We start from the raw sequence: 56,606 nt of genomic DNA, 5'->3' as shown, positions 1-56,606 counted from the left end.
GGGGCGATGAACTCCCCGTCGGCGTAGGCGGTGATGCCGGGGGACTCGATCCGCAGGGACTCGGTGCGCAGCGTGGTGACCTCCGGGTAGGTGACGTGGGTGCCCTTGAAGAGGGTCGGGAAGAAGCGGGCGATGCGCAGCCGGGGCATGGCGTCGACGAGGGTGAGGTCGAGCAGCCCGTCGTCGGGGAGGGCGGCGGGGCACATCAGCATGCCGCCGCCGTAGCTGCGGGTGTTGCCGACGGCGGCCAGGGTGAGGTCGCGTTCGATGACGGTGCCGTCGGCGAGGGTGATGCGGAACGGCAGCGGGCGCAGGTTGGCGAACTCGGCGAGGATGGCGAGGTTGTAGCGCATCCGGCCGCGCGGCCAGCGCAGCCGGTTGGCGCGGTCGCTGACCAGGGAGTCGAAGCCGGTGGCGAGGACGGATCCGTACCAGCGGACGGCGCCGTCCGGGCCGGTGATCCGGCCGAGGTCGATGCCGCGGGTGCGTCCGGCGGCGATGACGTCGGCGGCGGCTTCGGGGGCGCCGAGCGGCAGGCCGTACTCGCGGGCGTGGTCGTTGCCGGTGCCGGCGGGTATCACGCCGAGCGGGACGGCGGTGCCGGCCAGGGCCTGGAGGGCGAGGTTGATCATGCCGTCGCCGCCGACGACGGCCACCGCGTCCACCCCGCCGGCCACCGCCTCGCGGGCGAGGCGGACGGCGTCCTCGGGGGAGCGCCCGGCGTGCGGTTCGACCTGGACGCCGAGGGCCCGCAGCCGGGCGGTGGCCCGGTGGGCGGCGGGTTCGGCATGGCCGGCGCCCGCCGCCGGGTTGGTGAGAACGGCGACCCTGCGGACGGTTCTCACCTCGTTCACGGGATCAACTTGCCCGGGTTGAGGATGCCCGCCGGGTCGAGTTCGGCCTTGACGGCGCGCAGGATGCGCACGCCGAGGTCGCCGATCTCCTCGGTCATCCAGGGCCGGTGGTCGGCGCCGACGGCGTGGTGGTGGCTGATGGTGCCGCCGGCGCCGAGGATGGCGTCCCCGGCGGCGCGCTTGGCGGCGCCCCAGCGGGTGAGCGGCTCCTCGCCGAGGGCGGCGACGACGGTGAAGTAGAGCGAGGCGCCGGTCGGGTAGACGTGCGAGATGTGGCAGAGCACGAGGGAACCGGGCAGGGCGCCGGTGAGCGCCTCGGTGACGGCGGTGCGCAGGGCCGGCAGGCGGCTCCAGTTCGTCGCGGTCTCCAGGGTCTCGCAGAGCGCGCCCGCGCTGAGCAGCGAGTCGCGCAGGTAGGGGGCGTTGAACCGGCCGTGCTCCCAGGCCCTGGCGGGGACCTCGCCGAGCGAGGTGCCGCCGGCGGCGAGCAGGGTGTCGCGGGTGAGCTGCAGGCGGGCGGCGACCTGGGCGGCGGTGCCCTCGAAGACGGTGACGGCCAGGCAGCCGGTGACCGCCGGGGCGCCGCCGATCTGCTCGGTCATGGCCAGGTTGATCATGGTCTCGGCCTCGTCGGAGAGCCGGATCACGGTCGGGCCGGTGCCCTGCTGCTCGACGGCGCGCAGCGCGGCGGTGCCGGTGGCGAAGTCGGGGAAGCTCCACGCCTCGTACGCCTTGACGGCGGGCAGCGGGTGGACGCGCAGCCGGACGGCGGTGATCACGCCGAGGGTGCCTTCGGAGCCGAGGAAGAGCTGGCGCAGGTCGGGGCCGGCGGCGGAGGCGGGGGCGCGGCCGAGGTCGAGGATCCCGGCGGGGGTGACGACGCGCAGTCCGCGCACCATCTCGTCGAAGCGTCCGTACCCGGCGGAGTCCTGGCCGGAGGAGCGGGTGGCCGCGAAGCCGCCGATGGTCGCGTAGCGGAAGCTCTGCGGGTAGTGGCCGAGTTCCCAGCCGCGTTCGGCGAGCAGTGCCTCCGCGGCCGGGCCGGTGAGGCCTGCGCCGAGGACGGCTTCGCCGGAGGTCTCGTCGAGGTCGAGCAGCTGGTCGAAGCGGCGCAGGTCGAGGGAGACGACGGCGTCGAAGGCTCCGCGCTCGGGGTCGAGGCCGCCGACCACGCTGGTGCCGCCGCCGAACGGGACGACGGCGATGCGGCGTTCGGCGCACACCGCGAGGACGGCGGCGACCTCCTGCTCGCTGCCGGGCAGTACGACGGCGTCGGGGGCGTCCTGTGCCTCGCGGCTGCGGCGGCGCAGCAGGTCGGGGGTGGACTTGCCGCCGGCGCGCGGCAGCCGGTCGGCGTCGGCGGCGCTGACGTGGGCCTCGCCGACGGCGGCGGCGAGTGCTTTGAGGTCCTCGGCGCAGATCCGGGACGGGCGCAGGACGACCTCGTCGGCGCCGGGCCCGGGGGCGGCGTCGCCGGTGACGCCGAGGGCGGCGGCGAGCAGTCCCTTGATGTCGGCGGACAGTTCCTTGGCGAGGGCCGGGTCGCCCCAGGCGTCCCACTTCATCGGGGGGAGCGGAAGTGCGGCGCCGGCCGGTCCCGCTTGCGTCTCAGGTGCCATGCGTTACAGTTTCACACATCATGTCAAGTAGTAACGCCGAGCCTCAGACGCCGCCCCCGGCCCCCGGGGAGCGCAGCACCGACGACGCGATCCTGGACGCCGCCGCCGACCTGATCGTCCATCTCGGCGTGCGCCGGACCCAGTTGTCCGAGATCGCCCGCCGCGCCGGGGTCAGCCGCCCGACCGTCTACCGCCGCTGGCCGGACGTCCGGGCGGTGATCGGCGCGCTGCTCACCCGGGAGATCCTGACCACCCTGGAGGGCGCCGGGCTGGACGTCCACGACCGGGAGACCCTCGTCGAGCGGGTCGTGGAGATCGCCGTCCGGCTGCGCGACCACCCGGTGCTCGGCGCACTGCTGCACTCCGACGACTCCGACCTGCTGCTCCAGTACGTCGTCGAGCGGCTCGGCGCCAGCCAGCGCGGCCTGCTGGAGGCGCTGCGCGCCAGCATCGAGCACGGCCAGGCGCACGGCTCGATCCGGGCCGGCGAGCCGCTCGAACTGGCCGCCATGGTCCTGCTGATCGCCCAGTCCACAGTCCAGTCGCACCGCATGGTCGCCTCCCTGCTGCCCGAGGCGGCCTGGCGGCGCGAACTGGCCAGAGCACTGAACGGATACCTCGCGCCATGACCCCCACCGCAGGCCCGCACGCCGGCCCGTACGCGGGCACCGGCCGGCTCGACGCCGCCCGCCGCACGCTGGAACTCCAAGCGCTCGGCGACGACCCCCGGATCGACCTCCTGGTCGTCGGAGGCGGCGTCACCGGCGCCGGAGTGGCCCTGGACGCGGCCTCGCGCGGCCTGCGCACCGTGCTCGTCGAGGCCCGCGACCTCGCCTTCGGAACGAGCCGCTGGAGCTCCAAGCTGGTGCACGGCGGCCTGCGCTACCTCGCCTCCGGGCAGATCAAGGTGGCCCGGGAGAGCGCCGTCGAGCGCGGCGTGCTGATGACCCGCACCGCCCCGCACCTGATCCGGGCGCTGCCCCAACTGGTGCCGCTGCTCCCCGACCTGCTGCGCCCGGGCCAGGCCGCGCTGATCCGCACGGGCTTCCACGCCGGGGACGCGCTGCGCCTGACGGCCGGCACCCCGGGCGCGCTGCTGCCCCGGGTGCGCCGGATCGACGCCGACCGGACCCGCCGGCTGGTGCCGGGGGTGCGGACGGACGGGCTGCGCGGCTCGCTGGTCGCCCACGACGGCCAACTCGTGGACGACGCCCGGCTGGTGGTCGCGCTGGCCCGGACCGCCGCGCAGTACGGGGCGACCGTGCTGACCAGGGTGCGCGCCGAGCAGGTCGACGGCACCTCGGCCCGGCTGGTCGACACCCTGACCGGGCGGGAGCTGGCCGTCCGGGCCGGCGCGGTGGTCAACGCCACCGGCGTCTGGGCGGGCGAGGTGGACACCTCGATCAAGCTCCGGCCCAGCCGGGGCACCCACCTGCTGGTGGACGCGGAGGCGCTCGGCCACCCGACCGCGGCCCTCACCGTGCCGGTGCCCGGCTCCACCAGCCGGTTCGTCTTCGCCCTGCCGCAGCAGCTCGGCCGGGTCGCGATCGGCCTGACCGACGAGGACGCCCCGGGTCCGATCCCGGACGAGCCGCAGCCCACCGAGGCCGAGCGCTCGTTCCTCCTGGACACTGTCAACGCCGCCCTCGCCACCGCCCTGACCGGCGCGGACGTGCGCGGCGCGTACGCCGGTCTGCGCCCGCTGATCGACACCGGGGACGGCAGCACCGCCGACATCTCCCGCGAGCACGCGGTGCTGGAGAGCCCGTCCGGGGTGATCACCGTGGTCGGCGGCAAGCTCACCACCTACCGCAGGATGGCCGAGGACGCGGTGGACACCGCCGTCCGGCTGCGCGGCCTGCCCGCCCGCGCCTGCTGGACGGCCCGGCTGCCGCTGATCGGCGCCCCCGGCCACGGGGACAGCCGCCCGCTGCCCGCCGGTGCGGGGGCCGTCGGCCAGGTGCCCGCCTCGCTGCTCGCCCGCCACGGCGGCGCGGCCCACGAGGTGCTGGCGGCGGGGGAGTTGACGCCGATCGCGGAGGGTCTGGACGTGACCCGCGCCGAGATCGCCCACGCCGTCAGCCACGAGGGCGCGCTGGACGCGGCCGACGTGCTCGACCGCCGTACCAGGATCGGGCTGGTCGCGCAGGACGCGGACCGGGCCCGCGAGGCGGTCGAGGAGATCGTGGCGCAGTGCCTCGGGGAGGTCCGGGGGGGCTGACGCGTCGGGCGGTCGGCGTCGGGTGGTTCACCCGCCGCGCCGACCGGTCGGCGCGGCGGTCCGGGCCGGGGCCCGGGGAGTGTCAGGCCGCGGCCCGGGGGAAGGGGGCGAGGTCCGGCTCCACCCAGGCGGTCCGGGCCTGCTCGGTCGCGAGCGTCCCCGGACGGTAGTGGCGGGCGAGCAGGTCCTTGTCGAGCAGGTCCGGGTGCAGGGCGGCGAACTGCTCGAAGCCCGTCGCGTCGTCGTCCGCGTGGAGGGCCACCAGCTCGACCCAGGCCCGGGTCATGGTGACGTGGAACTTCTGCGGCGCGCCGGCCTTGGTGGCGGTGCGCAGGATGCCCTCGCCGATCAGGTCGAGGGCGGCGGTGGCGCCGTGGCGGCGCACGGCGAGCCAGGTGAGCCGGACGTGCTGGCGGTGGCCGAAGCGCTCGGCGTCGGCCATCACCTCGCGCAGCAGCTCGTCGAAGGTGTCGGGGGTCGCGGGGGTGGTCATGCGCAGGCCTTCGTCGTCTGTGTGGGGGCTCGTGGGGCGCGGCTCGCGGGAGTCCGGCTCGTGGAGGCGGCTCGTCCGGGGCCGACCCTGGATCGTACGGTTTTCCGATATTCGGGGGCAAACCACCCGAACGGGGTGTTTCAGCGCGCCGTGCGCTCGGGCATCGGGTGCTCGGCGCCGGACAGCTCCAGGACGCAGGCGAGCGGGTGCTCGGCCCGGCCGGTGCGGTCGAGCCGGACCGCGAGCGGCTTCGGCGGCTCCTCGGCGACCTGGGCGGCGAGGGTCAGCGGGTAGACACCGTGCCCGTGGACGCGGTGGAAGGCGCACTCCTTGCCGTCGACCAGCAACTCGGTCTCGGTGATCCAGCCGGACCGGACGTTGACGGTCACCGAGTGCCCGCCCCGGTCGAGGTGGAAGCTGTACCGCTGGCGCATCGGGACCTCCGGCGACCGGGCCTGCGACGAGGGGAAACGGGGGAAGAGCCGACAAGGGGAAGCGGGGAAGAGCCGACGAGGGGAAATCCACTGCCAGTCTAGGACGGGAGGTCGTTAGGGTGCTCGGCATGCGGAGCACAGCGGGCGGCCTGCGGCCGTACGGGCCGGACGAGGAGGTGGCCGAGGACGAGTACGTCCTCGGCCTGTACCGGGTGCCCGTCAAGGCGAGGACGGGACGCAAGGCCGGCCCGGCGCCGCAGCCCGGGCGCCTGGAGGCCTGGGCGGACGGCGGCGCGCTGCGGGCCGTCCTGCGCCGCCTGGGTGCGCGGACCCTGCCCACCCTCGCCCGCCACGAGCCCGACCTCGACTTCGTCAGCCGGATCCGGCAGCCGGCGACGGCCGCGCTGGTCCGGGAGATCGAGCAGGTGGACCTGGCCCGGCTCCCGGCCGCCGAGCGCGCGGTGCTGCGCCTGCTGCTGGACTGGGGCCGCCGGGCGACGGCCGAGAACGGCGCGCTGCGGATCGAGATCGACGCCGTGCAGTGACGGCGCGCCTTTACGGCGTGCAGTGACGCCGTGCAATGACGCCGTGACCTGCCCTGCGGCGGCTCCCGCGCACGGTTCCCGTGCGCGACCCGGAGAAAAACCCGGGGCGGGCCCGCCGCCGGACGGATTCTCGTGATCTCTACAGTGTTGTAGATTCGTCCACAGGGAGAGATCCGAGGAGGGCATTGTGGGAGTTTCGCTGGCCAAGGGCGGCAACGTCTCGCTCAGCAAGGAGGCGCCCGGTCTGAGCGCCGTGATCGTCGGTCTCGGCTGGGACGTGCGCACCACCACCGGGGCCGACTACGACCTGGACGCCAGCGCGCTGCTGTGCAACGCGCTGGGCAAGGTGGTCTCGGACCAGCACTTCGTCTTCTTCAACAACCTCCGCAGCCCCGATGGTTCGGTCGAGCACAGCGGCGACAACCTGACCGGCGGCGGGGACGGGGACGACGAGCAGATCAAGGTCGACCTGGACCGCGTCCCGGTCGACGTGGCCAAGGTGGTCTTCCCGGTGTCGATCTACGACGCCGACGCCCGGCTGCAGAACTTCGGCCAGGTGCGCAACGCGTTCATCCGGATCATCAACCAGGCCAACGGCCTGGAGATCGCGCGCTACGACCTGACCGAGGACGCCTCGACCGAGACCGCGATGGTCTTCGGCGAGCTGTACCGCAACGGCGTGGAGTGGAAGTTCCGCGCGATCGGCCAGGGCTACGCCTCCGGCCTGCGCGGCATCGCGACCGACTACGGCGTGAACGTCTGATCGTCGTCGTCGCCGCCGGCGGCGTCGCCACGGGTGGTGCCGTTCTCGCCACCATGGTGGACGTCACCACCGTCGACGTCGTCGACGTCCGTCCGCCCCGCGCGGGTTGACGTGGTTTCGGCGGTCGCCGCGAGCGCTCGGCCGGTACGGTCGAGCGCGTGGCCGCCGAAACCCCCGCCGCCGGTGAACTGGTGCTGCCACCAGGCAGCCATGCCCGGCTCGTCCATCCCCGACCAGTCCGGTGCCTCGGTGACCTGGGCCCGGCCGAGGGTGCGGCCCAGCTCCACCAACTCCCGCCCGGACTCCGTCCGTTCGCGGTCGTAGGCGGTCAGCAGGGCCGACCAGGAGCCGGCCTCCCGCCCCGCCAGTTCGAAGGCGTGGGCGTCCTGCATCGCCTTGACCGCGCCGCTGGTGTTGTGCGGGCGCACCACGGTGGCGGCGTCCCCGCCGATGAGCAGCCGGCCGGCCGTGCGGCGCGGCGCCGCCAGGTCGTAGATCGGCTGCAGGAACGTCCGTTCGCGCGGGGTCAGGGTGACCAGGCCGGCCCAGTACGGCGGCAGGTACCGCTCGGCGAGCTGCCGCAGTTCGTCCAGCTGTCCGTCGAGGAGGCTGCCCGCCGGGATGCTGGTCGGGCCGTCCAGCCGCAGCCAGGCGGGCGTGGGGGCGTAGAAGACCCAGTTCACCTGGGTGCGGCCGGGCTCGACCCCGGGGATGCGGTAGATCACCACCTGGCCGCCGGGGTAGCAGGCGGTGATGCACTGCTCCTCGGGCCAGGGCGCCGCGCCGCCGGGCAGCTCGGCGAGCAGGGCGGCGTCGTAGCTGCCGCGCCAGCACACGTACCCGGCGTACTCGGGTTCGGCCCGGGGGCAGACGGCCGCGCGGACCACCGAGCGGTAGCCGTCGGCGCCGATCACCAGGTCGTACGCCTCGCGGCCGCCGCCCGCTTCGGCCCAGGCGCCGTCGGGCCCGTTGCCGACGGCCGTCACGGTGGTGCCCAGCCGGAACTCGACCTGCCGGGGCGTCCGTTCGCGCAGCGCCTGCCAGAGCACGCCCCAGTGGTGGGAGTGGAAGGGGAAGGGCTGGGCCCAGAGCAGCCGACCGCAGCCGTCCGGTCCGTCGCCCTCGCCGGCCGCGCCCCGGGCGACCCACCGGCGGACGGTGAGGCGGTGGCGGCGGGTGTCCGCGTCGAGGTGCCCGGTCCGGACCAGTTCGTCGAAGCGGTCGTTGTGGGTGCACAGCCCCACGCCGCGGTCCTCCAGCCGGCCGGGGCTGCGTTCCAGCACCACCACGCGTTCCGCGCCGAGCCGGGCGGCGGCGCCGGCGAACGCGCTTCCGGCGATGCTGCCCCCGACCACGGCCACCGAGCCACCCCGCACGGCCGCTCCTCTCCCGAGCTCGTGTCGTCCCCGCGGCGCCGCGGCGATGTCCGGGACGCCGTTGCGTCGCCCCCGCGATGTCCGGGACACGACGATACGCCGCCGACCGGGTTCCGGCGGCGTGTTCGAGCCATCCGGAGGGCCGTCCGGAGGGACGTCCGGAGGGACGTTGGAGGGGCCGTCCGGAGGGACGTCGGAGGGGTCTTCGGGCGGTCGGTCGGGCGCCTCCGGGGGTCGTCCGGAGTGGTGTCCGGAGGGTCCGTCCGGCAACCCCGTCCAGCCTTATGCAACTAGTTGCATATCCCACCGCCCGTCCCCTACCCTGCGGTAACAACGACCCCCAGCCCGCGCCCCAGGAGACGTCGATGAGCGCCCACCCCGGCAGCAGCCGCTACCCGCACCTGCTCAGCCCGCTCGACCTCGGCTTCACCACCCTGCCCAACCGCGTGATCATGGGCTCCATGCACGTCGGCCTGGAGGAGGCCCCCGGAGGCTACGAGCGGATGGCCGCCTTCTACGCCGAACGGGCCCGCGGCGGCGTCGGCCTGATCGTCACCGGCGGCATCGCCCCCAACGAGGCCGGGCGCCCCTGGGAGGGCGGCGCGATGCTGACCACCGAGGAGGAGGCCGACAAGCACCGGACCGTCACCGACGCGGTGCACGCCGCCGGCGGCAGGATCGCCCTCCAGATCCTCCACTTCGGCCGCTACGCCTACCACCCCGACCTCGTCGCCCCCAGCGCGATCCAGGCCCCGATCAGCCCCTTCACGCCCAACGCGCTCACCGCCGAGCAGGTCGAGCAGACCATCGAGGACTTCGCCCGCTGCGCCGAACTCGCCCGCCGCGCCGGGTACGACGGCGTCGAGATCATGGGCTCCGAGGGCTACCTGATCAACGAATTCGTCGTCGCCGCGACCAACCACCGCGAGGACGAGTGGGGCGGCCCGTACGAGCGGCGGATGCGCTTCCCGGTGGAGATCGTCCGCCGGGTCCGCGAACGGGTCGGCGAGGACTTCATCATCGTCTACCGCCTCTCCATGCTCGACCTGGTGCCCGGCGGCTCCACCCTGGACGAGGTCGTGCAGCTCGCGCAGGCCGTCGAGGCCGCCGGGGCGACCATCATCAACAGCGGCATCGGCTGGCACGAGGCCCGCATCCCCACCATCGCCACCTCGGTGCCGCGCGGCGCCTTCGCCTGGGTCACGAAGAAGGTGATGGGCAAGGTCGGCATCCCGCTGGTCACCACCAACCGCATCAACACCCCCGAGATCGCCGAGCGCCTGCTCGCCGAGGGCAGCGCCGACCTGGTCTCGATGGCCCGCCCGCTGCTCGCCGACGCCGACTTCGTCGCCAAGGCCCGGGACGACCGCGCCGAGGCCATCAACACCTGTATCGGCTGCAACCAGGCCTGCCTCGACCACACCTTCAACCTCCAGATCACCTCCTGCCTGGTCAACCCGCGCGCCTGCCACGAGACCGAACTCGTCCTCGGCCCCACCCGGTCGCGCAAGCGCATCGGCGTCGTCGGAGCCGGCCCGGCCGGCCTCGCCTTCGCCGTCTCCGCCGCCGAGCGCGGCCACGACGTCACCCTGTACGACGCCGCCGGGACGATCGGTGGACAGCTGAACATCGCCCGGCGCATCCCCGGCAAGGAGGAGTTCGACGAGACGCTGCGCTACTTCCGCACCCGGCTGGCCGAGTTGGCCGTCACGCTGCGGCTCGGCGCGACCGTCACCGCCGAACAGCTGGCCGAGCAGGGCCACGACGAGATCGTCCTCGCCACCGGCGTCACCCCGCGAACTCCCGCCGACATCCCCGGAATCGACCACCCCAGCGTGCTCGGCTACCTCGACGTGCTGCGCGACGGCGCGACGGTCGGCGAGCGGGTCGCCATCCTCGGCGCGGGCGGCATCGGCTTCGACGTGGCCGAGTTCCTCACCGACCCGGGCGACGCGGCCAGCCTCAACCCGCCCGCGTTCCAGGCCAAGTGGGGCATCGACCCGGACTACCGCGAGCGCGGTGGCCTGCGCGCCCCGGAGCGGCCCAAGCCCCCGCGCAGCGTCCACCTGCTCCAGCGCAAGACCGGCAAGGTCGGCGCCGGCCTCGGCAAGACCACCGGCTGGATCCACCGCACCGAACTCAAGCACCGCGGCGTGGTGATGGTCCCCGGCGTCACCTACGACCTGATCGACGACGCCGGCCTGCACCTCACCGTCGACGGCGAGCGCCAACTGCTGCCCGTGGACACCGTCGTGCTCTGCACCGGCCAGGAGCCGCGCCGCGACCTGTACGAGGCACTGCGCGAGCGCGGCCTGCCGGCGCACCTGATCGGCGGCGCCGACGTGGCCGCCGAACTGGACGCCAAGCGGGCCATCAAGCAGGGCACCGAACTGGCCGCCACCCTCTGACCCGGTCCGTACCCCGGCCGGCGTCCGGGGCCGAGCCGGGACCGCCGCCCGCGGTCGGCCCCGTACGATCGACCCCATGTCGCTGCCGCACGCCATCCTCACCGCCCTGCTGGAGAAACCGTCCTCGGGGCTGGAGCTGACCAGGCGGTTCGACAGGTCGATCGGCTTCTTCTGGCCCGCCACCCACCAGCAGATCTACCGCGAACTGGGCCGGCTGGAGGCCTCCGGACACATCCGGGCCCTCCAGCCGGAAGGGCCGGTGCGCGGACAGAAGAAGGAGTACGAGGTCCTGCCCGAGGGCCGCGCCGAACTCGCCCGCTGGACCGCCGAGGGCGCCGCGCCCCGCGCCGTCCGGGAGCCCCTGCTGCTGCGGCTGCGGGCGGCCGCGGTGGTCGGCACGGACGGGCTGACGGCCGAGCTGGGGCGCCATCTCGCCCAGCACCGCGAGCAGTTGGCCGACTACCGGGAGATCGAACGGCGCGACTTCCCGGCCGAGCGGACGGACCCCGGGAACCGGCTCCAGCACGCGGTGCTGCGGGCCGGCATCGGACTGGAGGCCTTCTGGGTGCAGTGGCTCGCCGAGACCCTCGAAGCCCTGGAGACTCTCGAAGCCCTTCCGTCCGCTCCGCCCGCCCTCTCCGCTCCCTCGGCCCCGCCCGCTCCGTCCGCTCCGTCCGCCGACCCCGCGAACGGGTCCTGACCAGCGGAGATCCCCGCCCGCGCGCCCCGCCCGACCCCCGGTGGGACACTGGTGGCTGTCCCTGCCCGAACCCTCGACCGGGGGCCCGTATGACTTGCTCCAGGCCCATCCACGCCCTCGCCGCCGCGGCCGCAGCCGTGGCGGTCGCCCTGGGCCCGGCCACCCTGCCGGCATCGGCCGCACCCGCCCAGGACGCCCAGCAACTGCCCTCCGCCGACCAGCTGAAATCGGCCCTGCTGACCGCCGCCGACCTCGGCCCCGGCTACACCGAGATCCCGGTGACGCAGAGCCCCAGCCCCGGAGCGAACCCGACCCCGGTGACCGGCTGCGCCGCGCTCAGCGCCATGATCAACATGCGCGCCACCCAGACCGGCACCGACGTCCCGCACGCCGCGGTCGAACTCGACGGCCCGGACGGCAACCCGATGACCACCCAGGTCCTCGCCGCCGAGGCGCCCGACCGGCTCACCGCCGACTTCAACACCGCCGCCGACGCCCTGAAGACCTGCCACAGCATCACCTTCAACGGCGGCACCGACGACGAGGTCACCTTCACCGTCACCCCGGTCACCCTCGGCGACCGCAAGGACGCCCCCGCCGTCCACCTCGACGGCACCCTGGCCGGCGTCCAACTCAACGGCTACGTCGGCATCGAGCGCTTCGGCACGGTCGCCATGGCCTTCGGCTTCTTCGAACGCCAGGCCACCTCCGAGCAGGCCGCCTCCATGCAGTACCGCACCGCCGTCGCCAAGGTCGAACGCACCCTCGGCACCCAGGCCGGCAGCACCACCACCCCCATCGCCGCCCCCACCGAGGGCCAGCGCGTCTGACCCGCCCCCGCACACTCCGCACAACACCGCGGCCCCTCGCCGAACGTCCTGTACGTTCGGCGAGGGGCCGCGCTGATCGACCGTCGACCGGGCGGGCTACACGCCCGCGGGGGTCTGGTTGTCGATGATCCAGTGCTGGTTCGCCTGGTCGGCGCACTGCCGGACACCCAGTGGGCCGGCGTTCTGGGTGTTGGACGCGGGCAGCTCCAGGCACTTGTTCGACGCCGGGTTGTAGAGCGCGCCGTCGTAGCGGCGGATCCACGTCTGGGCGCCGGAGTTGGTGCATGCCTGCGACACGACCGGGGTGCCGTCGATGACAGTGGCGTCCCGGGTGCCCAGGCAGAGTCCGTTCGGCACGGTCTTGAGCTGATTGTCCCGGGTGGTCAGGAAGTGCTGCTTGTCACCGTTCCAGCAGTCGTAGATCACCACCGGGGAGCCCGCGGTGCTGCCCCAATTGTCCAAGCACTTGTGCGAGTCGACCGCGCTTCGGATGTGGACAATGGACTGAGAGGTGGCGACGGTGTTCGCCTGGGGATCGGTCAGGGCGTACGGGTAGACCCGCACGTCGCTGATCGCGCCGTTGACGTGGTCGCTGGGCGACTTGCTGTTGAACGCGGTACCGCCGACGTTGAGGCTGCCGGCCGGCGGCTTCCACGCGGTGCCCACCTTGGCGGATCCGACGGCGAGGCCGTTGACGTACAGGGTGGCCATGCCGGCCGCGGCGTTGTAGGTGCCGGTCAGGTGGGTCCACTGCCCGACCGTCGCGGCGGTGCCGCCGCTCCTGTCGTACGCGGCGTAGTACTCGGGCGCGGTGACCGAGTCGCTGCTCGGCAGGACGAAGGCCCAGTTGTTGTAGGCCTTCGAGTACTGCAGGTAGAACGGGCTGGCCTGGTTGCCGGTGAGCGAGACCGCGGTCTGGTAGCTGTCGGTGTTGTTGAGCTTCACCCAGGCCGAGACGCTGTAGCTCTGGGTGGCGTCCAGACCGGGGGATGTGGCACCGGAGCCGGCCGGCGCGGTGGTGCGGTAGACGGTCGCGCCGTCGAAGACGGTCGCCTTGTTTGCCGCGCGATTGTGGTCGGTGGTGAGCGCGGCGCCGGTCGGATAGGTGACCTTGGGGTCGCCGCCGTTCTTGTACAGCGTGTTGGTGCTGCTGCTGTCACCCGTGCCGTCGAGCGCCCACCACTGGGGGGCGACCGAGGTGTTCCCGATCGGGGTGCCACCGGCCAGCCAGGTGTAGCCGGCCGACGGGTTGCCGGGGGTGGTGGGGCGGCCCCACCAGACCTCCAGGGAACCGTCGGCCTTCCGGCCCCAGAGGCCGGCGTTTCCGTTGCCGGTGAGGTCGCCGTCCGAGCCGAGGGTCGGGTAGGCGTCGGTGGAGACCCAGCCGATCCGGGTGCCGACGGGCACCATCTGGGTCAGCGTCGGGACCAGCAGCGGCTTGCCGCTGCTGTCGGTGATCGGGGCGCCCTGGTTGTCGATGGCGGTGACGGTGCCGGTGTTGAAGGTGTAGGCGAGGATGTCGTCCTTGGCCCCGTCGGCGGCGGTCGCGAAATTGCGTGCCCACAGGCCCGGGTGGCCCTGCTTGGCCCAGTCGCCGGGGGTGATCAGCTCCTTGTCCTTCCACCCGGACGCGGCCAGCTGGACGGGCTTGCCCAGGGTGTTGGCGTTGGTGGCCGGGTAGTACCAGAGAGCCGCGTCGGCGCCGTTGTTGGTGCTCTCGACGGTGAGCAGGCCGGTCTTGTTCTTGAAGCCCAGCTTGGGGTCGAGGTCGGTGGTGACCGGGTCGCCGAGGGCGGCGATCCGCAGTGTGCCGGACCAGTCGGTGGCGTTGTACCCGGAGGCCTTCAGCCAGGCGCAGTCCTCGGACGCGGTCGGGACGCACTTCGGCTTGGCGATCGACACCGAGTTGTCGACACGCCCGTAGACACCGGTGTTCCCGGGGTTCTGGTAGAGCCGCAGCAGCGCGTCGCCGGGTGCGTGGGCGAACACGTCGTCGATGTTGTTGCCGCCGCTGAGCGTGCCGCGGTGGGTGATCTGGATGCCGCTCCAGCCCTTGCCGCCGGGCGCGTCGGCCGGGGTGGCGACGGCTGCCACCGCAGGGGCGCGGACCTTCGAGTTGCCCGGCGCGTTGAAGGCTCGCAGGTAGCCGGCCTGATCGGGCTGCAGGATGTCGGGGGCGCCGTCGCCGGTGACGTCACCGAAGACCGGCGGCGGGCCGTCCGGGTTCCACGGCACGTAGAAGGAGTACTGCGCGACCGGCGAGACGTTGCGCGCGTTGTCCATCACCTGCATGTACAGGATGTTGGTGCCCCAACGGCCCGGAGTGACGACGATGCCGTTCGTGGGGTAGTCGTTGCCGCAGACCCATCCGGCGCCGGCGAGCTGGGGATCCCAGGACCAGCGGGCGCAGACGACGCCGGAGGCGTTGCCGCCCGGGGCCGGGTCGGTCGCGGTGAACGGCACCACGCCCTGCTGGTCGAGGTGCTTCTTGGTGACCTGACCGTTCCCGGAGGGCGGGAACGTGTACTCCAGTTGGCCCTCGGGCAGCAGGGTGTCGACGTTCGGGACGGAGATGGTCGGAGGGGTCAGGTCGACGCCGAAGCGGCAGGCCGGGGTCCCGGCGGACCGCTGAACCAGTCCGTCGGTGGCCATGGCGTCCCAGCCGTACACGTGGCCGTCCTGGAGCAGGCCCTGCTTGACCTGGAACGCGGCCACGCCGCCGTTGGCCGTCAAAGGGGTCTGGCCGCTGTCGGCGCGGTTGGTGTCGGCATAGTCCCAGATTCCCATCCAGCCGTAGAGCGACTGCTGGACCTGGCTGCTGACCGTCGCGTTGAGGGTGACGGAGCCGTTGAAGCCGGACGCCGAGTTCATCCAGCCGATCGCGTTGCTGTTGCAGCCCTGGTTCTCCGCCCACGGCACGGCCGTGGTGGGCGCGGGGGAGGCGTACGTGTCGGTCGGCACGTTGGGAACGCGGTCGTACTCGATCTCTACGGCGGCGCCGTAGTCGAGCCGCTTGAATGCCGCCGCGTCGGACTCGTTGCGGGCGAACACCCCGAAGGTCATCGTGTCGTTGCTGGTGGCGTAGGTCTGGTAGGCCCAGGTCACGTCGTAGCCGAACTGGTACTTGTCGCCGCAACCTTGGCGGCCTGCGCCGGGCACTGAGGCCTCGGCGAGCCGGCCGCCCACGATGCCGGGTGGGTTGTTCCAGGTGGTCTGGTTGCTGATCGGACCGGTGGCGTAGAGGTCCACGGTGTACTTGTCGGTGCAGGAGTAGGCTGAGGACTCCGTCTCCCACATCGACATGATCGCCTTGTTGATGATCGCGCCCCGGTACCAGTGGGTGTCGAACTGATAGTACGAGCGTTCGATGCCCTTGGTGGTCCGGTAGCCCTGGTAGCCGACCCCGGGACGAGCGTACGGGTCGTTGGTGTTGCTGATCGTCCGCCCGATGTTGGCCGTGTCCGGATAGCCGGACTGGGTCCAGGTCCAGGCGTTGGACCCGTTGAGGTCCGGGATCCAGGCCGGATCGATGAACCAGGGACCCTGACCCTTGCCGAGTACTGAGTCGTCGGTGGTCAGCTCGACGGCGTCGCCCGTGACCGTGACCGGTATGTCGGCGACCTTGGCGCCGGCGCCGGGACCGTCGGAGGTGCTGCGGCGCCCGGACTCCGACAGCGGGGCGTCGACAGCAGAACCGTTCGAGGCCTGGGCCGACTTGGCGGCCACAGCCGGGGCGGCCGAACTGTCCCACAGCCGCGAGGTGGGCGCGTGCCATCGGGGCTTACCGTCGACGGTCTCGGCGGTGAGGTTGCCGGCCCTGTCGGCCCGGACGGTGACGCCCGTGCCCTTGGTGCCGAATCGGACCTTCTTCAGCGCCGGGTTCTTCGCCGCCTCCGCGGTCTTGACGACCAGGACGGTGGAGAGCCCGCCGAACTTGGAGACGGTCACCTTGAGGTCGACCCCGGGGGCGACCTCGGGGTAGAGCAGCACCTCGCCGCCCGAGTCGAGCGACGGCTTGGTGAGCGGGAACGGCGAGTCGATGGTGAGCGTCTCGCCGTCCGCGCTGGTGAGGGTGCCGAGCGGACCCTGACCGCCGCCGGAGAGGCGTACCCCGGACAGGGCGGTCCTCGGGCGGTAGCCGCCCTGCCCGTCCGGGACGAGGGTGCCGTCGAGCGGTGCCCAGGTTCCGTTCTGTTTCACCCGCTGGGGATCGACGTGCTCGGTGCGCTTGAGGTGACCCGCTGCCGTGGCGACGGTCTCGCTGACCTCATCGGTCAATTCCGGTACGGGGACCGGCCTTCCGGTTCGCTTCGCCTCGGCGATCGCCTTGTCGGTCGGGCTGATCAACGGCCTCTCGTCGGCGCGCTTCGCATCGACGGCGGCCATCTTCGCCGCGAGGTCCGGTGGGATGGCGGAAGGGCCGGCGGACGGGGCGCCGACGGTGGTCGGAGGGCTGTCGGCGAAGGCGAGCGGCGTGACCGACGTCAGCGCCAGGGCGACGCCGACTGCGATAGCGACGGCGATACGTGACGAATATCTGGAACGGCGCACGCCGGAGGTGGATCCGAGCGGAGCGGCAGGCATGGTGAAGTCCCCCATGAGTGGTGGGAACGGAAACGGGCGCTGTCGTAGATCGGATCGCCCGCAGAGGTTGTGAGCAAGCTGCCGTAGATGCTGACGCGGCGTCAATCATCATGTGTTGACCGGATGTCCGCTTTGACGGAACGTCCACCAATTTTTTCCGAACGTGACCTCCGTCACACCCTCAGGTGTTCCTCAATTCGCTCGACTACTGGATGGTTTGCCTCCTACCCTCCAGCGAGATCCTGTCCGCGTCGACCCGCGGCGCGGACTCTCTTTGGGGGTAAAAGTGTCTTCCGGACCAGAACGACCACCCCGCAACTCCGGGTGGAGTGAGCCACCGTCACCGTGGCGTAGATCCCGAATGGCAATTCTGAGTTCGTTTGCAGTGCTGGGCATGCTCGTTGCGCCGCTTGGCACCGCAGTCGCTGCACCTGCGGAAGGGGGTAAGGGCAAGATCTGGTCGCCGCCGAACACGCCACTGTCGCGGACGGCCTCGGTTCCCGGGGCGACGGACAAGCCCAAGCCGTTCTCAGCGAACACCGGTTCACCGAACTGGATGCCACCGAAGACTCTGACGCAGCCGAAGCGTGGAACAGCGGTGGTGACCCTGGATGCGGCAGTCGGTCGGAACGTTGAGGCGGCGGATGAGCTGGAACCTGTTGTTGGCGCGTCGAAACAGGTCGGCGACCTGCCAGTCTGGTTGGCTCCGGTTGCCCGTTCCGGCGACGGCGCCATCGCCGCCGCGCCTGTGCAGGTGAAGCTTGCCGCCGCGCCGGGCTCCACGTCCGATGCGGGGGCGTCGGCTACGCTCGTGGAGCTGTCGCGGAGCGGCGACGGGACGGAACCGGGGACGGTCCGGGTCGGGCTTGACCTGGGCGCGATGGGAGTTGGCGGTGATTTCGCACACCGGGCCCGGCTGGCGGTTCTGTCGGAGTGCGCGCTGACGACACCGGACGCTGCGGGTTGCCAGGCGCGTACGCCGGTTGCCTCGCACTACGACGAGCAGGCCAAGCGTCTGGTGGCGGATATCGACCTGCCCGCTTCCACCGCTGCCAGCTCGCTCTCGGAGCGACGGGATCAGGCCAAGTCCGCGGACGCGTTGGCATCGGCGGCCGCCTCTGCGAAGGTGGTCTTGGCGCTCGACAGTACTCCGTCCAGCGGGACCGGTACCTATAGCGCCACGTCGCTGTCGCCGAGCCAGGCATGGGCAGCAGGCAGCGGGTCGGGGTCGTTCACGTACAGCTATCCGATAGTGGTTCCGTCGGCTCTGGGTGGCTCTGCTCCTTCGCTGTCGCTGGGGTACGACTCGGCCTCGGTGGACGGGAAGACGGCGTCGACGAACGCGCAGGCGTCGTGGATCGGTGACGGCTGGGACCTGAGTTCAGGGTTCGTCGAGCGTGGCTACCGGCCGTGCGACAAAGCCGGCATTCCTGGTTCGGGTGACCAGTGCTGGGGTGGTGCGAACCTGACGCTCTCGTTGGGCGGCCACTCGGGTGAGCTGGTTCCGGACGACGCCTGCGTCGTCGGCAGCGCTGCTGACGAGCAGTCGAAATGTACCTGGCACCTGAAGAACGACGACGGCACGAAGATCGAGTTCCTGACTGGTGCCAACAACGGCACCTGGAACGGCTCGTACCTGAAGGTGACCGACACTGGGGGGGTGGCCTACTACTTCGGCCTCAACCAGCTTCCAGCAGCCGATGGTTCACCCAGTAAGGTGGGGTCGGAGAGCAAGTCGGTCTGGACGGTGCCGGTGTACTCGCCGAACGCGGGCGACCCGTGCTACGACGCGGCCAAGGGCAAGGGCTCGTGGTGCCAGACGGCGTGGCGATGGAACCTCGACTACGTGGTGGACCGACACGGCAACCTGACTACCTATGCCTACACGCCCGAGACCAACGTGTACGCGCGCGGTGGAGCCCAGAATGGCGGGAAGGGTACGAACACCGCGTATACCCGTGGCGGTGTGCTCCTGTCGATCACCTACGGGCAGCTGCTCTCCGACCAGCTTTCTGTTGGAGGTGCCTATCAGGCGGCTGCGAAGATCGACTTCGAGTCGGGGGAACGCTGCGTGGCAGGCGCGGCGGCCTGCGACCCCTCGCAGCGCACCGTGGCGAACGCGGTGAACTGGCCGGACGCCCCGCTGGACAAGCAGTGCCCGGAGGCTGGGACGTGCACCAACTTCGCCCCGACGTACTGGTCGACGAAGTGGCTGAACGGGATCACGACGTCGATCCGTTCGGGCGGTTCGTACCGTCCGGTGGACCGCTACGATCTGAAGCACGTGTTCAAGACGCCGCAGAACGCGACCGACAACGCCCCGGTCGCCTGGCTTCAGTCGGTGAAGCGCACGGGTAAGGACACCGCCGACAACCAGGCCGAGCAGACGCTGCCGGAGATGACCTTCGCCGACGAGCTGCTGCCCAACCGGGTCGATGGCCTGGTGCCTGCACGACCGCGCTACAACCGACCGCGACTGGCGGTGATCACCACCGAGACCGGCGGCACGATCATGGTCTCGTACCGCAAGGGGTCCTGTTCGCGCACGGCCGGGAACATGCCGGCCTCGGCGGACAACAATGACAAGAGCTGTTTCCCGGTGAAGTGGTTCGACACCGGCGTGCAGGCCACGGTGGACGACTGGTTCCTGCGCTACCCGGTGGAGGTGGTTACCGCCGATCCGAACAGCAGGCTGATCACCGGTGCGGTGCCGACGGTTGCCTCCTACACGTATGGCCCTGCCGCGTGGCACCGCAACGACAACCCGCTGACCGAGTCCGACTACCGCACCTGGGACCAGTTCCGGGGCTACGCGAGCGTGACCGTGGTGACCGGCTCGGGCAAGGACGGGCCGCAGTCGAAGTCGACGACCAGCTACTACCAGGGCATGGACGGCGACTACAAGGCGGACGGCAAGGCCAAGGCCGCCTCCGTCGCGGGCGTGAAGAGCGGTGGACGGGCCGACTCCGACTGGCTGTTCGGTCAGATCCTGGAGACGGACAGCTATGCGGACGCCTCTGCCGACACGGCTTCGCCGCTCTCGTACACGGTGAACTCGTACGGGGCCCCGGTGGTGAAGGCCACGCACAAGCGGACCGCCCTGCCGGACCTGGTGTCCAGGTACCAGGCGACCACGGTCACCTCAGCCACGACAGCGGTGACCACGACTGGTACTCGCACCACGTCGACCGTGACCACGAGCGACCCGGGAAACAACAACCGACTCACGACCTCGCTGAGTACGGCAGACGGCACGCCGGACGTGTGCACGCGCTACCGCTACGCGGCTCCGGCGAGTCGGCAGGTGACCAGTCTGGTCTCCGAGGCGTTGGTGATCTCCGGTGTCAATGCCTGCACGGCGGATGTGTCGTCGGCGAACACGGTGTCCGGCACCCGCACGCTCTATGACGACCAGGACTTCGGCGCCGCCGGAGCCAAGGGCGAGATTACCGGCACTCAGGTACTGGACCATTACGACTCCAATGGTGCCGCCCAGTTCATCACCAAGGCGACCGCCCGCTACGACGCGTACGGTCGCACCACGGCCGCCACCGACCCGACGGTCTCGGACAGCGCCAACCCGGGCGGTGTGACCACGACGACCGCGTACAGCCCGGCGAGCCCGGGTGAGCTGCCCACCAAGGTGGCCACCGGCACCCCGGCCCCGGCCGGCTCGCCGGACGCGGGTATCCCCCGCACGACCACGGTCACGTTGAACCCGGCCCGAGGTCTGGCGCTCACCATGAGCGACCCCAACGGTAGGACGGTGACCAAGACCTACGACGGGCTGGGCCGACTGAAGGCCGTCTGGGCACCGGGGCAGGACACGTCGGCCAACGCCAACGCCACCTACGACTACGCCGTCAATGGCACGTCGTCGCCGTCCACCATAGCGACGAACTCGCTGCGCTCGGACGGCAAGACCTATGGAAAGGCGGTGCAGATCACGGACGGTCTGGGCCGCTCGGTGCAGACCCAGGACGAGCCGGCGGTCTCTGCCTACCACGGTCGGCTGATCACGGATACGTTCTACGACTCGCAGGGTCGGGTCAACGGCAAGTACGACACCTACTACGAGGAGACCACCGCTCCGAACACCACCCGGTGGATCCCCGAGGGTGCGAAGGTGCCCAATCTGAGCACGATCCAGCGCGACGGCCTGGGGCGTCCGGTCAGCACACAGTTCGTCGCTTTCGGCAAGTTGCAGACCACGACCACCACGGCTTACCCGGGGGCGGACCGGGTCGACGTGTCACCGCCGACCGGTGCGACCGCCACCAGTACCGTCACCGATGCCCGCGGCCGTACCGCCCAGCTGTGGCAGTACCGGACGCCTACTGCGACCGGGAACCCGGCCGATGCCGACGTTTCCAAGTACACCTACAACCCGGGTGGCCAGCCGGCGACCCGTGTGGACGCGGCCGGGAACGCCTGGAGTCTCGCCTACGACCAGCGCGGTCGCCTGGTGAAGAGCGACGACCCGGATTCCGGTGTCTCGACCCGCACGTATGACGCGGGGAGTCGGGTCGCGACCACGACGGACGCGCGTGGGCAGACGATCGCGATCACGTACGACCTGCTCGGCCGCAAGACGGGTACGTACACCGGCATGGTGGACCCGGCGAACCAGCTGACGGGCTACACCTACGACACCGTGGCGAAGGGGCAGACCAGTTCCTCGACCCGCTACGTCGGTGGTGCGAGTGGTCAGGCGGCCTACACCAAGTCCGTTGCTGAGTTCGACGCCGCCTACCGTCCGACGAAGACGACCGTGTCCATCCCCGGAAGCGAGATTGGCAAGACCGGTCAGGCAACCTTCGACTACACAGCGGCCTACAACCCGGTCACTGGTGCCATCGTCGCCGACGGGCGCGCCGCGGCTGGGGATCTGGCGCAGGAGTCGATCAACTACAACTACGAGATGTACGGAAAGCTCAACGACATAAGCGGCGCGGGCATCACCTACCTGCGGCAGGCGGACTGGGACGCCTACGGGCGTAACATCCGTACCACGATGAACTCGTGGGCTTCCCAGATCGTCGCGACGAACACGTACGACGAGCCGACCGGACGCCTGCTGACCCAGTACATCGACAAGCAGACCAGTGGTACCGGCACCGTCCAGAACAGCACCTACGCGTACGACCCGGCGGGCCAGATCACCGCGATCCGGACGATCCCGAACAACAACCCGGCCGCGACCGACCTCCAGTGCTTCACCCACGACTACCTGGGCCGGATCACCTCGGCCTGGTCGGACACCGGTCGCTTGGAGCAGCCGACCCCGTCGCTCGCCGGGCAGGGCGCCTGCGCCAACGCGACGCCGACCAGCGGTGCGGTGGCTCCGGCGAAGACGACGGTGGGTGGCAGCGCGGCGTACTGGCAGGACTACACCTACGACGCCGTCGGCAACCGGACGAAGCTGGTCATGCACAACCCGACCGGCGACGTCTCGAAGGACCTGACGATCGACCAGGTCTTCCCGGCCCCGGGCACCCGCAACACGCCGACCATCGCGGCTGGCACGGGCGGCGGCACCGGCGGTCCGCACGTACCGACGGCGGTGAAGTCCACTTTCCCGAACAATGGCAGCACCCCCGGCGCCAACCAGTACGACGCGGCCGGGAACGCCACGAAGATCGCCAACCCGGGCGCCAACAAGACCCTGGGCGCGGGTTTCGTGCTCAACTCCGGGGAGTCGGTGCGCTCGAACTCCACCCAGCTGACCATGCAGGCCGACGGCAACCTGGTGCTGACCTCGCTGCGGACCGGCCTGGTGACCTGGTCGAGCAACACCCAGAACCACCCGGGTGCCTGGGCGACCATGCAGGACGACGGTAATTTCGTGGTCTACGACCCGCAGCGAGTCCCGCTGTGGTCGTCGCAGACCTGGATCGGGGCGGGCAGCAAGTACTTCGCGGTCGTCCAGGACGACGGAAAGTTCATCGTCTACGCGCCGGGCTGGGTCTCCAAGTGGAGCACCCCCACCTGGAACGCCCTGGACGGGGCCAACGGGGCGGACCTGACCTGGGACGCCGAGGGCAAGCTCGCCTCGATGAAGCAGGGCACCGCCACCACCAGCTACCTCTACGACGCGGACGGAAACCAGCTGATCCGCCGCAACCCGGGCAAGGTCACGGTCAACCTCGGCGGCGGAGACGAACTCGTCTACGACATCGGCAGCAAGACCAGCACCGGTACCCGCTACTACACCATTCCCGGCGGCATCACCCTGGTCCGCCAGGGTCCGACCAAGCTCACCTACCAGTTCTCCGACCACCACAACACCGGTACGCTCTCCATCGATTCGGCCACCAGCACCGAGACCCGCCGCTGGACCGACCCCTTCGGCGTCCTGCGCGGCTCAGGCGCGGCCAACTCCTGGGCCGGCGACAAGGGCTTCGTCGGTGGTCTGAAGGACGACACCACCGGATTCACCAACCTCGGCGCCCGCCAGTACCAGCCGGGCACCGGTCGCTTCCTCAGCCCGGACCCGCTGATCCTCCCCGAGGACCCGCAACAGTGGAACGCCTACGCCTACAGCAACAACAGTCCGGTCAACAAGACCGACCCGACCGGCATGGCATGGGAGGAGTGCGTAAGCGGCTTCGCCAACTGCACCAACAAGGGAACCAAGCTTGATGAGACGCAGTGGAAGGGCTCGCAGTACGGCACGATCGTTGAGGAGAACAGGAAGGCGGAGCCGCTCCGCAAGGCGGGTTACGCCGAGTACGTAAGGCAGAAGATGACGAACACCCTTTCCAGCCCGAGAAGGGAGCAGGCGGTGCCTGATGGCGGAAAGGGGGTGATCGGTCATTCCTCGGAGCTCTTGGCTGAGGAGCCCATGGCCCCGGACAAGACGATCGGGAAGGATTTCGATTGGGCCGAAACTGCCGGTCCGGTCAGCCTGACGACGACCACCACGGATATGACGCAGTGGAACAAGCAGATCAGCAAGAAGAGGGCGTCCGGCCATGACATGAAGGTCGGTGGAGAGGCGAAGATCAAGGTCGGGCCACTTGAGGCCGGGAGCCTGAGCGGCGAGGAGAGCTGGGACTGGAGCGAGGAGGACTCGGAGGACAAGACCGACGGTGGAAGTAAGACGGGGGTGAAGACCATCACGAAGACTCTGAACGCTCCGGCCAAGTCCTCGTACGGGTGGTCCCCTCTGGTCACCCGGCGGGTCTACCGGACCACCTACTACCACGAGGACGGAACCGTGACGTCAAAGGACTGGGTGAACGATTACGTTCACACCTGGGTGATGGTCATTTACGACAACCGTGCCGCGGTGCAGGACGTCAATGAGCCCTAGCGATTCGTATCGAGGTCGCTCTGGTACGGGAATCTCAACAGCTGATCGGAGAAGGATAATGAGGGACGTGAGATGCTTTCGGTGAAGCTCCGTACCGTTCTCGCAGGCTTGCTGTTCGGTACCTGTGCTTGCACCGCGGCACCCGGTGGACATGGTGCTGCGCCGGACATGCTGGTTGCATCTGGTACGGCCGGGGCGGGGTCCGCAGGCTCGGCTGGCGGGGAATCTCCAGGACCGACAGTGTCGGAGGACGCCAGGCGGCAGATCCTGCAGTTGGCCGAGGCGAGCGGCAATGCCCCGTCAGGTGGCGAATTCGTGGTTGCGGAGTACGACAGCGGCTACGGCCCGGAACTGATCTGGCAGGCCGAGAAGTCTGGTGCCATCTGCTCGGCTTCGCCGAAGGTCGTCTCGCGTGGATGCCTTCCGCTCGCGGATATAGCCGCGAGGCCGAACCCCGGAGTCGGAATCTTCCTCGGCGGCAGCCTGCACAATGGCCAGTGGTCGGTAATGCTGATGGCCAGTGGTGAGATGATCAATCAGATCTCTTGTCAAGGGGTTTACTTTCCGGCGCGAAAGGTATACTCGATCACCGTTGATGATGTACTTCGCATCGTCTACACGATATCCATACCGCAGAGCCTCCGAGGCGAGTACCGGGTGGCAGTCCAGCGCGACGGTGTGCCGGCCGAGGACCGCGTGATTCTCGACATGGGGAAGGCCTCCGTGCAGTGCTGAGAGGTCGGCCCCGGTGCGGTGCCCCGTCGCCCCGAGTGGGAGGCGGGGCACCGTCCCGTTCCGTTGGGCGTGGCCTACCGGGAAGCGAGCTCCTTGGTCTGCGCGGACGGATACGTTCTACGACTCGCTGGGCCGGGTCAACGGCAAGTGCAACACCTACTACGAGGACACCATCGCTTCGAACACCACCCGGTGGATCCCCGAGGGTGCGAAGGTGCCCAACCTGGGCGTGATCCAGTGCGACGGCCTGGGGCGTCCGGTCGGCACACAGTTCGTCGCTCTAGGCAAGCCGCAGACCACGACCACCACGGCGTACCCCGGTGCGGACCGGGTCGACGTGTCGCCGCCGACCGGTGCGACCGTCACCGATGCCCGCGGCCGCACCACCCAGCTGTGGCAGTACCGGACGCCTACTGCGACCGGGAACCCGGCCGATGCCGACGTGCCCCGCTACACCTACACCCCGGGAGATCAACCGCCCACCAGGGTCGACGGGGCGGGTAACACGTGGAGCTACACGTACGACCAGCGCAGTCGGCAGGTGAAGGTGGACGGCCCCCAGGGTGCCTGCGCCAACGCGACGCCGACCAGCGGCGCGGTGGCTCCGGCGAAGACGACGGTGGGTGGCAGCGCGGCGTACTGGCAGGACTACACCTACGACGCCGTCGGCAACCGGACGAAGCTGGTCATGCACAACCCGACCGGCGACGTCTCGAAGGACCTGACGATCGACCAGGTCTTCCCGGCCCCGGGCACCCGCAACACGCCGACCACCGCGGCCGGCGCGGGCGGAGGCACGGGCGGTCCGCACGCACCGACGGCGGTGAAGTCCACCCTCCCGAACAACGGCAGTACCCCCGGCAGCAACCAGTACGACGCGGCCGGGAACGCCACGAAGATCGCCAACCCGGGCGCCAACAAGACCCTGGGCGCGGTTTTCGTGCTCAACTCCGGGGAATCGGTGCGCTCGAACTCCACCCAGCTGACCATGCAGGCCGACGGCAACTTCGTGGTCTACGACCCACAGCGAGTCCCGCTGTCGTCCTCGCAGGCGTGAATCGGGGCGGGCAGCAAGTACTTCGCGGTTGTCCAGGACGACGGAAAGTTCATCGTCTACGCGCCAGGCTGGGTGCAGCAACAACAACCCGGTGGACAAGACCGACCCGACCGGCATGGCACTGGAGGATTGTGCCAACGGGATGGCCAAGTGCTCCAACATGGGTACCAAGGTCGAAGGCTTCGGGGAGAACTATCCGGCGATCGTCAAGCAGATCAAGGCTGAGGAGCTCATCCGCCAGTTCCGCTGCCAGCTCTACCTGGAGCACCAGAAGGCGGAGGAGATGATGAGGCAGGCCCGCAGGAGCTATGGCCTTTCCGAGCTGAAGAAGTACAACGAGAAGACTAAATACCGGCGCCTGCCGAGCGGGGTCTTTGCAAGCACCGTCCGTGGGAATGTGATCAGGCGGCGCTCATTAAATTTACAGCGGACGAGCTCAAGTGCAAGGAATATCCTGATGTCCCGAAGGGTAGAGACACCGACGAGTCGAACGCATTTCACCACGCCGTGTGGCAAGGGATGCTCACGTATCACTTCGGATCTCAGGCCGCATGGGGGTGGGCTGATGCTCACGAGGCGTACGGCTCCAAGGCTACGCAAGAGGATCACATAGCCGACCTGATGAACAATGTGAAGGGTCGAGCGATCGGCGAGGCGGCCCGTGAGAAGTTTGGGCCGCCGGAGTTGGTGAGTTGGGACATCAGGCAATCGCCCGCGATGACCTACATCATTGATATGGCTCGGGAGTATCTGACCGACGGGAACTACGCCCGGAGAAGTGACTTCGACGACTGGGAAAAGGGTTAGGTCGGCGCGTTCGGTTGCTGAGACGTGGCGGGGTGTCCTTTGTGGCGACCCCGCCGCGTCGTCCATGGACATCTTGAGGAGGGGTGCATGAAGGGACGGCGGATTGTTCTATGGAGTCTGCTTGGTGGGCTACTGATTGTATGCGGCACGGGGTGGGCCGTATGGCTGGTGATCCGGCCGGATTGGCCTGACGCGCCCGATCCGATCGGGCGGTGGACAGGTGGGACAGCTGTTGTCGAGCTGCTTCAGGAAGGAAGGCTGGGGTCCGCGCAGGTGCCGGCATATGTGTGTAGCGGCTCTGTGGCGGACAAGGCGCGGCTGGTGGAGATCGAGGGGCATTGGCGGGAATCCTTTGTTGACGACGTGGGTCCCGGGTTTCATGTGGTGGCGAAACGGAAGGACGACGGTGGGGCCTGTGGTTTCCTTTTGACGGCTCAGGAGAATGGGAAGGATCTCTGGATGCTGAAGGAGCCAGGCTTCCTGATGACCAAGTCCTGATCGATCGTCGCGGCTCGGAAAATGAGTCTTGGCAATCGAGCGGAGTCGACGTCTTGTCGGGAAGCGGCATCCAAGGAGGCGCGCTTCGGTGGCCTGCGGGCTGCCGTCGATCGTTTCGCACGGTGTGGGGTAGGTGCCCGACCCGGCCGTCATCGGGGCTTGGAAGGCGCGCGTTGCTTCGGTGAGGTCCTTGGAGAGTGGCAAGTCAGGCGAGGTCCTTCTGCTGACTGCCATGCGCCGCGGGACAACTCGCCGACGGCCGTGAAAGGGAAAAGGAGGGCGAGTGTGGCTCAGGATGACCGGGGTGGGCGAGGTCTGGGAGCCGTTCGTCCGGCAGTGATTCGGTGATCGTGACATCGTGTTGAACCCTGCCTTCGGGAGCGCCCCATCCGGCGAACGGATGGGGCGCTCCCGGTGTGTGCGGGTGTGCGGGTGATCCTTTGAGGGAGGGGCGGGAGACATGGCTGCCGGAAGGTGGTTTCCGAGGTCGCGGGAGGGGGTGGTCCTGGTGGTGGGGCTCGTGCTGATCGCCGGAGCCGCCGGCTATCTGAAGCTCAGGCCGGGTGGGCCGGAAGCCAAGGACTACGTGGGCCGCTGGGTCGCGCGGGACGAGGTGATCGAGCTGCGGGAGGGCGGGGCGCTCGGGGAGGTGCGGCTCGACGGCTACTTCTGTTTGAAGGAGCCCGTGGCGGGCGCCGAACCGCTCGGCGAGTACCAGGGAACCTGGAAGATCGGGAGCGTCGATGATGCCGGGACGGGGGTTTTCGTGACCCTGCGGAACTATGACAGAGGGCGGGACTGCCAGATCTACCTGCAGGAAGAACAGAGCGGGCAGGTGGCTGGTCTGGCCGCACAGTCGCGGGGGAGTGAACAGCGATCGTTCTCAAGGGTGTAGTGCGTCGGGGCGGGAGCGGCCTGGCCGTCGCGATGGCGTCGGTGTTGCCGTTGGCGGTGGGGTGTTCGGCCGGGCCCGACGAGAAGCCGCCGGTGGTCGGGACCTGGAAGTCGGGCATCGGGTCGATCCAGTTCCTGGAGGGCGGCAAGCTCGGGGAGGTGAGCCTGCTGCCTGCCGCATGCCGTGGGGAGAAGTCGTCCACGCCGGTGCAGTTCACCGGCACGTGGAAGCATGGCAAGTTGGAGGACGCCGGGACCGGAGCGTGGGCCACGTTGACGTCCGTCGCCGGCTATCCGACGTGCGAGAGGTACTTCCAGTACTTCACGTACGAGGGGCAGGAGCGGCTGCAGCTGACCGGGGTCTCGATCGCCGATGAGCCCTTCGTCCGGCAGTAGTCCACCAACCGTCAGGGTGCAGTAGGACAAGCTCAGGGAGCGCCCCATCCGGCGAACGGATGGGGCGCTCCCTGAGCTTGCCCGTTGGCAGGGTGTTGTTGGGGGGCGGGGAAAAGGAGAGGTGCTCCGATTGGTTGCAGGTGGAGGCGGGGACCTCACCGGGGAGCCGTTCCTCCGGCGAGAGGGACATGTGATCGGCACCGTGGTGGAATGATCGGTTTCATGGATCGCCCTCGTGTGAAGCAGCGTTCAAGGCCCCGGGCCGCGCTGGTCGTTCCGGCCCTGGCGCTGATCGCCGGCCTGCCGCTGGTGGCGTCCTGTGCGGCGGCGGAGCCCCCGGCACCTGCGCCTACGCCGACGGTGCGGACGGACCTCGACCCGCTGAAGCGCCGCTTTCCGCAGTTGGGTTCGCTGTCCGGGGCCACGTGGGTCAGCCGGGTGTTGACCCAGAACTCCGTGGATTGGGTTCCCGGGCCGACTGACGTGAGCCTCGACGGGGTGGCGCAGGTCGAGCCGGCGACGCTGGCGGCGATCACGTCGAGCGGAACGTGGGAGGAGGCCGTCATCGAGTGCGGTGTCCCGAAGGAGATCGCCACCGAGGTGGGTGGCGAGACCGGATGGCTCCACAGCAGGGCCTTCGACGAGTCGATCACCCGGACCCAGTATTCGGGGAGCTTCTACTTCGACAAGCAGACCGGCCGGGTCTACTTCTGCACGATCAACCCTAAGGTGCGGACCGAGGGTTGAGCGGTCGCCCGTTCACGGCCGGGCGGCCGTGCCGAAGGGGTTGTCGATCACGTAGTGCCAGTGGCCGGCCGGGTCGCGGCGGGCGACGTCGGTGGCGGTGCCGGTGAGGTGGATGTCGGTGCCGTCGGGGGTGGTGCCGGTGATCTCCCAGTCGACGATGAGCAGGGCGATGTCGTCGGCGACGTAGGTGTGCCGGGGGCGGACGGTGATGGGCAGGCCGAGGGCGAGGAACTCGGCGTTGGCGCGGTGGAGTTCGGGCCCCGTGGCGGTGGCGCCGGGGGTGGGGACGAAGACCGCGCCGGGCTCGTAGACCCGGGCGAGCAGGTCCGGGCGGCCGGAGTTGAAGGCGGCGGCGAAGACGGCCGGGTGTTGTGCCGGGTCGGTGCTCGGGGGGAGGGTGGCGGGGTGAGTCATGCGAGCAGTGAAGACCGGCCCGGCGTGGGTCACCAAACGGGAAGTGACGGGCGGGGTGAGCGGGGCTGGGACGAGGAGCTGGTGCCGGACGGGCGCGGCCGCACCACCCGCCCGGAGCCGGACTGCCCGGTGGAGGTGGCGCTCGCGGCGGTGGCCGGCCGGTGGACGACGCTGGTGCTGCGCGAGCTGATGCACGGGCCCGCCTCGTACGGGGAACTGCGGGAGCGGCTGCCGGAGATCAGCTCGAAGGTGCTCGCTGAGCGCCTGCAGGCCCTGAGTGAGCGGGAGTTGGTGGTGCGGGAGCGGTGGCGCGGGTTCCCCGTGCGGACCTCGTACCGGTTGACGCCGGCCGGGGAGGCGCTGCGGCCGCTGCTGGTGGAGCTGTACCGGACGGGTGTGGCGTTGGCGGGGCGCAGCTAGGGTCGGGCGGCCGCACCCCCGTGGCGGCCGCCCGTGCGCGAGGTCCTACGGGTGGTAGACGACCTCGGGGAAGGCCTTCGACGGGCCGTCGAGCAGCTTGCCGCAGTGGCGGCCCCGCAGGTGGAGGTCGAAGAAGGCGCGCGGGTAGGCCTGCTGGATGAGGGTGCCGCGGTCGGGGTCGAGGGTGCCGACCTGGGACTGGATCTGCTCCTCGGTCATGCCGATCAGCCGGCCCGCCTGCGGGATCAGCGTCATGTTGTCGCCGTACGAGTTGTGCACGGCGCCGGTGGCCTGCACGTCGAGGCGCCAGCCGCGCAGGTGGCCCCAGAAGGTCGCGATGTAGGGGCTGGTCGCCCGGGTGTAGTCGGCGGTCATCATCATGAACGGACGGTCGATGTCGGTGGTGATGGCGGGGTTCGACTCCATTCGCCCGTCCAGGGTGAGGCCGGCGCGGATGCGCTGGTCGGCGACCATGGCGAGGCCCACGGCGGTGCCGCCCTTGGACCAGCCGAAGGCGCCGATGTTCCGGGCGTCGAGGCCGCCGAGCAGGCCGTTCGGCAGGGTGCGGCCGTCGACGTCGGGGTTGCGGCCGTTGGCGAGGTCGACGACGCGGTCGAGCAGGAAGAGCAGGTCGGCGGCGTAGTCCCTCGGGTACAGGCCCGGGGCGACGCCGTCCCGGGTGACGACGGTCCCGTCCGGGAACTCGGTGATGCCGTCGTGGGTGTGGTCGACGGTGACGACGGCGAAGCCGTGGCTGGCCAACTCCTGGACCACGATGGTGTGGTCGCCGCGGTGGCCGCCCGCGCCGTGCGAGTAGAGGATGACCGGCAGCGGCCGGCCGGCCCGGTGGACGGGTGCGCCCTGGTGGCCGGCGGTGAGCGGGGCGAGCGAGAGCGGGAGGGGGAAGCCGACGTCGTCGAGGAAGGCCTTGAGGGCGCCCTCGGTCATCCAGGGGGCGAGCGGGTAGGCGGCGGCGTCCGCGGTCCGGGCGGGGTACCAGACGGTGGCCATCAGCTCGCGGAACTTGCCGGGCCGGGCGTTCGGGTCCGGCCGGGACTCGTCGCGCAGGTGCAGCGGCACCATGCCGACCGGGAAGGGGCCGGTGGGCGCGGTCAGGGTGAGGCGGGAGGGGGATGCGGCGCCGGAGGAGGGGACGGGAGCGGCGGCCGGGGCGGCAGCGGGAGCGGCCGAGGCGGTGCGGGCGAGGCCCAGCGGCGCGACGGCGCCGAGGGCGAGCGCGGTGCCCAGTATGCGGCGGCGGGTCGGTCCGGTACGGCGTGCGGTCGGCGTGGTGTCCAGCGGCGTGGTGTCCATGCGCGGAACGCTGTCACGCGGGCCGGGTGGGCGACATCAGTCCGTCGATTGATCCTTCGTCATGTCGTATTGGCCCACGGGTTTACATCCCCGGGCTGATGCGGACCGGCTCCGACGAGCACCAACGAGCAGCAGTCGGCACCGGCAGACGGCACTGGCAGACGGCAACGCGGCGCCGCCGGGGCGACGCCGCGTTGCCGGCCGTGACCACCGGTCGGGCGTTCCTGGCCCGCTTCGTACCGGATCCCCTGTGACTGCTCCTTGTTCCGCCGGTCCGCGTGCGTCGGTGGAGGCGGAGCGGTCGCGGCGCGGGGGAACGCATCACATCGGGGCGCGGGTGGAACACGAATTCTTCAACTGCCGCTTGTTCAGATGAAGTTCTTGTCGATCAGCATCTGCAGGACGTTGACGTGGAAGTCCGGGAAGTCCATCGGCACGATGCCGAACCGGGCGCGCTGCTGGGTGCGGGCGTTCAGGTACGGGTACACGGTGCGGTCCATCAGGGCTTGCGAGCTGGTCTTCGGCCAGTAACCTCCGGCATAGGAGAGGAAGTTGACGAACATCTTGGAGTGGCCCGGGTTGAGGGAGGCCTTGTCGAACTGCGCGACGATGCTCCGGCTCTTCGTCCCCAGCGGGTCGAGGCCGCCGGTCTGCCAGAGGTCCTGGGTGTCGAACCAGCCGTTCTCGCCGCTGGACCAGTCGATCAGGCCCCACGGGTTGGCGAAGTCGGCGATCAGGACGACCTTCCCGCGGGCGGTGGCGAGCGTCGGCCACCCGTAGAAGTGGAACAGGCCGCGGTAGCCCAGGTCGTCGAAGTAGTGGTTGACCCGCCGCATGAACTCGGTGTCGTCGAGCGACTGGCCGCCGGCGCGCTCGTTGCGCAGGCGCATCAGGACGGTCTCGCCGGGGTGCGACTGGAGAAAGGCTCGGCACCGGTCGAGCACGTCCTGGAGTCGGAGGTGCTGGTAGGCGTCGGAGTGGTAGATCCCGAGCTCGTCGGGCGCGCCCTGGAGGCCGTTGCAGCGGATGTCGAGGAAGCGGACTCCCTCGGTCAACTGCTGGGGGATTCCCCAGTTCTGGGTGTGCGACCACTCGGTGCCGTAGGCGGGGTTCTCGCAGCAGGAGTCGTGGGTGCCGGGGATGGTGAGGTCGAGCAGGGAGAGGTCGCCGTTCAGGCGGCTCATCCAGCTGTCCGTCGGCAGACCGCGCGGGGTCGTGGCGCCGACGGCCGCCCACGCGGTGCCCGGCAGGGCGATGCCCGTGACGGCGGCGGCGCCCATTCCCGCGCCCCACTTGAGTAGTTCACGACGTGCGATGCCCATGGTGCGGCTCCTCGGGGTCCGGTCGGTGCGGTGGGGTGCAGTGCGGTGCGATTCGGTGCAGTGCAGTGCAGTGCAGTGCGGTGCGATGCGGTGCGGCGCGGCGCAGTGCGTCGGTCGTGCGAGGGGCGTTGTCATCCTGGAGTACGAGGGCACGGCTTTGACAGGTCCGTGACGCCGGAATTCGGGGCTGTGTGTCGTCGGGCCCACGTGCTTTCGGTCCGCGCGCGTTCGTACCCGGGAACCGCGCGGGGCTCCGGAGGCGTGTGCGTCCGGGAACGTGGGTGTGAGCGTGGGCGAGGGGACCGGCGGGGATGACGGCATCGGTGGAGCGCAACAGATCGCACGGCTGCGGGTGGTACGCCGCCGGACCGCTGCTCGCGGCGGCGGTCACCGTCCTGGGGGCGTTGCTGGTCGCGCGCAGGTGGGCGGACTGCCCGCGGGGGATGGACATGCCGACCCGGGCGTCGATGGCGCTGAGCCTGCCGGTCGGCTGGATCGGAATGACCGTGCTGCTGGTCCTCCTGCAGGCCGTCCTGGCGGCGGTGCTGCCCGAGGGCACCGAGCCGGAGGTGAAGTGGGTGGTGCTGGTGGTGGCGGCCGTGCTGCTGTTCCTGCTGTACGTCTTCGGGATGGGCTCCCCGGACACGGAGCCGGGCGGCGCCTGTTACCGCGGCTAGCGGACCGGCCCCGGCCCGGGGCCCGCGCCACCGGGACCCCTCGGCGGGGTGAAGATCGAAATGCGTGGACGGCCGCCGCCCGCCACGGTGGGACCGTGGCTGCGATCGTCGTCCTCTTCGAACTGGCCCCGGACCAGGCCCTCGGACCCGAGGGCGTCGGCCCGGGCGTGGTCGCGGTGCACGCCGCCGGCCAGGATCCGGACGTCCCGGAGGACCCGCAGGCGCGCACCCTCTGCGGGCTGGACACCGCCCCGATGGAGCACGCCCACTACCGTCCCGCCCGGCCGGGTGAGCCGTGGTACCCGCCCGAACTGGAGCAGCAGCGGTGCCGGCTCTGCGAGGCGGCGCTGCACCGGCTCTGAGCGAAGGGCCGGGGGCACCGGAGTGCCGCAGTGCCGGACGGCCGGGGAGCCGGAGCGTCGGAGCGTCGGAGCGCCGGAGTCAGAGCCACCAGCGGACGAAGGTGACGACGCCGAGCACCGCGAAGCCCAGGAGCAGCAGCCCAGCAAGGACGAGACCGGCGCAGGCCAGCGGCCCGGCCGACTCGTCCTGGGCGGGCTGCCGCGCGCGGTCGTGCACCTGCTGCCAGCCGACCGGGCGGCCCGCCCGTGCGGAGGCCGCCTCGCGGAGTTCGGCCAGCCGGGCGCCTCCGGCGGACGCCGCCGGTCAGCGTGGCCGGTGGGCGACCGCGGCGAACATCGCCACCGACAGGTGGAACGTCCCGTGCTCGGCGGCCGCGTCGAGGTCGGCGTAGAGCCGGTCGCACTGCTCCTCGGTGATCAGGCCCCGGCCGACGGCCGCCGCGCCGATCCCGCGGACGATCGGCCGGGTGACCGTGCGGGAGTCGTGCAGCAGGACGTCGGCGCCGAGGTGGTCGACGGCCAGTCCGGCCTCGACCAGCAGGCCCGCGAGGCGGCGCCCGGCGTCCGGGGTGGCGGCGGTGCCCTCGGCGACGGCGGCCAGCGCGGGGCGGATCTCCGGGGCGGCCGGATGGAGCACGAAGGTGGCCCAGTCGGTGTCCAGCAGCGCGACCCGGCCGCCTGGACGCAGCACCCGGGCCATCTCGGCGACGGCCTTCGCCGGATCGGGGAGGTGCTGGAGGACGCGCTCGCACCAGACCACGTCCAACTCCCCGTCGGGCACCGGCAGGTCGAGCGCGTCGCCGTCCAGGAAGCGGGCCGCGCTGCCGGCCTCGGCGGCGCGCTGCTCGGCGACGGCCCGGAGCCCGGGGTTGGGTTCGAGGCCGATCGCGCTGCCGGTGGCGCGGTCCGTCGCCCCGGCCCCCGGGGCGACCGCCGCCGCGAGCACCTGGGTCTCCGACCCGGTGCCGGCGCCGACGTCCAGCGCGCGCTCGCCGGGGCGTACGGCGAGCTGTGCGTGCGCCCACGCGCGCAGCCGCCGCACCCCGGGGTTGGCCGCCTGGGCGTCCAGCACGGCGATGAGCCGGTCGGTGACGGCCGGGTCGGTGTTGGCGGCGTTGAAGGCCGAGGTCGGGTGGGGGTCGCTCATGGCCGTCACTCTAAAGGAATGTGACGATCCGTCAGTGATCACCTCACCGTGGTCTCGGGGATCGGCGCAAGGTGTTCACGGCGACCCTGGCGGTTTCCTCGAAAGCGGGGACGTCGGGCCGGGTCCGGTTGCCCTCCCGTCCGACGACGGCGACGGTGCTGCCGTCCCGGCCCACGCCGAGCAGGAAGTCGCGGTAGCCCTGGGCGCGGGCCTTCAGAGGTCCGGGAGCGCCTCCCCGGCCTGCGGCTCGCGGCCCTCGGTGAGCCAGAACAGGTAGCCGCGCAGGTAGGCCTCCAGCCCGTCGTCCAGGTAGGCGGCGTACTGCCGCAGGGCCTCCGGCTCGTTCCGGCCGTCGCCGCCCAGCTCCAGCTCGGCCGTGATCCAGGCCCGCACCTCGTCCCGGCGCGACCACCAGTCGCGCACCGCCTGCGGGGTCCAGTGCAGGTCGCCGTCCCAGGCGTAGCCGCCCTGCGGCTCGCCGTGGGCGATCTCCACCAGGGCGGCCACCTCGCGGGGGTTGGCGGGCTGGCGGTGGACGAACTCGCAGTGCTCGTCGCCCGAGAGCACGTGCTCGGGGAGGTAGTACGGGCCGTTCAGTCCGGTGTCGGTCTCACCGGCGTAGAACGGGCCCGGCACGTTCAGCCGGCTGCGCTGCTCCCAGCGGCCGTCGCCCACGGAACCGGTCATCTCCCGCGCGGCCGGCAGCGGATCCCAGTAGCCCCGCTCCTGCCACGGCCCCTCCACGGGGTAGCGGAGCAGTTCTCCGCGCATCCGCGCGGCGGCCTGCCGCAACTCCGCCTCGTGCGAGAGCGGTAGGGCCCGTCGGCTGCCCCGCACCCGGTCCAGGAGCCGGGCCCACCGGCCGCCCAGCCCGCCCACCTGCGTCTTTCCCATGCGGCTCACTCTAGGCAGGTGGATCCGAAGTTCCGACCCCCAGGGGTCGAGGTGTCCAGGATCAGCGTGTGACGACCGACCCGAACACCCTCAACTCCTCTGTCCGGCGGTGGCACGGGCCCTGCTGGACGGACGAGGTGCGGATCACCGGGGCATGCTTCCGTGCGGGCTGTTGACCACCAGCGGCAGAGACCCTTCGGCAAGGTAGAAGTGCCCGGGGAAGTGTTCGATGTGAAGGTGACCGCCGTCGTCGGCGGAAGCCATGCCGCGCAGATTGTCCGCGAGCACCAGCCTGCCTGCGGCGTCACCGCTGATCACAAGGACCTGCCGCTCGGAATCCAGATGGACGAGGACACCGGGGCCGGCGGTCTTCCTGACCTCGACTCCCGCCAGGGCGTCGCTGTCGGGCGAGGGCGCGGAGCTGAGCAGCCCCTCGCCCTCTGCCACCGCGTCCGCCAAGCGGTTCAGCTCTTCCGCCGATGCGGTGAGATCCACTTCGTCGTACACGGGGTCACAGATGATTCTCACGCGGTCAGCACTCCCTCAAGATCGGACTGCCATGGTGCCAGTCGGCCGGCAGACGCCATCGGGCACTTGGGCTCCACTCGTCCGGGCCGTGGCCGGCGGGCCGGCCCACCCCGGGCCGTGGCGGACGGGACCGGGCCGAGGCGAGCCGCTGGGCGTCGCGGACGTACTGGCGGAAGTCCGACGCGTGGAACCCTCGGGTCGAAGGAAATGGCCCGGGGGCGGAGTGGGAAGTCGGCCGGGCCGACTTCCCACTCCGGGCGGTTCAGCGGGACGCCTCGCCGGTGCCCGTGCAGCAGGCGTCCGGCGCGCCGGCGGCGCTCTTGCCGAGGCTGTCAGCGTCGGCCTTGACGACGTAGACCTCCCAGGGCTCCTTGCCGGGGGCGGTCACCCAGACCTTGTCCTGGACGGCGTAGCAGCAGGAGGTGTCGTTCTCCTCGAAGGTGGCCAGGCCGGCCTCGCGCAGGCGGGTGGTGGCGGCGGTGACCTGCTCGGTGGAGGCGACCTCGACGCCGAGGTGGTCGAGGCGGGTGTCCTCGCCGGGCTCGCCCTCGATGAGGACGAGCTTCAGCGGGGGCTCGGTGACGGCGAAGTTGGCGTAGCCGGGGCGGCGCTTGGCGGGCTCGGTGCCGAAGAGCTTGGAGTAGAAGGCGATGGAGCCTTCGAGGTCGGCGACGCGCAGGGCGAGCTGGACACGGGACACGGTGGCCTCCAACGGGCAGGAAGGGCTGGAAGGGCTGGAAGGGCTGTGAGGGCTGGACGGGGGCAAAAGGACCGAACGAGCCTGTATCGATGTCTGTCGATTCAGCCTTGCACTCTGGATCGATATTCGTCAACATAGAAGCATGTCGAAACAGGAACTCCCGCTGCTCGATCGGGACGACGCCGCGGACGGCTGCTGCCCCCGGCTGCTGAGCGCCCCGCTGGACGCGGACCAGGCCGCCGAACTGGCGCCGCTCTTCAAGGCCTTGGGCGATCCGGTGCGGCTGCGGCTGCTGTCGATGATCGCCTCCGGCGCCGGCGGCGAGGTGTGCGTCTGCGACCTGACGCCGGCCTTCGACCTGTCCCAGCCGACGATCTCCCACCACCTGAAGCTGCTGCGGCAGGCCGGGCTGATCGACTCCGAGCGCCGCGGCACCTGGGTGTACTACCGGCTGGTCCCCGAGACGACCGACCGCCTCGCGGGCATCCTCACCCGCCGGGCGTCCCTCGGCGCCGCCGAGTGAGCGCCGAAGCGGGGGCGCCCGCCCCGGTGGCCGGCCGGCTGTCGTTCACCGACCGGTACCTCGCGCTGTGGATCCTCGCCGCCATGGTCCTCGGCATCGGCCTCGGCCGGCTCGTCCCCGGCCTGGGTGACGCGCTCGCCAAGGTGACCGTCACCGGCGTCTCCCTGCCGATCGCGCTCGGCCTGCTGGTGATGATGTACCCGGTGCTCGCCAAGGTCCGCTACGACCGCCTCGACACCGTCACCCGCGACCGCCGCCTGCTGCTCCCCTCCCTGCTGCTGAACTGGCTCGTCGGGCCCGCCGTGATGTTCGCCCTCGCCTGGCTCCTGCTGCCCGACCTGCCGGAGTACCGCACCGGGCTGATCGTCGTCGGCCTCGCCCGCTGCATCGCCATGGTGATCATCTGGAACGACCTGGCCGGCGGCGACCGGGAGGCCGCCGCCGTCCTCGTCGCCCTGAACTCGCTCTTCCAGGTGGTCGCCTTCGGCGCGCTGGGCTGGTTCTACCTGTCGGTGCTGCCCGGGTGGCTCGGCCTGGAGCGGACCGCGCTCGACGTCCCGGTGTGGGAGATCGCCCGGAGCGTGCTGATCTTCCTCGGCATCCCGCTCGCCGCCGGCTACCTCACCCGCCGCCTGGGCGAGAAGGCCCGCGGCCGCGCCTGGTACGAGACGGCGCTGCTGCCGCGCATCGGCCCGTTCGCGCTGTACGGGCTGCTGTTCACGATCGTCGTCCTGTTCGCGCTCCAGGGCCGCGCCATCACCGCGCAGCCCCTGGACGTCGCCCGGATCGCGCTGCCGCTGCTGGTCTACTTCGCCGTCATGTGGGCCGGTTCGCTGGCGCTGGGCCGCGCGGTGGGACTGGACCACCCGCGGGCCACCACCCTCGCGTTCACCGCGGCGGGCAACAACTTCGAACTGGCCATCGCCGTCGCCATCGCCACCTTCGGCGCCGCGAGCGGCCAGGCCCTCGCCGGAGTGGTCGGTCCGCTGATCGAGGTGCCCGTCCTGATCGGCCTCGTCCACGTGGCCCTCGCCGCCCGCCGGTACTTCCCCCGGCCCGTCACCGCCTCCGTCACCGCCGCCGCCCCCGTCACCGCCCCCGAATCCGAAGGTTCCGCCCGTGTCTGAGTCCAAGCCGTCCGTGCTGTTCGTCTGCGTGCACAACGCCGGCCGCTCCCAGATGGCCGCCGCATTCCTCACCCGGCTCGGCGGGGACCGGGTCGAGGTCCGGTCGGCCGGGTCGGCGCCCGCCGACGGCGTCAATCCGGCCGTGGTCCGGGCGATGGCCGAGGTGGGGATCGACCTCTCCGCCGAGACGCCCAAGGTACTCACCGTCGAGGCGGTCCGGGCCTCGGACGTGGTGATCACCATGGGCTGCGGCGACGCCTGCCCGTACTTCCCCGGAAAGCGCTACCTGGACTGGCAGTTGGCGGACCCGGCGGGCCGGGGCGTAGACGCCGTCCGCCCGATCCGCGACGCGATCGAGCAGCGTGTCCGCGCCCTGATGGCGGAACTCGGCATCGAGGCCGTCGCATGAGCGGGGTGGTGAACGTCGCCGCGATGACCCCGGCGCACGCCGCGCAGGTCCTGGAGATCTACCGGTCGGGCATCGACGGCGGCGACGCCACCTTCGAGACCGGTGTGCCGGGTTGGGAGGCGTTCGACGCGGCGCGCATGGCCGAGCACCGCCTCGTCGCCCTCGACGGGTCCGGCGGGTCCGGCGGGTTCGAGGGGTTGGACCGGGTGCTCGGCTGGGCCGCGGTGGCGCGGGTGTCGGAGCGGAGCGCGTACGCGGGGGTGGTCGAGCACTCCGTCCACGTCCGCCCCGACGCGCGGGGGCGGGCGTCGGCGCCGCCCTCCTGGAGCGCCGCAGCCCGGCGGTCGGCTGACTGGACCGCTGACCGAACGGCCCACCGGGCCGCTGACCGAACGGCCCACCGGGCCGCTGTTCGGACAGCTTGCCGGACCACCCCCGAACCGCCTCTGACCAGCCCGTTAGGCTCACACCATGACTGCCGACGACCACCACACGTGCGCGTGCTGCGCGGAACGCCACGACGGCCCGCCGCTGTCCTACGGGGCTCCGGCGCCGGTGGGCTGGAAGCCGCGGTACTCCCGGCGCCGGGACAGCGAGCTGACCGCCGACCAGTGCGTGGTCAAGGGCCGGCACTTCTACGTCCACGGCTTGATCGAGATACCGGTGCGTGACAGTGGCGAAACGTTCTCGTGGGGCGTGTGGGTCTCCTTGAGCGAGCAGAACTTCGCCCGGACGCACGACCTGTGGGACGACCCGGCACGGGAGCAGGAGCCCCCGTACTTCGGCTGGCTCTCCACCGAGCTGCCCGTCTATCCGGACTCGACCCTTCTGCTCAAGACCCACGTCCACACCCGCGCGGTCGGCCGGCGTCCGCTGATCGAACTGGAACCGACCGATCATCCCCTCGCGGTCGAGCAGCGCGACGGGATCACCACCGGCCGCGTGCGGGAATTCGCGGACCTGCTCCTTCGGGGCTGACGGCCTCCGGCCCGCCGACCGTCCCCGGGACGCCGATTCCCATCGACGGTCCGCAACAGCCGGCCACGGTGCGTGGTGCACAGTGCGCGGTGCACGGTGCATGCCGCGCGGTGCCGTGGCCGGCCGGTGCGCGCACGGCCGGCGGAGATGTGTCAGACGCCGACCGCGGTGCCGGCGTGGGCGGAGGCCGCCTGGTACTCGTCGTCGCCCTCGAACCTGGCTTCGCAGCCGGTGGCGAGGGTGCTGGCGACGATGACAGGGTCGAGGATCTTGGAGCCGGAGTTCAGCTCGGCGATCCCGCTCTGGTCGGTGGTCGCGGAGCCGACCCGCTGGCCGCTCGCCGTGCTGTAGAAGGTGATCTGCCGCCCCACGATCGGCTTGCCGTCCGTGTCGGTCAGCGTGGCCTCGAAGTCGCCGCTGATCGGAGCGTGGGCGACCACGTGGCCGCTGACCGTACGTGCTGTGAGCTGGACTGGCTTCTTCTCGGAAGTCATGGTGTAACCTCCCGGACGCTCTGGGCTACTACCTCCACCGTAGGCACGTCCGTGACGGCTTGCACGCGGGCCGTGACGCCGCCCGGGCCGCAGGTGCGGGAGGTCGGCACACATGTGCGGGAGACCGGCACGACCCGGTGGAGTTCGGGGCGGGGATCGGGGAGACTCGCGCGCATGGTTTCGGTACTGCAGAACGTGGCGATCGACTGCGCGGACGCCTATGAGCTGGCGCGCTTCTGGAGCGGTGTGACGGGCAGGCCGCTGGACCCGGACTGCCGGCCGGGGGACCGTGAGACCCAGGTGCTGCTGGCGGAGGGCCCGGTCCTGTACTTCAACCAGGTGCCCGAGGCGAAGACGGTCAAGAACCGGGTCCACCTGTGCCTGCGGCCCGAGACCTCGCGCGACCAGGAGGTGGAGCGACTGCTCGCCCTCGGCGCCGGCCTCGTCGGCGACCACCGGAACCCCGACGGTTCGGGTTGGGCGGTCCTCGCTGATCCCGAGGGCAACGAGTTCTGCGTGCTGCGCAGCGAATCCGACCGGGCGGCCGCGCACCCCTGAGGGCGCCGGGGCGGGCCACGCGCGCACGGAGCCGGGGCGGTGCGGACGGCGGGAGGGACTGCCGGAGGGGCGGCGGGACGGACGGCGGTGCGGACAGGGAGCCCTCCTGGACGGCCCACCGCCTTTCCGGCGGTGGGCCGTTGGCGGGCCGTCGGGCCCTACAGGCGGAGCAGGACCACGCCCGTGACGGTCGTCGCCGCGGCGACGACCAGGACCGCTACCGCGCAGCCGACGTTTCCCGTCACGGACCGGCGGGTGGCCGCGAGGTCCGGCGTGAAGTCGGCCGGGTCGGCGGGGGAGTAGTGGATCGTGAGGTCCCCGCCGACCGGGACGGCGGAGTCCGGCAGGCCCGAGGGGTAGTAGGCGGTGACGGCCGTCCCGTCCTCGGTGGTGAAGGCGACGACCGGCCTCCGGCTGCTCTGGGTGCCGCCCTCCCCGTCGGTCTCGACGTTCCTGAGGACGGCGACGACCCGCCCAGGGACGGGCAGCATGGCGGACAGCTCGGCGAGCCGCTTCTTCGTCGTCTGCTTCTCCCCGGGCAGGTAGAACGCGCCGAGGACGGTGGCCGGACCGCAGGTCGCGACCAGGGCCCACGGCCAGCCCCGGTCGATCGAGAGGACGACCACCAGCCCGACGTAGATCAGGAACACCGCGGTGTGGGGCCAGGCGAGCCCCCGCCGCCCCGCCTGGAGGTCGCTGATGAACCGGAAGGCGTGCGGCCTCCCGCGCGGGTAGCGGATCCCGACCTCCCGGCCCACCCAGGCCGTGCTGATCCGGTCGCCGGTCCCGCTGTCGTTGGTGACGACGAACTCCTCGCCGGTGGACGGGTCCTGGAAGCGGACGACCACCGCTATCCCGTCGTTCGGGGAGCTCCCGTTGCGCGGCTCCCTCACCCGTTCGATCCGCCCCTTCACCCGTACGGCCCGTTGCGCCCCGGTCAGGCCGGCCAGCGACCGGCCGTACCCGACCAGCGCCACGGCGCCGAACACCCCGCACCACAGGGCCAGGATTCCGTGCCAGTTCATGTGTGCCCCGCTCCCGTTCGTCCTGTCCGTGGTTCAGTGCGCCGAGGTGCGCCGCAGCACCTGGCCCTGTCCGTCCGCCTCCAGCACGGCGGCGCCCCCGGGCCCGGCCACGGTGACCGTGATGGTGACGGAGCCGTTGGTGCGGAGGACGGTGATGCTCCAGGCCTGCGGGGCGTGGACGCCGAGGGTGGTCCTGGCCTCGTCGACCAGGGCCGGGAACCGCTCGTAGGGCAGTGACGCCGGATCGAACTCCCGGGCCTTCGAGTCGGTCGAGGAGAACGTCACCGTCAGCAGGCTGTCCGTCACCTGCAGGGTCGTCACCGGGCCCGCTTCGCCGTTGCGCGTCAAGGAGTTGACGGACCGCCCCAACTCGCCTTCGTCGAGGAAGGACTGCCCGGAACCGAGCACGACGGTGCCGGACCCGGCCGTCACCACCTTGGTCGACCACGAGGAGGAGGCGGAGGCCGAGGGGCTCGCGGAGGAGGACGGCGGGCCGGCGGGCTCGTCCTCGAACAGGTCCACCCGGAACAGGAGGACGACGGCCGCCGCGGCGAGCAGCAGACCGAGGAACCCGAGGAAGGGGACGGCGCAACTGTCGGACGGCTCGCTCACCTTGGTCGAGGCGGGCGCGGAGTCGAGCCGCGCCCCGGCCGCCCGCTCCTCCCACACCGGGGTCGGCCGCTTCACGATGCGCACGGCTGCCGGCCGGTCCGGCGGGTAGCGAACCACCAGGACGCCGCGCGGCCGGTAGTCGGGGAGGTCGGCGACGTGGATGTCCTGGGTGAACTCCACCCGGAACGCGGGGCCTTCGTCCGGCACGACGGTGAGGTCGAACCGCACCGCCAGGTCGGTCACCTCGCCCTTCGGGACGTCCAGGCTCTCGATCATCGCGAGCGCCGTCCGCGGGACGACGGCCGCCTCCCGGGCCCGCCGCGGCAGGCCGGCGAGGAGGATCAGCAGGCCGTAGGCGATGGGAGCGCCCAGGCCGGCGATGAACAGCAGCGCCCTGTCGACGACGACGCCGACGACCATCGCGGCGAGCGATCCTCCGATCACGCCTCCGGTCAGGAAGCCGCGGGCGAGGGCGACCGGCGTGTTGCGCGTGGGCGGCGCACCGGTGGTGATCGTCATACCGGTGATTGTGCCGGGCGGGAGCGACGGCGGACAGGCCCGGAGCCGAGAAGCTTGCGCCGTCCCAGTGAAACGCCGGAACCAGTCGGGGCGACCCGCGTGCCGTCGGCCCAACCGGCCCGCCCTGCACCTAACTTCACGGCGGACCGGATCCGAACCGGCCGGCCCGGCGTCGAACGGTGCCGAACAGCGCCGAACGGTGCCTCACGGCGTCGGCGCCGGGCCACGGCCGCGCCGCCGTCAGTCGTAGACGGCGGTGAAGTCCCGGCCGAGCGCGGCGTACCGGGCCAACTCGCCGCGGAGCGCCTGCGCCGCCCATGGGAGTTCGCGTTCCAGTTCCGCCCAGCCGACGAAGCGCAGTTCGGCGGGCATCGCGACCAGGCCGGTGATCGAGTCCCAGAACGCGGCCCAGTTCATGCCGTAGAACGCGGGGAGGCGCAGTTCGCGCTTCAGGACGGTGTGGAGGTCGTTCTCGCGGCGCACGGAGCCGACGTCGACGGTGATGCGGTGGGGCGGGTCCGGCGTCAGGTCCTCGGTGGTGTCCCAGAAGGTCGGGAGCCACCAGCACAGGACCGACCGGTCCTCGGGCCAGGGGCGCTGCTCCTCGTCCTGCCAGTCCTCGAAGAGGTCCGCGGCCGGGTCGATCGGGCGCCAGGCGGGGTCGAGCGGCTCGTCGGCCGTCGCCGGTCGGACGAACCGCCGGCCGCGCTGGTCGCAGGCCCCGAACTCCCGGACATTGCGCTGGGCCTGCAGCAGCGGGACCGAGTTGGCGCCGTCCGGCCTCAGTGGCCACCTGAGCTGCGCCGGGTCGTCCTCCCAGCAGCAGAGCGGGCAGACGACGAACGAACCGGGCCACCCTTCCCGGACGTCGAGGACGAGGCGGCCGCAGCAGGGGCAGGGTCGGCGATGGTCCACTCCGGCAGTCCGGACTGCCGGGCCGGTCGCAGGCGACCCGGTTTCGGAGCAGGCCCATCGGATTCGTGACAAGTCGTCATGGTCGGCGGATCACCTGTTCTAGGATCCTGGGGCACTTCGGACAGCGCGTCGCTCCGTCCGAGCCGCACTTCCTCAGCAGACCACGTGCCCGGCGTTCGGGACAGGAGAGCCGGGTTCCCATCCTTCGATGCGGAGGCTTGACCATGAGTCGAACGGGTACGCGTCCAAGAGTCCTCATAGTCGGGGCGGGCCTGGCCGGCACCGCCACGGCCATCCGGCTGCTCTGCTTCGCGCGCAGACCGCTGGAGATCGTCCTGCTGGAACGACGCTCCGACTACCGCTCGGCGGGCGTCGCCTACCACCGGGACGGCAACCCCTGGGACTACGTGTTCAACATCCAGGCGGGCCGGATGTCGGTGTTCCGCGAGGACGTCCTCGACTTCGTCCGCTGGGCCAACCACGAGGCCGACCGCAGCGGCTGGCCGGATCCCTGGGCCGGGCTCCGGTTCGTCGAGCAGGGGCCGGCGCCCCGGCGGATCTTCCAGGACTACCTGAGCGACCGGCTGGCCGAGGCGAGGCGCGAAGCCCCTCCCGGTGTGGTGCTCGTCGAGGCGGAGGGCGAGGCGGTGGACCTGGAAGTCCGGGCCACCGGCGCCGATGTGACGATCGAGCAGTCGTCGGGCCGCGGGGGCGAAGCAGACCGGAGCCCGGAGGTGACCGTGCTCCGCGCCGACCAGGTCGTCCTCGCGACCGGCCTCGAACTCCGGGAGCCGGTCTTCGCCTCCGAGGTCCGCACCCACGCCTCCTTCGTGCGCGACCCCTACTCCGCGGCCGGAATCCGCAAGCTCGTCTCGCTCCCGTCCGAGTCGACGGTCGCCATCGTCGGCTCCGTGCTGAGTGCCTACGACTCGGCGGGCCTGCTGCTGCGCCAGGGCCACACCGGGAGAATCCATCTGATCTCCAGGACCGGGACGATGTTCCGGACGTACCCCGGCGGCCACGAGCACGGGGTGCTGCGCCTCCCCTGTCCGAAGACGCTGCTGGAGCCGTACCGGAACCGTGAGGAGTTCCTCGTCCGGATCCGGGCCGAGTGGGACACGGCCTGCTCGACGGTCGTCCGGGAGCATCCCGACGTCTCCCCGGTGGTGGTTGCCGAGCGGGTGGTCAAGGCGTGGGAGCCGCACCTCCCCGAGGCCATCGAGCGCATCCCCACCGCGGAACTGCGGGGCCTGCTGGACGAGTTCGGCACCGCGCTGGCCGCGCTGCGGGTCGGGGTGCTCGAGTACACGATGGCGGTCGTCGAGCGCGCCCTGCACGCGGCGGACGGGGCGGTGCGGCTGGTCGTCGGCAAGGTGGAGGCGGTCAGGCCGGCGGATTCGGGCCGGCTGGCCGTGTCGGTCGCCTCCCCGCAGGAGGAGCGCACCATCGAGGCCGACCTGGTGGTGTCCAACTTCGGCCGGGAGTCGGACTACAGCAGGGTCGACCGGCCGCTCTGGCGGAACCTGCTGCGGCGGGGGATCGCGGAGCCCCACGCACGCACCGGGCGCGGCCTGGAGGTCGACGGACGGGGGGTGCTGCTGAGCCCCGGCGGGGTGGCGGGCCCGGTGTCCGCGGTCGGCGCGCTGCGCGAGGGCGACGAGATCGTGCGGAACGGCCGAACCGGTGCGTTCACCTTCAATCTCGCCGCCATCAAGAACCATTCGATCGCGGTCGCCGCGCACGTGGTCGAGCAACTGGAAGTGGAAGAGGACGTTTCGGCTCGCATTGCGGAGTGGAGTTCGGCCCGGACTCCGGAGTGGACTTCGGTGGGGAATCCGGCTCGAGGCGCGGCCGAAAGGACGGCCGAAAGCATGGCCGAAAGCGTGGCCGGAAACGTGTCCGGGCGCCGCGGGGGTGTCGGCAATCTGGAGGAAGCGGCCCGGGGGGAATTCGAGGACGCTGTGGTACTGGAGGCCAGGAGATTGGCCTCGCGCGGTCGACTTGAACGGAACCTGCTCGATTCCCGGCTGGACGCCTGTATCCGGTCCATGGGTGAACGTCCGGCCGCTGCGGTGGATGCCGCCCGGTACGACCGCCTGATGAGGGTGGTCGTCAACCGGGCCGCGGTCGAACGACTCACCGATGTCTCCGTGACACCACGACAACTGCGCCGACAGCTGGGAATGGCGACCGCCGAAGAACAGGAGGAATAGGTGGACGGGCGACGGATTCAGGGATCCCTGCTGACCGGTGGTGCACAGAGCGAAGTGCGGGGCACCTGCAATCGCACGAGACATCCGCTCGAGGGATCCATCCTCGTCGCCCCTTCCCTCGACGCCGGCCTGTACGAGGCGATCGTGGCGGCGCGCGCGGTGGTCTGCGGTTCGGGTGGGCTGACCGGCCACATGCAGTCGCTCTGCCGGGGCAGGGGAATTCCCGTGCTCCGCGTCGACGAGGCGGACCTCGACGACCTGGTCGGAGAGGCGGTGCTGGACCTCGACGGCGAGTCGATCGTCGTCGAGTCCGGCGCGGGCGCCGGGACCGACCCGGACGCCGGCCCCGGGGCCCCCTCGCCGGCCGACCTCGGCGCGGCGTGCGCGGTCATCGCGGACCTCCAGGACATCAATGCGATCAACTCCTGCGGGCCGGACGCGAAGCGGGTCGACTGCTTCTTCATCCGGGAGGAGTTCCTCTGCCTGGCGGCGGGCCTGAGCCCGCTCGACTCCCTGGAGGGCGGCCCGGCCGAAGCGGCGGTCTACGGGCGGGCGCTCGCCGACCGGCTGTGCGCCTTCACCGAGGCGCTGCTGCCCGGCCAGCGGCTGATCCTGAGGATGCTCGACCTCCGCTCCGACCACGCCGCCAGCGTCACCGAGCTGGCCCCGGTCGCGGTCGAGCCCAACCCCGAGCTGGGCCTGCACGGCGCGCGCTGGCTGCTGGGGTCGACCGCCTACCGGGAGGCGCTGCACGCCATGCTCGGCTCGCTGCGCGAGCGGCTCGGCGACGCCGCGGGCCGGGTGCAGCTCTCCGTCCCGTTCCTCAACGACGCGGAGGAGTTCGCCCAGCTCAGGAAGCATCTCGAACTGCCGGCCGAGGTGCCCCTGTCCGCGTTCATCGAGACGCCGGCGGCGGTGCACGCCACGGCCGAGATCTGCGCCGCCGGTGCCAGCGAGCTGTTCGTCGGGGTGAAGGACCTGGTGCAGTTCTACCTGGCCGCGGACCGCGGCAACCACCTGGTGGCGGAGTCCTACCAGACCCGGCACCCGGCCGTCCTGGACGGGCTGCGCAGGGTGGTGGAGTCGGCCCGCGCCGCGGGGACCCCGGTGAAGGTGTTCGCGCTGGGCACGGACCTCGCCCACTACCTCGCCCACGTGCCGACCCCGGACGGCTACATGATGTGCACCGCCGAGCTCCGGCAACTGGTGCTCGACTCGCGGCCCTGACCGGGCGGGCGGGTGGCGGTCAGGGCCGTCATCCGCCCGCGGTGAGGTCGGGCGCAGATACTACAACTCTATTGTAATCAACAGGAGTTGATCGGTACTCCATCCATTTCAGTGAATCTGACGTCGCATCAGTTTCGTTTCGCCCGCCGTGATCAAGGATGCGAACAGTATCCGTCACGGAAGGGTGGTTCGCATGACCAGCGTCAGTGGAGAGCCGATCCCGGCGATCACCGAGGCCACGCTCGCCGACGTCGCCGACAAGGGACTCCGGGGGCCCGGCACCACCGTCAACCAGGCCGTCATCGACCTCGGCAACGCCCTGCAGGCGGCCGCCCGGGGCGACGGGGCGGTACAGCTCCCGCCGGAACTGGCCGAGTTGGTGGCCAAGGTGCGGCAGATCGCCGACGTCGACATCACCGGGATCGAGGTGGAGGAGGACATCCGCCTGTCCGCGTTCCGCATCAGGCTGAAGGGCGGCGAGCCGCGTCCGGTCGTGATCGTGCCGGCCGGCTGGAACCCGCTCGGCTGGCTGCCCTTCGTCTACGGCTACTTCAAGCTGGCGCTGCGCGGCTACCACGTCCTGGCCTACACCCCGCGGGGCCTCGGCTATCCGGGCTGGATCTCCACCTCCGGCGGCCGCGTGGACGTGGCCGGGCCCGCCGACCGGTCCGACGGGGCGAAGGTGATCACCCACGCGGAGGGCTGGTGCGAACCGCGCAAGGTCGGCTTCCTCGGCGTGTCCTACGGCTCCGGGATCAGCCAGCTGGTCGCCGCGCACGACCCCGACGAGCGGGTGGCCGCCGTGGTCGCGCTGAGCACCTGGGGCAACCTGGCCACCAGCCTCTACGACAACGACACCCGGCACCTCAAGGCCGTGGAACTGCTGGTCGGCTACACCGGCGGGGAGAGGCAGGACAAGTTCGACGCGGAGACCCTGGACATCCTCGACAAGTTCGACCAGAACCGCGACCTCGACGACGTGATCGCCTGGGGCAACGAGCGCTCCCCGGAGACGTACCTCCGGGAGACCAACCGGCGGGGCATCCCGACCTTCGTCTCCAACACCTGGCACGAGACGCTCTTCCCGGCCTCCTCGGTGATCGACGTCTACAACCGGCTGACGGTGCCCAAGCAGCTGAACCTGTGGATCGGCGACCACGGCGCGCCCGAGGGCGCCGGCATGTCCGGCCTGCTGACCCACCTGCCGTTCCCCGGCCTGGCAGAACCCCTCCGGGAGGCCTACGAATTCCTGGACCACCACCTGCTGGGCGCCGACAACGAGGCGCCGAAGCGCAAGCAGGTGACCAGCCAGGTGATGTTCACCTACAAGACCAAGCCCGCGCTGGGCGGCGGCAACCGGATCACCGAGGCCGCCCGCCGCGAGTCGCGCGACTCGTGGGCGGACGTCACCACCGGAGAGGAGACGTGGTACCTCACCGGCGTCAACGGCGACGGTGACGGCGCGCTGGCCGACAAGCAGAACGACGGCTGGTCGCGGAGCTTCACCGCGGGCGTGGAGACCAGGGCCACGGCGGTGGACGACGTGATGGAAACCGGCCAGAAGGAGTGGACCGGCAACCCCCGGAAGTACGTGCTGTCCGAGTTCGAGCGGGAGAACCTGCTGGTCTGGTCGACCGACCGGCTGACCGGCAGCGGCGGGGTGGCCCGTCGCATCCGGGGCGCCGCGCGGCTCCGGCTGACCGTGAGCAGTACCGAGGACGCCGCCACTCTGGTGGCGTACCTGTTCGACGTCGCCCCGGACGGCAACGCGCGGATCATCACCCACGAGCCGTACACCGTGCTCGGCCTCACCCCCGGTGAGGAGACCACTGTCGACTGGGCGCTGCAGCCCGCCGCGTACGACCTGGAGGACGGCCACCGGCTGGCGCTGGTCGTCAACAGCCGTGACCAGCTGTACTCCTACGCCGCGGAGCGGGGCACCGTCACCATCGGCTCGCCGGCCGGCAACGAGTCCCGCCTGGAGCTGCCGCTGGGCTGATCGGCGGGGTGATCCGGTCGGTGCCCCGGAACGGTGTCGCGGGGAGGCGAACCGGAACGGCCCGTCGCGGCGCTGCCGCGGCGGGCCGTTCGTCGTGCGCGGTGGTGGGTGGGGTGTTCGTCGCGCGGGGCGGCCGGTGGAGTGTTCGGCGCCCGGTGGTACCGGTCAGGCCGAGGCCCGGCGCCGCCCGCCGCCGCGCAGCAGGACCGCGACGACCACGGAGAGCACCGCGCAGACGGCCGCCAGTCCGGCCAGCACGGAGTGGAAGGCGGAGTCGTAGGCGTGCGCGAGGAACTCCGTGAAGGCGTGCCGGTCGGTGGCGCCGGAGATTTCGGCGGCGCCCGCGAGGTCTCCGCCGGCCGCCCGGTCGGCGACCTCGCCGACCCGGGAGGCTCCCGGGTGCGCGCCGGCGCCGTCGGTGACCCGGCCGCTCAGCACGGTGGCGAGCGCGGAGCCGTACACCGCGACGGCGACGGCCTCGCTGCCCAGGCGCAGGGTGTTGAGGAAGCCGGCCGCCATCCCCGCTCTGGTCGGGTCGACCAGCTCCAGCACCCGGCCGTCGACCAGGCCGGCCGACAGGCCCATCCCGGTGCCGGTGACCAGCATCGGGGCGGCGAGCAGCAGGACGGTGACGGAGGGCGAGAGCACGGCGAGGGTGACGTCCCCGGCCACCAGGCAGGCCAGGCTGAGCAGGATCAGGGCGAGGGCCGGCACGCCGCGGGAGACCAGCCTGGCGGCGACCGCCGGCAGGACCAGCACCGGCACGGTGAGCAGCAGCATCAGCAGACCGGTGGCGCCCGCGCCGCGGCCGGTGACGGCGGTCAGGTAGCTGGGCAGGTAGGTGAGCATGGTGACGAAGCCGAAGGAGGCGGCCACCGGCACCAGGCACAGGCCCAGGAAGCGGCGGTCGCCCAGCAGCCCGAGGTCCAGCAGCGGGTGGGTGCTGCGCCGCTCGACGAGGGCGAAGGCCACCAGCGCCAGGGCCGCGCCGAGGAACAGGGCGAGCACACCCGGGCTGCCCCAGCCCCACTGGGAGCCCTGCACGACGGCGGTGGTCAGCAACACCATGGCGAGCACGAACAGGGCGCTGCCGGGGACGTCGACCCGCCCGCCGGCGGGGCCGACGGGCACCGCGCGGGCGAGCGCGGGCAGGGCGAGCAGGACGAGGGCGAGGGCGGCGGCGTGCACCGCGAACACCCAGCGCCAGCCGAGGCCCTGCGCCAGCCCGCCGGCCAGCGACGGGCCGAGGGCGACCCCGGCGCCGGCGACGGTGCCGAACAGCGCGAAGACCCTGGCGCGGGCCGGCCCGTCGAAGACGGTGGAGAGGATGGCGGCGCCGCAGGAGAAGACCGCGGCGCCGCCGACTCCGGCGAGGCCGCGGGCGGCGTCCAGCCACAGCACGTCGGTGGCGACGGCGCCGGCGAGCGAGCCGAGGGCGTAGATGACGACGCCGGCCGCGAAGGCCCTGACCCGGCCGACGACGTCGGCGAGCGAGCCCCAGACCAGGGTGAAGCAGGCGAAGGCCACGTTGAAGGCGTTGACCACCCACTGGAGCGCGGCCGGGTCGGCACGGGTGTCGACGCCGATGCGGGGGAGGGCGACCGCGGTGCCGGAGATGGACATCGGGACGACGAGGACCGCGAGCAGGACGGCCGCCGCCGTCAGGGTGCGGCCGGGCCGCGGTGGTGGCGCGGCGTCGGACGGCACGGCGGAGGGGACGGCGGAGGACGGGCTCTGCGTACGCAAGGGGGCGTGACTCCAGGCTCGGGCAGACCGTCGGCCCCGACGGTCAGGTACGGATTTGATCGAACCTTACGGTGGCACGCCTCCAAGGTATGATGCAACCCGTACCTGAGGATGCCCGAGGACGGAGGATTCGATGCCGGACTCCGAAGGCCACCCCGCGGTCGAGGAGATGGACCTGCGGACCGTGCTCGGCGCGCTCGCCGACCCGCTGCGCCACGGGGTGGTCGCCGCCCTGCTGCGGGAGCCCGACGGGGCGGCGCGCACCTGCGTCTCCTTCGAGCTGCCGGTCTCCAAGTCCACGCTCACCCACCACTTCCGGGTGCTGCGCGAGGCCGGTCTGATCCGCCAGGTCGACCGCGGCAACAGCCGGGCGGCCACGTTGCGCCGAGAGGACCTCGACCGGCGCTTCCCCGGGCTGCTCGACCTGGTCCGCGCGAACTCCTGACCCCCAAGCGGAGGTCAAGGAACCTTGACCTCCGCTTGGGGTCCCCGTCCGCTGATCGCGTGCCAGACTGTGCGCCCCGCAGGCCGATGAGGAGAATTCGGTGGATCTGGCGCGCCCCCTGATCGAGGACTTCCCCGCCCATCCGGACGGCGACCCGGCCGAGGCCCTGGCCCGCGCCGTCCGTGCCCGCCGCGGCGACCTCGGCCTCACCCTCGGCGACCTCGCCGCCCGGGCGGGCCTCCCGGAGGCCGACGTCCGGGCCGTCGAGGCGGGGCACGCGAGGCCCACGCTGGCGCTGCTCACGGTGCTGTCGCACGCGCTGCGCAAGGAGTAGCGGGGCGGGCCGCCGCTCAGGCGGGTTCGTAGGAGGTCCGCCGGACCAGGGCGCGGGCCTGCGGGGAATCCATGGGGTGGGCGAAGAGGTACCCCTGGCCGAGCGGGCAGCCCATGGCGGTGAGCAGGTCGCGCTGGTCGGCGTGCTCGATGCCCTCGGCGATCACCTGGACGCCGAGGGTGTCGGCGATCCGGGTGATGCCCTCGACCAGGGCGTACTGCTGCGGCGAGTGGCCGAGGCCGTCGATGAAGGACTTGTCGATCTTGAGCAGGGAGATCGGGAACTCGCGCAGGTAGGACAGCGAGGAGTAGCCGGTGCCGAAGTCGTCGATGGCGATGCCGACGCCGAGGCCGGACAGGGTGGCCATGTCGGCGTGGATGCGGTCGTCGCGGCGCATCAGCACGGACTCGGTCAGCTCCAGGACCAGGGTGTGCGGGTCGATGCCGGTGGTGGCCAGGGCCCGGCGGACCACGTCCACGAACCCGGCGTCGCGGAACTGCCGGGCCGAGACGTTGACGTTGACCCGCAGCGGCGGCCGGCCGGCGGCGGAGCGGACCGCCGAACTCGCGGCGTGCCAGGCCGCGACCTCCTGGGCGGCGCGCTCCAGCACCCAGGCGCCGAGCGGGACGATCTGGCCGCTCTCCTCGGCCAGGGCGATGAACTCGTCGGGCAGCACCATGCCGCGGCGGTCGTGCGGCCAGCGGACCAGCGCCTCGAAGGCGACCAGGTCCCCCGAGCGCAGGTCGACGATCGGCTGGTAGTACAGCTGGAAGGCCGATTCCGCGATCGCCGAGTCGAGGTGCTCGTTCAGCTCGTGCCGCTCCACCATCCCGGTCTGCAGGGCCGGCCGGTAGTGGCGCCACTGACGGCGGCCGGCCGCCTTGGCGGAGTACAGCGCGAGGTCGGCGTGGGTGAGCAGCTCGGTCGCGTCCACACTGTCCTCGGTGGTCGCCACGCCGATGCTGGCCGTCACCCGCACCGCGCCCGACTTGAGCTTGAACGGCTCGGCGAACACCGCCAGCACCCCGGACGCGATGGTGTCCACGTCGGCCGGCCGCCGTGCGTCCTCCACCAGCACCGCGAACTCGTCGCCGCCGAGGCGGGCGGCGGTGTCCGAGGCGCGAAGGGCGGTGGAGACCCGCAGCGAGACCGCGACCAGCAGCTCGTCGCCGACCGCGTGCCCCTGGGTGTCGTTGACCACCTTGAAGTCGTCCAGGTCGATGAACAGCACCCCCGTGACGGCTCCGCTGCGCTCGCCCCGGGAGAGGGCGTGGCCGACCCGGTCCAGGAACAGCACCCGGTTGGCCAGGCCGGTCAGCGAGTCGTGGAAGGCCCGGTGGGTCAGCTCGCGCTCCATCTGCCGCTGCTCGGTCACGTCGCGCAGGGTGAGCACCAGGGCGCCCACGGTCGGGTCCGCGCGCAGGTCGTTGAAGCGGACCTCGGCCTCGATCGGGGTGCGGTCCTGGCGCAGCAGCCGCCAGTGCTCGCGCGGCTGCTCCGCCCGGGGCTGGTCGGCGCTCCCGCGCATCCGGGCCAGCGCCTTGCCGACCTCCCGGCTGTCCTCGGGCGGGACCAGGTCGGTCAGCAGGGTGCCGGCCAGGTTCGGGTGGCCGAGCACCGTCTCGGCGGACGGGGAGGCGTAGCGCACGCCGTCGTCGGCGTCGAGGATCAGGATGACGTCGCTGGAGTTCTGCACCAGGGTGCGGAAGTACAGCTCGCTGTTGCGGCGGATGACCTCCCGGCTCAGCACCAAGCGCTCGACCGCGAGGGCCGCCTGCGCGGCGAGGATCTCCAGCGAGCTCCAGAGGCTGGTCAGCTCCTGCTCGGTGCCGGTGACGATGAGCGCGCCGATCAGCGGATCGCCGGAGGGGCGCTCGGCGAGGGTGAGCGGGCAGACCAGGGCGTACGGCATGCCGCCGCCGAGGCGGGTGCGCCGGTCGCCGCCGGGCTTGGCGCCGGGTTTGGACGGGCCGGGCTTCGACGAGGTGGGCGGGGCGGCGTCCAGGCCCAGGGCGGCCACGGGCAGCAGCAGGGTCTCCCTGGCGGCGGCGAGTTCCAGCACCTGCTCGGACGGCGCGGCGTCCTGCGGGGCCTGCCGGGCGGAGCCGCTCCCGGCGTGCCGCACGTGCAGCACGCCCTCCTCGGTCACCGCGAGCAGGGCGACGTGTCCGGCCTCGGCCGGCATCAGCGTGGACGCGGCGGACTGGACGGCGTCCGCGACCTCCTCCACCGTGACGGCCGCGGTCAGCCGGGCGCCCGCCTCGCGCAGCGTCCGCTCGCGGGCGACGGCCTGCCGGCGGTCGGAGACGACCACCGCGAGCCGGGCCAGCACCAGCAGGTAGAGCAGCGCGGAGAACGCGCCGATCACGCCCGCGTTGCCGGTGTTGCCGGCCAGCGCCTCGATGATCAGGATCGCCGGGGCGATCAGCGAGGCGAGGGTGAGCAGCACCAGCCGGGCGGTGCTCAGGTCCGGCTGCTGGGTGGGCACCGGCCGGGTCAGCTCGACCATCGACGGGTGCAGCGCCGCCGCGCCCCAGGCGGTGTAGAAGGCGGCCCAGCCGAGTTCGACGGGCGTGCCGATGTGCCAGGTGCCGTGCAGCTGGACCAGCCCGTACAGCACGTCGGAGACCAGGAGGCCGAGCGAGCCGACGGCGAGCAGCTGCAGCGAGCGGGAGTTGCCCCCGCGCGGGGTCAGCAGGCGCAGCAGCAGGGCGAGCACGACCACGTCGCCGAGCGGGTAGGCGATCGAGACGGCCTTCTGGAACCAGTCGAGGTCCGGGTTCCGGGCGTACGGGAGGATCAGGTAGATCCAGGCGAGCAGGGCCAGTCCGATGGTGGGGATGAGGGCGTCGAGCAGCCCGGCGCGGTCCTGACGGGCCGTGCGCCAGCGGATGAAGCCCAGCACGCCGACCGCGTACAGCACGTACTCGGCGAGGTAGAAGCCGTCCGCGACGGACGGGAACGGGTTGGGCAGGTGCAGGATGTCCAACTGGACGGCCTGGATCACCTCGCCCACGGTGAAGCTGAGGTTGGCGAGCGCCAGCACGTACCAGAAGCGCGCGTGCGCGGGCCGGTTGAGCCGGACGCCGACCACGATCGCGGCGACGCCGCCGAGGCCGATGCCCGTCCACCAGATGATCCGCTGGCTCGGATTCGCGTAGTAGATGCCGGTGAACAGCACCATCCAGAGCAGGTAACAGACCATCAGGCGTTGGCGCCGGCGAGTCAACGAGGCTACCTCCTCCGCGACACCACCCCGCCGGTCGGGCGGGGCAGTTCGGGCGAGGACTGGGCGGGCGAGGCGTACGGGCCGGCCCGGGGCGGGACGGGGTGGGCGCTTTCGCGCAGCAGCGAGGCGTCCGGTGGGGGTGCGACCGGACGGCCTCGACGGGGCAGGAGTGCGTATAGTCGGAAATGTCGCACTCCCCAGCATTCTGCCGCCACAGCACGAGGTCAAGCCGGTGGACGACGCAGTAGACAGCGCACAGGGCGTACGTACGGATGTGAGCTCCGACCGTCACGCCGTGGTCCGCAACGACAACGGTCAGTATGCGATCTGGCCCGGGGACTTGACCGTCCCGGCCGGGTGGCGGCAGGTCCACGGACCGGCCGGGCGGGCCGACTGCCGGGACCGGGTGGAACGCGAGTGGCGCCCCGCCGAACTGGGTTTCCCCGACGGCGCCCCCGTACGGCGGGCGGCGGCCGGATTCGCCGACACGGTGCACGGACTGTTCCGCGCGCGGGCGGCGCACGACCCGGAGGCGGTCGCCGTCATCGCCGCCGACGCCACGCTGAGCTACCGCGAACTCGACCTGAGCAGCGACCGGTTGGCCGCCGCACTCCGGGCCAGCGGAGCCGGCCCCGAGCAGGTCGTACCGGTCTGCCTGGAACGCGGGGCCGGGCTGGTGACCGCCTGGCTGGCCGTGCTCAAGGCCGGCGGGGCGTTCCTGCCACTGGACCCGGCCCACCCGCGGCGACGATTGGCCGGGCTCGTCGAGGACTGCGGGGCCCGGGTGGTGGTCGCGGACGGCGACGGCTTCCCGGGGACCTCCCGGGTACCCGTGCTCGGACCGGGGGGCGGCGGCTTCGGCGAGTTCCTGGGAGACGACGGCGCCGTCCCCGACGACCTCGCCTACCTGATCTACACCTCCGGCACGACCGGCCGCCCCAAAGGCGTGCCCGTCACCCACCGTGCGCTGCTGTTCACCCTCGACCGGATCGTCCACGCCTACCGGCTGCGCCCCGGCGAACGCGTCCTGCAACTGGCCGCGCTGGGCTCCGACACCGCGCTGGAGCAGGTGTTCGGCGCCCTGCTCGCGGGCGCGACCGTCGTGCTGGGCGGCGGCGGGGACGCGGGCGGCACCTGGGCGCCCACCGAACTGGCCGGCCGGCTGCCCGGGCTGGGCCTGGCCGTCGCCGACCTCACCC

Annotated in this window: 50 protein-coding genes and 1 pseudogene (2 of these 51 running past the window's edge); 31 read left to right on the top strand and 20 right to left on the bottom strand. The window is 71.5% G+C overall.

The genetic code is table 11. From position 1 onward, the window contains the following. Together ACFVVA_RS15895 and ACFVVA_RS15890 are read right to left on the bottom strand one after the other, a co-directional pair. A protein-coding gene (locus ACFVVA_RS15895) for a diacylglycerol kinase (RefSeq protein ID WP_387689833.1) crosses the window boundary here: on the bottom strand, positions 1-854 show its 5' portion. It extends 55 nt beyond the left edge of the window; 854 of the gene's 909 nt are visible here — the first part of the coding sequence; it begins with the start codon at positions 852-854; its stop codon lies beyond the left edge, outside the window. Continuing rightward, complete coding sequence (locus ACFVVA_RS15890; protein ID WP_387689832.1) at positions 851-2,419, bottom strand: FAD-binding oxidoreductase; 1,569 nt, start codon at positions 2,417-2,419, stop codon at positions 851-853. Before ACFVVA_RS15890 ends, ACFVVA_RS15895 begins: the two co-directional genes overlap by 4 nt. A 74-nt stretch (positions 2,420-2,493) precedes the next feature. Between ACFVVA_RS15890 and ACFVVA_RS15885 the strand changes: the two genes are divergently transcribed. Further along, the gene (locus ACFVVA_RS15885; RefSeq protein ID WP_387689831.1) at positions 2,494-3,102 is read left to right on the top strand and encodes a TetR/AcrR family transcriptional regulator; all 609 of its coding nucleotides are present in this window, start codon (positions 2,494-2,496) and stop codon (positions 3,100-3,102) included. Further along, positions 3,099-4,694, top strand: a complete 1,596-nt coding sequence (locus ACFVVA_RS15880) for a glycerol-3-phosphate dehydrogenase/oxidase (RefSeq protein WP_387689829.1) — start codon at positions 3,099-3,101, stop codon at positions 4,692-4,694. Before ACFVVA_RS15885 ends, ACFVVA_RS15880 begins: the two co-directional genes overlap by 4 nt. Positions 4,695-4,776: 82 nt before the next feature. Here the strand turns inward: ACFVVA_RS15880 and ACFVVA_RS15875 are convergent, their stop codons facing one another. After that, positions 4,777-5,187, bottom strand: a complete 411-nt coding sequence (locus ACFVVA_RS15875) for a hypothetical protein (RefSeq protein WP_387689828.1) — start codon at positions 5,185-5,187, stop codon at positions 4,777-4,779. A gap of 140 nt (positions 5,188-5,327) precedes the next feature. Then, on the bottom strand, positions 5,328-5,621 hold the full coding sequence (locus ACFVVA_RS15870; RefSeq protein WP_380352839.1) for a hypothetical protein: 294 nt from the start codon (positions 5,619-5,621) through the stop codon (positions 5,328-5,330). 128 nt (positions 5,622-5,749) lie between these two features. On the opposite strand from ACFVVA_RS15870, the gene ACFVVA_RS15865 reads away from it, so the two are divergent. Further along, positions 5,750-6,166: a hypothetical protein gene (locus tag ACFVVA_RS15865; protein ID WP_387689826.1), complete on the top strand. Its 417-nt coding sequence runs from the start codon at positions 5,750-5,752 to the stop codon at positions 6,164-6,166. A 187-nt stretch (positions 6,167-6,353) separates the two neighbouring features. Continuing rightward, a complete protein-coding gene (locus ACFVVA_RS15860) occupies positions 6,354-6,929 on the top strand; it encodes a TerD family protein (protein ID WP_387689824.1) in 576 nt (191 codons plus the stop codon). Here the strand turns inward: ACFVVA_RS15860 and ACFVVA_RS15855 are convergent. After that, on the bottom strand, positions 6,911-8,305 hold the full coding sequence (locus ACFVVA_RS15855) for an FAD-dependent monooxygenase (RefSeq protein ID WP_387689822.1): 1,395 nt from the start codon (positions 8,303-8,305) through the stop codon (positions 6,911-6,913). The genes ACFVVA_RS15860 and ACFVVA_RS15855 overlap by 19 nt on opposite strands. Positions 8,306-8,670: 365 nt before the next feature. Between ACFVVA_RS15855 and ACFVVA_RS15850 the strand changes: the two genes are divergently transcribed. From ACFVVA_RS15850 to ACFVVA_RS15840, 3 genes are all read left to right on the top strand, one after another. Then, positions 8,671-10,713: an FAD-dependent oxidoreductase gene (locus ACFVVA_RS15850; RefSeq protein WP_387689821.1), complete on the top strand. Its 2,043-nt coding sequence runs from the start codon at positions 8,671-8,673 to the stop codon at positions 10,711-10,713. 76 nt (positions 10,714-10,789) lie between these two features. After that, a complete protein-coding gene (locus tag ACFVVA_RS15845; RefSeq protein WP_387689820.1) occupies positions 10,790-11,413 on the top strand; it encodes a PadR family transcriptional regulator in 624 nt (207 codons plus the stop codon). 89 nt (positions 11,414-11,502) lie between these two features. Further along, positions 11,503-12,243: a hypothetical protein gene (locus ACFVVA_RS15840; protein ID WP_387689819.1), complete on the top strand. Its 741-nt coding sequence runs from the start codon at positions 11,503-11,505 to the stop codon at positions 12,241-12,243. A gap of 96 nt (positions 12,244-12,339) precedes the next feature. Here the strand turns inward: ACFVVA_RS15840 and ACFVVA_RS15835 are convergent, their stop codons facing one another. Continuing rightward, the gene (locus tag ACFVVA_RS15835) at positions 12,340-16,521 is read right to left on the bottom strand and encodes a LamG-like jellyroll fold domain-containing protein (RefSeq protein ID WP_387689817.1); all 4,182 of its coding nucleotides are present in this window, start codon (positions 16,519-16,521) and stop codon (positions 12,340-12,342) included. Here ACFVVA_RS15835 and ACFVVA_RS15830 point away from each other — a divergent pair. The 10 genes and pseudogenes from ACFVVA_RS15830 (at position 16,490) to ACFVVA_RS15785 (ending at position 29,276) form a co-directional block, all read left to right on the top strand. Next, positions 16,490-16,900, top strand: coding sequence for a hypothetical protein (locus ACFVVA_RS15830; protein WP_387689815.1), 411 nt, complete (start codon positions 16,490-16,492; stop codon positions 16,898-16,900). The genes ACFVVA_RS15835 and ACFVVA_RS15830 overlap by 32 nt on opposite strands. Before the next feature lie 288 nt (positions 16,901-17,188). After that, positions 17,189-24,142, top strand: coding sequence for an RHS repeat domain-containing protein (locus tag ACFVVA_RS15825; RefSeq protein ID WP_387689814.1), 6,954 nt, complete (start codon positions 17,189-17,191; stop codon positions 24,140-24,142). Between the two features lie 240 nt (positions 24,143-24,382). Continuing rightward, on the top strand, positions 24,383-24,877 hold the full coding sequence (locus ACFVVA_RS15820; RefSeq protein ID WP_387689812.1) for a hypothetical protein: 495 nt from the start codon (positions 24,383-24,385) through the stop codon (positions 24,875-24,877). A gap of 214 nt (positions 24,878-25,091) precedes the next feature. Then, entirely contained in the window at positions 25,092-25,934 is an 843-nt protein-coding gene (locus ACFVVA_RS15815) for a hypothetical protein (RefSeq protein ID WP_387689810.1), read from the top strand. A gap of 348 nt (positions 25,935-26,282) precedes the next feature. After that, a pseudogene (locus ACFVVA_RS15810) lies at positions 26,283-26,540 on the top strand (DUF6973 domain-containing protein); the annotation flags it as partial. Positions 26,541-26,555: 15 nt separating this feature from the next. After that, positions 26,556-26,741: a hypothetical protein gene (locus tag ACFVVA_RS15805; protein ID WP_387689808.1), complete on the top strand. Its 186-nt coding sequence runs from the start codon at positions 26,556-26,558 to the stop codon at positions 26,739-26,741. An 87-nt stretch (positions 26,742-26,828) separates the two neighbouring features. Continuing rightward, complete coding sequence (locus ACFVVA_RS15800) at positions 26,829-27,239, top strand: hypothetical protein (protein ID WP_387689806.1); 411 nt, start codon at positions 26,829-26,831, stop codon at positions 27,237-27,239. A gap of 499 nt (positions 27,240-27,738) precedes the next feature. Next, positions 27,739-28,134 carry a hypothetical protein gene (locus ACFVVA_RS15795; RefSeq protein WP_387689804.1) on the top strand — a complete coding sequence of 132 codons (396 nt, stop codon included), beginning with the start codon at positions 27,739-27,741 and terminating at the stop codon, positions 28,132-28,134. Between the two features lie 32 nt (positions 28,135-28,166). After that, positions 28,167-28,529: a hypothetical protein gene (locus ACFVVA_RS15790; protein WP_387689802.1), complete on the top strand. Its 363-nt coding sequence runs from the start codon at positions 28,167-28,169 to the stop codon at positions 28,527-28,529. A 210-nt stretch (positions 28,530-28,739) separates the two neighbouring features. After that, positions 28,740-29,276 carry a hypothetical protein gene (locus ACFVVA_RS15785; protein WP_387689800.1) on the top strand — a complete coding sequence of 179 codons (537 nt, stop codon included), beginning with the start codon at positions 28,740-28,742 and terminating at the stop codon, positions 29,274-29,276. A gap of 12 nt (positions 29,277-29,288) precedes the next feature. Here ACFVVA_RS15785 and ACFVVA_RS15780 read toward each other — a convergent pair whose 3' ends face one another. Further along, positions 29,289-29,690: a YybH family protein gene (locus ACFVVA_RS15780; protein ID WP_387689798.1), complete on the bottom strand. Its 402-nt coding sequence runs from the start codon at positions 29,688-29,690 to the stop codon at positions 29,289-29,291. Positions 29,691-29,714: 24 nt separating this feature from the next. Between ACFVVA_RS15780 and ACFVVA_RS15775 the strand changes: the two genes are divergently transcribed. After that, entirely contained in the window at positions 29,715-30,110 is a 396-nt protein-coding gene (locus ACFVVA_RS15775) for a winged helix-turn-helix transcriptional regulator (RefSeq protein ID WP_387689796.1), read from the top strand. 45 nt (positions 30,111-30,155) lie between these two features. Here ACFVVA_RS15775 and ACFVVA_RS15770 read toward each other — a convergent pair whose 3' ends face one another. Next, positions 30,156-31,424 (bottom strand): alpha/beta hydrolase family protein, encoded by a 1,269-nt coding sequence (locus tag ACFVVA_RS15770; protein ID WP_387689794.1) that lies wholly within the window; start codon positions 31,422-31,424, stop codon positions 30,156-30,158. Positions 31,425-31,792: 368 nt separating this feature from the next. After that, positions 31,793-32,746: a phosphatidylinositol-specific phospholipase C domain-containing protein gene (locus tag ACFVVA_RS15765; protein ID WP_387689792.1), complete on the bottom strand. Its 954-nt coding sequence runs from the start codon at positions 32,744-32,746 to the stop codon at positions 31,793-31,795. Positions 32,747-33,057: 311 nt separating this feature from the next. Here ACFVVA_RS15765 and ACFVVA_RS15760 point away from each other — a divergent pair, with 311 nt between their 5' ends. Beyond that, the gene (locus ACFVVA_RS15760) at positions 33,058-33,423 is read left to right on the top strand and encodes a hypothetical protein (protein WP_387689790.1); all 366 of its coding nucleotides are present in this window, start codon (positions 33,058-33,060) and stop codon (positions 33,421-33,423) included. 95 nt (positions 33,424-33,518) lie between these two features. After that, complete coding sequence (locus tag ACFVVA_RS15755) at positions 33,519-33,785, top strand: hypothetical protein (protein ID WP_053111985.1); 267 nt, start codon at positions 33,519-33,521, stop codon at positions 33,783-33,785. 79 nt (positions 33,786-33,864) lie between these two features. Here the strand turns inward: ACFVVA_RS15755 and ACFVVA_RS15750 are convergent, their stop codons facing one another. From ACFVVA_RS15750 to ACFVVA_RS15730, 5 genes are all read right to left on the bottom strand, one after another. Then, positions 33,865-34,002, bottom strand: coding sequence for a hypothetical protein (locus ACFVVA_RS15750; protein WP_387689788.1), 138 nt, complete (start codon positions 34,000-34,002; stop codon positions 33,865-33,867). An 87-nt stretch (positions 34,003-34,089) separates the two neighbouring features. Continuing rightward, positions 34,090-34,932 (bottom strand): methyltransferase domain-containing protein, encoded by an 843-nt coding sequence (locus tag ACFVVA_RS15745; RefSeq protein WP_387689786.1) that lies wholly within the window; start codon positions 34,930-34,932, stop codon positions 34,090-34,092. A 213-nt stretch (positions 34,933-35,145) separates the two neighbouring features. Next, entirely contained in the window at positions 35,146-35,826 is a 681-nt protein-coding gene (locus ACFVVA_RS15740; protein ID WP_387689784.1) for a ferredoxin, read from the bottom strand. Between the two features lie 144 nt (positions 35,827-35,970). Continuing rightward, positions 35,971-36,333 carry a hypothetical protein gene (locus ACFVVA_RS15735; RefSeq protein ID WP_387689782.1) on the bottom strand — a complete coding sequence of 121 codons (363 nt, stop codon included), beginning with the start codon at positions 36,331-36,333 and terminating at the stop codon, positions 35,971-35,973. 283 nt (positions 36,334-36,616) lie between these two features. Continuing rightward, positions 36,617-37,054, bottom strand: a complete 438-nt coding sequence (locus tag ACFVVA_RS15730; protein ID WP_387689780.1) for an ArsI/CadI family heavy metal resistance metalloenzyme — start codon at positions 37,052-37,054, stop codon at positions 36,617-36,619. Between the two features lie 142 nt (positions 37,055-37,196). On the opposite strand from ACFVVA_RS15730, the gene ACFVVA_RS15725 reads away from it, so the two are divergent. The 4 genes from ACFVVA_RS15725 (at position 37,197) to ACFVVA_RS15710 (ending at position 40,091) form a co-directional block, all read left to right on the top strand. Next, the gene (locus ACFVVA_RS15725; RefSeq protein WP_359897675.1) at positions 37,197-37,577 is read left to right on the top strand and encodes a metalloregulator ArsR/SmtB family transcription factor; all 381 of its coding nucleotides are present in this window, start codon (positions 37,197-37,199) and stop codon (positions 37,575-37,577) included. Continuing rightward, positions 37,574-38,704, top strand: a complete 1,131-nt coding sequence (gene arsB, locus ACFVVA_RS15720; RefSeq protein ID WP_387689778.1) for an ACR3 family arsenite efflux transporter — start codon at positions 37,574-37,576, stop codon at positions 38,702-38,704. The genes ACFVVA_RS15725 and arsB overlap by 4 nt, the downstream gene beginning before the upstream one ends. Beyond that, positions 38,697-39,113, top strand: coding sequence for an arsenate reductase ArsC (locus ACFVVA_RS15715; protein ID WP_387689776.1), 417 nt, complete (start codon positions 38,697-38,699; stop codon positions 39,111-39,113). The genes arsB and ACFVVA_RS15715 overlap by 8 nt, the downstream gene beginning before the upstream one ends. 471 nt (positions 39,114-39,584) lie before the next feature. Next, the gene (locus ACFVVA_RS15710) at positions 39,585-40,091 is read left to right on the top strand and encodes a DUF2199 domain-containing protein (RefSeq protein WP_387689774.1); all 507 of its coding nucleotides are present in this window, start codon (positions 39,585-39,587) and stop codon (positions 40,089-40,091) included. A gap of 152 nt (positions 40,092-40,243) precedes the next feature. Here the strand turns inward: ACFVVA_RS15710 and ACFVVA_RS15705 are convergent, their stop codons facing one another. Continuing rightward, positions 40,244-40,585 (bottom strand): hypothetical protein, encoded by a 342-nt coding sequence (locus tag ACFVVA_RS15705; protein ID WP_387689772.1) that lies wholly within the window; start codon positions 40,583-40,585, stop codon positions 40,244-40,246. Positions 40,586-40,759: 174 nt separating this feature from the next. On the opposite strand from ACFVVA_RS15705, the gene ACFVVA_RS15700 reads away from it, so the two are divergent. Next, positions 40,760-41,143, top strand: a complete 384-nt coding sequence (locus ACFVVA_RS15700; RefSeq protein WP_387689770.1) for a VOC family protein — start codon at positions 40,760-40,762, stop codon at positions 41,141-41,143. A gap of 158 nt (positions 41,144-41,301) precedes the next feature. Here ACFVVA_RS15700 and ACFVVA_RS15695 read toward each other — a convergent pair whose 3' ends face one another. From ACFVVA_RS15695 to ACFVVA_RS15685, 3 genes are all read right to left on the bottom strand, one after another. Further along, positions 41,302-42,168 carry a DUF3592 domain-containing protein gene (locus tag ACFVVA_RS15695; protein ID WP_387689768.1) on the bottom strand — a complete coding sequence of 289 codons (867 nt, stop codon included), beginning with the start codon at positions 42,166-42,168 and terminating at the stop codon, positions 41,302-41,304. A 33-nt stretch (positions 42,169-42,201) separates the two neighbouring features. Then, positions 42,202-43,299 carry a hypothetical protein gene (locus tag ACFVVA_RS15690; RefSeq protein ID WP_387689766.1) on the bottom strand — a complete coding sequence of 366 codons (1,098 nt, stop codon included), beginning with the start codon at positions 43,297-43,299 and terminating at the stop codon, positions 42,202-42,204. Between the two features lie 240 nt (positions 43,300-43,539). After that, positions 43,540-44,214 carry a CPCC family cysteine-rich protein gene (locus ACFVVA_RS15685; protein WP_387689765.1) on the bottom strand — a complete coding sequence of 225 codons (675 nt, stop codon included), beginning with the start codon at positions 44,212-44,214 and terminating at the stop codon, positions 43,540-43,542. Positions 44,215-44,438: 224 nt separating this feature from the next. On the opposite strand from ACFVVA_RS15685, the gene ACFVVA_RS15680 reads away from it, so the two are divergent. The 3 genes from ACFVVA_RS15680 (at position 44,439) to ACFVVA_RS15670 (ending at position 49,653) form a co-directional block, all read left to right on the top strand. Then, positions 44,439-46,427: an FAD/NAD(P)-binding protein gene (locus ACFVVA_RS15680; protein WP_387689763.1), complete on the top strand. Its 1,989-nt coding sequence runs from the start codon at positions 44,439-44,441 to the stop codon at positions 46,425-46,427. Next, on the top strand, positions 46,428-47,654 hold the full coding sequence (locus ACFVVA_RS15675; protein WP_387689761.1) for a putative PEP-binding protein: 1,227 nt from the start codon (positions 46,428-46,430) through the stop codon (positions 47,652-47,654). It begins immediately after the preceding gene. A 193-nt stretch (positions 47,655-47,847) separates the two neighbouring features. Beyond that, entirely contained in the window at positions 47,848-49,653 is a 1,806-nt protein-coding gene (locus tag ACFVVA_RS15670) for a CocE/NonD family hydrolase C-terminal non-catalytic domain-containing protein (RefSeq protein ID WP_387689759.1), read from the top strand. 165 nt (positions 49,654-49,818) lie between these two features. Here ACFVVA_RS15670 and ACFVVA_RS15665 read toward each other — a convergent pair whose 3' ends face one another. Further along, entirely contained in the window at positions 49,819-51,399 is a 1,581-nt protein-coding gene (locus ACFVVA_RS15665; RefSeq protein ID WP_387689758.1) for an MFS transporter, read from the bottom strand. A gap of 133 nt (positions 51,400-51,532) precedes the next feature. On the opposite strand from ACFVVA_RS15665, the gene ACFVVA_RS15660 reads away from it, so the two are divergent. Continuing rightward, positions 51,533-51,844 carry an ArsR/SmtB family transcription factor gene (locus ACFVVA_RS15660; RefSeq protein ID WP_387689756.1) on the top strand — a complete coding sequence of 104 codons (312 nt, stop codon included), beginning with the start codon at positions 51,533-51,535 and terminating at the stop codon, positions 51,842-51,844. Positions 51,845-51,944: 100 nt separating this feature from the next. Next, positions 51,945-52,178 (top strand): helix-turn-helix transcriptional regulator, encoded by a 234-nt coding sequence (locus ACFVVA_RS15655; protein WP_359913507.1) that lies wholly within the window; start codon positions 51,945-51,947, stop codon positions 52,176-52,178. 16 nt (positions 52,179-52,194) lie between these two features. Here the strand turns inward: ACFVVA_RS15655 and ACFVVA_RS15650 are convergent, their stop codons facing one another. Next, positions 52,195-55,407, bottom strand: coding sequence for an EAL domain-containing protein (locus tag ACFVVA_RS15650; protein ID WP_387689754.1), 3,213 nt, complete (start codon positions 55,405-55,407; stop codon positions 52,195-52,197). Between the two features lie 232 nt (positions 55,408-55,639). Here ACFVVA_RS15650 and ACFVVA_RS15645 point away from each other — a divergent pair, with 232 nt between their 5' ends. After that, positions 55,640-56,606 carry the 5' portion of an amino acid adenylation domain-containing protein gene (locus ACFVVA_RS15645; RefSeq protein ID WP_387689753.1) on the top strand. Its footprint extends 2,390 nt past the window's final position, so the window shows 967 of its 3,357 coding nt (coding positions 1-967); the start codon lies at positions 55,640-55,642; its stop codon lies off the right edge, out of view.

This window comes from Kitasatospora sp. NPDC058048, from assembly GCF_042885555.1.
In the GTDB taxonomy this organism is placed as follows: domain Bacteria; phylum Actinomycetota; class Actinomycetes; order Streptomycetales; family Streptomycetaceae; genus Kitasatospora; species Kitasatospora lactacystinica.
Note: the sequence above shows the minus strand (reverse complement) of the source record. Positions and strands in the feature narration are given on the sequence as shown.

What these genes read in the sequence shown, in the direction of transcription:
- ACFVVA_RS15890 (WP_387689832.1), bottom strand. Translation starts at nt 2,419, where the DNA reads ATGAAGTGGGACGCCTGGGGCGACCCGGCCCTCGCCAAGGAACTGTCC.
- ACFVVA_RS15885 (WP_387689831.1), top strand. Translation starts at nt 2,494, where the DNA reads ATGTCAAGTAGTAACGCCGAGCCTCAGACGCCGCCCCCGGCCCCCGGG.
- ACFVVA_RS15880 (WP_387689829.1), top strand. Translation starts at nt 3,099, where the DNA reads ATGACCCCCACCGCAGGCCCGCACGCCGGCCCGTACGCGGGCACCGGC.
- ACFVVA_RS15875 (WP_387689828.1), bottom strand. Translation starts at nt 5,187, where the DNA reads ATGACCACCCCCGCGACCCCCGACACCTTCGACGAGCTGCTGCGCGAG.
- ACFVVA_RS15870 (WP_380352839.1), bottom strand. Translation starts at nt 5,621, where the DNA reads ATGCGCCAGCGGTACAGCTTCCACCTCGACCGGGGCGGGCACTCGGTG.
- ACFVVA_RS15865 (WP_387689826.1), top strand. Translation starts at nt 5,750, where the DNA reads ATGCGGAGCACAGCGGGCGGCCTGCGGCCGTACGGGCCGGACGAGGAG.
- ACFVVA_RS15850 (WP_387689821.1), top strand. Translation starts at nt 8,671, where the DNA reads ATGAGCGCCCACCCCGGCAGCAGCCGCTACCCGCACCTGCTCAGCCCG.
- ACFVVA_RS15845 (WP_387689820.1), top strand. Translation starts at nt 10,790, where the DNA reads ATGTCGCTGCCGCACGCCATCCTCACCGCCCTGCTGGAGAAACCGTCC.
- ACFVVA_RS15840 (WP_387689819.1), top strand. Translation starts at nt 11,503, where the DNA reads ATGACTTGCTCCAGGCCCATCCACGCCCTCGCCGCCGCGGCCGCAGCC.
- ACFVVA_RS15825 (WP_387689814.1), top strand. Translation starts at nt 17,189, where the DNA reads ATGGCAATTCTGAGTTCGTTTGCAGTGCTGGGCATGCTCGTTGCGCCG.
- ACFVVA_RS15805 (WP_387689808.1), top strand. Translation starts at nt 26,556, where the DNA reads ATGAACAATGTGAAGGGTCGAGCGATCGGCGAGGCGGCCCGTGAGAAG.
- ACFVVA_RS15800 (WP_387689806.1), top strand. Translation starts at nt 26,829, where the DNA reads ATGAAGGGACGGCGGATTGTTCTATGGAGTCTGCTTGGTGGGCTACTG.
- ACFVVA_RS15790 (WP_387689802.1), top strand. Translation starts at nt 28,167, where the DNA reads ATGGCGTCGGTGTTGCCGTTGGCGGTGGGGTGTTCGGCCGGGCCCGAC.
- ACFVVA_RS15785 (WP_387689800.1), top strand. Translation starts at nt 28,740, where the DNA reads ATGATCGGTTTCATGGATCGCCCTCGTGTGAAGCAGCGTTCAAGGCCC.
- ACFVVA_RS15780 (WP_387689798.1), bottom strand. Translation starts at nt 29,690, where the DNA reads ATGACTCACCCCGCCACCCTCCCCCCGAGCACCGACCCGGCACAACAC.
- ACFVVA_RS15770 (WP_387689794.1), bottom strand. Translation starts at nt 31,424, where the DNA reads ATGGACACCACGCCGCTGGACACCACGCCGACCGCACGCCGTACCGGA.
- ACFVVA_RS15765 (WP_387689792.1), bottom strand. Translation starts at nt 32,746, where the DNA reads ATGGGCATCGCACGTCGTGAACTACTCAAGTGGGGCGCGGGAATGGGC.
- ACFVVA_RS15760 (WP_387689790.1), top strand. Translation starts at nt 33,058, where the DNA reads ATGACGGCATCGGTGGAGCGCAACAGATCGCACGGCTGCGGGTGGTAC.
- ACFVVA_RS15745 (WP_387689786.1), bottom strand. Translation starts at nt 34,932, where the DNA reads ATGAGCGACCCCCACCCGACCTCGGCCTTCAACGCCGCCAACACCGAC.
- ACFVVA_RS15740 (WP_387689784.1), bottom strand. Translation starts at nt 35,826, where the DNA reads ATGGGAAAGACGCAGGTGGGCGGGCTGGGCGGCCGGTGGGCCCGGCTC.
- ACFVVA_RS15725 (WP_359897675.1), top strand. Translation starts at nt 37,197, where the DNA reads ATGTCGAAACAGGAACTCCCGCTGCTCGATCGGGACGACGCCGCGGAC.
- ACFVVA_RS15710 (WP_387689774.1), top strand. Translation starts at nt 39,585, where the DNA reads ATGACTGCCGACGACCACCACACGTGCGCGTGCTGCGCGGAACGCCAC.
- ACFVVA_RS15705 (WP_387689772.1), bottom strand. Translation starts at nt 40,585, where the DNA reads ATGACTTCCGAGAAGAAGCCAGTCCAGCTCACAGCACGTACGGTCAGC.
- ACFVVA_RS15700 (WP_387689770.1), top strand. Translation starts at nt 40,760, where the DNA reads ATGGTTTCGGTACTGCAGAACGTGGCGATCGACTGCGCGGACGCCTAT.
- ACFVVA_RS15695 (WP_387689768.1), bottom strand. Translation starts at nt 42,168, where the DNA reads ATGAACTGGCACGGAATCCTGGCCCTGTGGTGCGGGGTGTTCGGCGCC.
- ACFVVA_RS15690 (WP_387689766.1), bottom strand. Translation starts at nt 43,299, where the DNA reads ATGACGATCACCACCGGTGCGCCGCCCACGCGCAACACGCCGGTCGCC.
- ACFVVA_RS15680 (WP_387689763.1), top strand. Translation starts at nt 44,439, where the DNA reads ATGAGTCGAACGGGTACGCGTCCAAGAGTCCTCATAGTCGGGGCGGGC.
- ACFVVA_RS15670 (WP_387689759.1), top strand. Translation starts at nt 47,848, where the DNA reads ATGACCAGCGTCAGTGGAGAGCCGATCCCGGCGATCACCGAGGCCACG.
- ACFVVA_RS15660 (WP_387689756.1), top strand. Translation starts at nt 51,533, where the DNA reads ATGCCGGACTCCGAAGGCCACCCCGCGGTCGAGGAGATGGACCTGCGG.